Origin of the sequence: Pseudoalteromonas rhizosphaerae (genome assembly GCF_902498845.1) — a bacterium.
GTDB classification, from domain to species: Bacteria; Pseudomonadota; Gammaproteobacteria; order Enterobacterales; family Alteromonadaceae; genus Pseudoalteromonas; species Pseudoalteromonas rhizosphaerae.
This window is the reverse complement of sequence record NZ_CABVLM010000022.1, coordinates 1-51462: the sequence shown is the minus strand read 5'-3', so window position 1 is coordinate 51462 and position 51462 is coordinate 1. Positions and strand designations below refer to the sequence as shown.

70 protein-coding genes are annotated in these 51462 nt (G+C 43.4%); 53 read left to right on the top strand and 17 right to left on the bottom strand.

From position 1 onward, the window contains the following. From PSR9079_RS23760 to repA, 5 genes are all read left to right on the top strand, one after another. Window positions 1-5405 (top strand): hypothetical protein (locus tag PSR9079_RS23760; protein ID WP_179959247.1); only part of this gene is annotated, 5405 nt, incomplete at its 5' end. 27 nt (window positions 5406-5432) lie between these two features. Next, entirely contained in the window at window positions 5433-8285 is a 2853-nt protein-coding gene (locus tag PSR9079_RS22320; RefSeq protein WP_149983330.1) for a hypothetical protein, read from the top strand. Further along, complete coding sequence (locus PSR9079_RS23755; RefSeq protein ID WP_179959246.1) at window positions 8275-8925, top strand: hypothetical protein; 651 nt, start codon at window positions 8275-8277, stop codon at window positions 8923-8925. Before PSR9079_RS22320 ends, PSR9079_RS23755 begins: the two co-directional genes overlap by 11 nt. A gap of 40 nt (window positions 8926-8965) precedes the next feature. Beyond that, entirely contained in the window at window positions 8966-9310 is a 345-nt protein-coding gene (locus tag PSR9079_RS22310) for a hypothetical protein (protein ID WP_149983329.1), read from the top strand. Window positions 9311-9561: 251 nt separating this feature from the next. Beyond that, a complete protein-coding gene (gene repA, locus PSR9079_RS22305; protein WP_149983328.1) occupies window positions 9562-10461 on the top strand; it encodes a plasmid replication initiator RepA in 900 nt (299 codons plus the stop codon). A gap of 888 nt (window positions 10462-11349) precedes the next feature. On the opposite strand, the gene PSR9079_RS22300 is transcribed toward repA, so the two are convergent. After that, window positions 11350-12249, bottom strand: coding sequence for a RepB family plasmid replication initiator protein (locus tag PSR9079_RS22300; protein WP_218939801.1), 900 nt, complete (start codon window positions 12247-12249; stop codon window positions 11350-11352). A 444-nt stretch (window positions 12250-12693) separates the two neighbouring features. Between PSR9079_RS22300 and radC the strand changes: the two genes are divergently transcribed. From radC to PSR9079_RS22275, 5 genes are all read left to right on the top strand, one after another. Then, the gene (radC, locus tag PSR9079_RS22295) at window positions 12694-13152 is read left to right on the top strand and encodes a RadC family protein (protein WP_149983327.1); all 459 of its coding nucleotides are present in this window, start codon (window positions 12694-12696) and stop codon (window positions 13150-13152) included. Window positions 13153-13186: 34 nt separating this feature from the next. Then, window positions 13187-13504 (top strand): helix-turn-helix domain-containing protein, encoded by a 318-nt coding sequence (locus tag PSR9079_RS22290; protein WP_149983326.1) that lies wholly within the window; start codon window positions 13187-13189, stop codon window positions 13502-13504. Window positions 13505-13621: 117 nt separating this feature from the next. Then, window positions 13622-14944, top strand: a complete 1323-nt coding sequence (locus tag PSR9079_RS22285) for a DNA cytosine methyltransferase (protein WP_149983325.1) — start codon at window positions 13622-13624, stop codon at window positions 14942-14944. Window positions 14945-15147: 203 nt separating this feature from the next. After that, complete coding sequence (locus tag PSR9079_RS22280; RefSeq protein ID WP_149983324.1) at window positions 15148-15402, top strand: hypothetical protein; 255 nt, start codon at window positions 15148-15150, stop codon at window positions 15400-15402. Beyond that, complete coding sequence (locus PSR9079_RS22275) at window positions 15392-15646, top strand: hypothetical protein (protein WP_149983323.1); 255 nt, start codon at window positions 15392-15394, stop codon at window positions 15644-15646. The genes PSR9079_RS22280 and PSR9079_RS22275 overlap by 11 nt, the downstream gene beginning before the upstream one ends. Window positions 15647-15844: 198 nt before the next feature. Here the strand turns inward: PSR9079_RS22275 and PSR9079_RS22270 are convergent, their stop codons facing one another. Beyond that, entirely contained in the window at window positions 15845-16552 is a 708-nt protein-coding gene (locus PSR9079_RS22270) for a recombinase family protein (RefSeq protein ID WP_179959245.1), read from the bottom strand. 176 nt (window positions 16553-16728) lie between these two features. Here PSR9079_RS22270 and PSR9079_RS22265 point away from each other — a divergent pair, with 176 nt between their 5' ends. The 3 genes from PSR9079_RS22265 (at window position 16729) to PSR9079_RS22255 (ending at window position 17963) form a co-directional block, all read left to right on the top strand. Next, window positions 16729-16908, top strand: a complete 180-nt coding sequence (locus PSR9079_RS22265; RefSeq protein ID WP_149983321.1) for a hypothetical protein — start codon at window positions 16729-16731, stop codon at window positions 16906-16908. A gap of 85 nt (window positions 16909-16993) precedes the next feature. Then, window positions 16994-17581 (top strand): hypothetical protein, encoded by a 588-nt coding sequence (locus PSR9079_RS22260; RefSeq protein ID WP_149983320.1) that lies wholly within the window; start codon window positions 16994-16996, stop codon window positions 17579-17581. Continuing rightward, window positions 17574-17963 (top strand): hypothetical protein, encoded by a 390-nt coding sequence (locus tag PSR9079_RS22255; RefSeq protein ID WP_149983319.1) that lies wholly within the window; start codon window positions 17574-17576, stop codon window positions 17961-17963. Before PSR9079_RS22260 ends, PSR9079_RS22255 begins: the two co-directional genes overlap by 8 nt. Here the strand turns inward: PSR9079_RS22255 and PSR9079_RS22250 are convergent. Further along, window positions 17960-18394 (bottom strand): helix-turn-helix domain-containing protein, encoded by a 435-nt coding sequence (locus PSR9079_RS22250; RefSeq protein WP_149983318.1) that lies wholly within the window; start codon window positions 18392-18394, stop codon window positions 17960-17962. The two genes, PSR9079_RS22255 and PSR9079_RS22250, sit on opposite strands and share 4 nt — an antisense overlap. 158 nt (window positions 18395-18552) lie before the next feature. Here PSR9079_RS22250 and PSR9079_RS23750 point away from each other — a divergent pair, with 158 nt between their 5' ends. After that, window positions 18553-18744, top strand: a complete 192-nt coding sequence (locus PSR9079_RS23750) for a hypothetical protein (RefSeq protein ID WP_179959244.1) — start codon at window positions 18553-18555, stop codon at window positions 18742-18744. A 157-nt stretch (window positions 18745-18901) separates the two neighbouring features. On the opposite strand, the gene PSR9079_RS22245 is transcribed toward PSR9079_RS23750, so the two are convergent. Then, on the bottom strand, window positions 18902-19129 hold the full coding sequence (locus PSR9079_RS22245) for a hypothetical protein (protein ID WP_149983317.1): 228 nt from the start codon (window positions 19127-19129) through the stop codon (window positions 18902-18904). Window positions 19130-19138: 9 nt separating this feature from the next. Beyond that, a complete protein-coding gene (locus PSR9079_RS22240; RefSeq protein ID WP_149983316.1) occupies window positions 19139-19774 on the bottom strand; it encodes a ParA family protein in 636 nt (211 codons plus the stop codon). A gap of 179 nt (window positions 19775-19953) precedes the next feature. Between PSR9079_RS22240 and PSR9079_RS22235 the strand changes: the two genes are divergently transcribed. From PSR9079_RS22235 to PSR9079_RS22210, 6 genes are all read left to right on the top strand, one after another. Next, the gene (locus tag PSR9079_RS22235; protein WP_149983315.1) at window positions 19954-20163 is read left to right on the top strand and encodes a hypothetical protein; all 210 of its coding nucleotides are present in this window, start codon (window positions 19954-19956) and stop codon (window positions 20161-20163) included. 304 nt (window positions 20164-20467) lie between these two features. Beyond that, window positions 20468-20911 carry a hypothetical protein gene (locus PSR9079_RS22230; protein ID WP_149983314.1) on the top strand — a complete coding sequence of 148 codons (444 nt, stop codon included), beginning with the start codon at window positions 20468-20470 and terminating at the stop codon, window positions 20909-20911. Beyond that, window positions 20908-21132: a hypothetical protein gene (locus PSR9079_RS22225; RefSeq protein WP_149983313.1), complete on the top strand. Its 225-nt coding sequence runs from the start codon at window positions 20908-20910 to the stop codon at window positions 21130-21132. Before PSR9079_RS22230 ends, PSR9079_RS22225 begins: the two co-directional genes overlap by 4 nt. Then, window positions 21129-21383: a hypothetical protein gene (locus PSR9079_RS22220; protein WP_149983312.1), complete on the top strand. Its 255-nt coding sequence runs from the start codon at window positions 21129-21131 to the stop codon at window positions 21381-21383. The genes PSR9079_RS22225 and PSR9079_RS22220 overlap by 4 nt, the downstream gene beginning before the upstream one ends. Next, window positions 21380-21640, top strand: coding sequence for a hypothetical protein (locus tag PSR9079_RS22215; RefSeq protein ID WP_149983311.1), 261 nt, complete (start codon window positions 21380-21382; stop codon window positions 21638-21640). Before PSR9079_RS22220 ends, PSR9079_RS22215 begins: the two co-directional genes overlap by 4 nt. A gap of 125 nt (window positions 21641-21765) precedes the next feature. Next, on the top strand, window positions 21766-22182 hold the full coding sequence (locus PSR9079_RS22210; RefSeq protein ID WP_149983310.1) for a hypothetical protein: 417 nt from the start codon (window positions 21766-21768) through the stop codon (window positions 22180-22182). Between the two features lie 88 nt (window positions 22183-22270). Here the strand turns inward: PSR9079_RS22210 and PSR9079_RS22205 are convergent, their stop codons facing one another. From PSR9079_RS22205 to PSR9079_RS22160, 11 genes are all read right to left on the bottom strand, one after another. Then, window positions 22271-22519 (bottom strand): hypothetical protein, encoded by a 249-nt coding sequence (locus PSR9079_RS22205; protein WP_149983309.1) that lies wholly within the window; start codon window positions 22517-22519, stop codon window positions 22271-22273. Then, a complete protein-coding gene (locus PSR9079_RS22200) occupies window positions 22506-22700 on the bottom strand; it encodes a hypothetical protein (RefSeq protein WP_149983308.1) in 195 nt (64 codons plus the stop codon). Before PSR9079_RS22200 ends, PSR9079_RS22205 begins: the two co-directional genes overlap by 14 nt. Before the next feature lie 9 nt (window positions 22701-22709). Then, entirely contained in the window at window positions 22710-22886 is a 177-nt protein-coding gene (locus tag PSR9079_RS23745; RefSeq protein WP_179959243.1) for a hypothetical protein, read from the bottom strand. Beyond that, window positions 22873-23187, bottom strand: a complete 315-nt coding sequence (locus PSR9079_RS22195) for a hypothetical protein (RefSeq protein WP_149983307.1) — start codon at window positions 23185-23187, stop codon at window positions 22873-22875. Before PSR9079_RS22195 ends, PSR9079_RS23745 begins: the two co-directional genes overlap by 14 nt. Window positions 23188-23190: 3 nt before the next feature. After that, complete coding sequence (locus PSR9079_RS22190; RefSeq protein ID WP_149983306.1) at window positions 23191-23958, bottom strand: phiTE_072 family protein; 768 nt, start codon at window positions 23956-23958, stop codon at window positions 23191-23193. 11 nt (window positions 23959-23969) lie between these two features. Then, complete coding sequence (locus PSR9079_RS22185) at window positions 23970-24404, bottom strand: hypothetical protein (protein WP_149983305.1); 435 nt, start codon at window positions 24402-24404, stop codon at window positions 23970-23972. 9 nt (window positions 24405-24413) lie between these two features. Next, complete coding sequence (locus tag PSR9079_RS22180) at window positions 24414-25301, bottom strand: hypothetical protein (RefSeq protein WP_149983304.1); 888 nt, start codon at window positions 25299-25301, stop codon at window positions 24414-24416. Between the two features lie 13 nt (window positions 25302-25314). Further along, the gene (locus tag PSR9079_RS22175; RefSeq protein WP_149983303.1) at window positions 25315-25959 is read right to left on the bottom strand and encodes a DNA N-6-adenine-methyltransferase; all 645 of its coding nucleotides are present in this window, start codon (window positions 25957-25959) and stop codon (window positions 25315-25317) included. Further along, entirely contained in the window at window positions 25959-26273 is a 315-nt protein-coding gene (locus tag PSR9079_RS22170; protein ID WP_149983302.1) for a hypothetical protein, read from the bottom strand. The genes PSR9079_RS22175 and PSR9079_RS22170 overlap by 1 nt, the downstream gene beginning before the upstream one ends. After that, window positions 26266-26529 (bottom strand): hypothetical protein, encoded by a 264-nt coding sequence (locus tag PSR9079_RS22165; protein ID WP_149983301.1) that lies wholly within the window; start codon window positions 26527-26529, stop codon window positions 26266-26268. Before PSR9079_RS22165 ends, PSR9079_RS22170 begins: the two co-directional genes overlap by 8 nt. Window positions 26530-26606: 77 nt before the next feature. After that, window positions 26607-27221 (bottom strand): helix-turn-helix domain-containing protein, encoded by a 615-nt coding sequence (locus PSR9079_RS22160; RefSeq protein WP_149983300.1) that lies wholly within the window; start codon window positions 27219-27221, stop codon window positions 26607-26609. Window positions 27222-27367: 146 nt separating this feature from the next. Between PSR9079_RS22160 and PSR9079_RS22155 the strand changes: the two genes are divergently transcribed. From PSR9079_RS22155 to PSR9079_RS22135, 6 genes are read left to right on the top strand one after another with little or no spacing between them, the layout of a single operon-like run. Then, window positions 27368-27604 carry a hypothetical protein gene (locus tag PSR9079_RS22155; RefSeq protein WP_149983299.1) on the top strand — a complete coding sequence of 79 codons (237 nt, stop codon included), beginning with the start codon at window positions 27368-27370 and terminating at the stop codon, window positions 27602-27604. Next, the gene (locus tag PSR9079_RS22150) at window positions 27601-28026 is read left to right on the top strand and encodes a hypothetical protein (protein WP_149983298.1); all 426 of its coding nucleotides are present in this window, start codon (window positions 27601-27603) and stop codon (window positions 28024-28026) included. The genes PSR9079_RS22155 and PSR9079_RS22150 overlap by 4 nt, the downstream gene beginning before the upstream one ends. 2 nt (window positions 28027-28028) lie before the next feature. Then, window positions 28029-28433 (top strand): hypothetical protein, encoded by a 405-nt coding sequence (locus PSR9079_RS22145; RefSeq protein ID WP_149983297.1) that lies wholly within the window; start codon window positions 28029-28031, stop codon window positions 28431-28433. Further along, complete coding sequence (locus tag PSR9079_RS22140) at window positions 28430-28774, top strand: hypothetical protein (protein WP_149983296.1); 345 nt, start codon at window positions 28430-28432, stop codon at window positions 28772-28774. The genes PSR9079_RS22145 and PSR9079_RS22140 overlap by 4 nt, the downstream gene beginning before the upstream one ends. After that, window positions 28771-28944, top strand: coding sequence for a hypothetical protein (locus PSR9079_RS23740; RefSeq protein WP_179959242.1), 174 nt, complete (start codon window positions 28771-28773; stop codon window positions 28942-28944). The genes PSR9079_RS22140 and PSR9079_RS23740 overlap by 4 nt, the downstream gene beginning before the upstream one ends. A gap of 36 nt (window positions 28945-28980) precedes the next feature. Beyond that, window positions 28981-30195, top strand: coding sequence for a tyrosine-type recombinase/integrase (locus tag PSR9079_RS22135; protein WP_149983295.1), 1215 nt, complete (start codon window positions 28981-28983; stop codon window positions 30193-30195). 312 nt (window positions 30196-30507) lie between these two features. On the opposite strand, the gene PSR9079_RS22130 is transcribed toward PSR9079_RS22135, so the two are convergent. Next, the gene (locus tag PSR9079_RS22130) at window positions 30508-30711 is read right to left on the bottom strand and encodes a hypothetical protein (protein ID WP_149983294.1); all 204 of its coding nucleotides are present in this window, start codon (window positions 30709-30711) and stop codon (window positions 30508-30510) included. A 26-nt stretch (window positions 30712-30737) separates the two neighbouring features. On the opposite strand from PSR9079_RS22130, the gene PSR9079_RS22125 reads away from it, so the two are divergent. From PSR9079_RS22125 to PSR9079_RS22005, 27 genes are all read left to right on the top strand, one after another. Next, window positions 30738-31007 carry a hypothetical protein gene (locus tag PSR9079_RS22125; RefSeq protein ID WP_149983293.1) on the top strand — a complete coding sequence of 90 codons (270 nt, stop codon included), beginning with the start codon at window positions 30738-30740 and terminating at the stop codon, window positions 31005-31007. A gap of 1 nt (window position 31008) precedes the next feature. Beyond that, entirely contained in the window at window positions 31009-31413 is a 405-nt protein-coding gene (locus tag PSR9079_RS22120) for a hypothetical protein (RefSeq protein WP_149983292.1), read from the top strand. Further along, a complete protein-coding gene (locus PSR9079_RS22115; RefSeq protein ID WP_149983291.1) occupies window positions 31388-31900 on the top strand; it encodes a hypothetical protein in 513 nt (170 codons plus the stop codon). Before PSR9079_RS22120 ends, PSR9079_RS22115 begins: the two co-directional genes overlap by 26 nt. Continuing rightward, entirely contained in the window at window positions 31893-32036 is a 144-nt protein-coding gene (locus PSR9079_RS23735) for a hypothetical protein (RefSeq protein WP_179959241.1), read from the top strand. The genes PSR9079_RS22115 and PSR9079_RS23735 overlap by 8 nt, the downstream gene beginning before the upstream one ends. Next, window positions 32026-33228, top strand: a complete 1203-nt coding sequence (locus tag PSR9079_RS23820) for a hypothetical protein (RefSeq protein ID WP_218939800.1) — start codon at window positions 32026-32028, stop codon at window positions 33226-33228. Before PSR9079_RS23735 ends, PSR9079_RS23820 begins: the two co-directional genes overlap by 11 nt. Window positions 33229-33492: 264 nt before the next feature. Then, window positions 33493-33930 carry a glycoside hydrolase family protein gene (locus PSR9079_RS22105; RefSeq protein ID WP_149983290.1) on the top strand — a complete coding sequence of 146 codons (438 nt, stop codon included), beginning with the start codon at window positions 33493-33495 and terminating at the stop codon, window positions 33928-33930. 141 nt (window positions 33931-34071) lie between these two features. Continuing rightward, complete coding sequence (locus PSR9079_RS22100; RefSeq protein ID WP_218939799.1) at window positions 34072-34653, top strand: transglycosylase SLT domain-containing protein; 582 nt, start codon at window positions 34072-34074, stop codon at window positions 34651-34653. Continuing rightward, complete coding sequence (locus tag PSR9079_RS22095) at window positions 34644-35087, top strand: hypothetical protein (protein ID WP_149983289.1); 444 nt, start codon at window positions 34644-34646, stop codon at window positions 35085-35087. Before PSR9079_RS22100 ends, PSR9079_RS22095 begins: the two co-directional genes overlap by 10 nt. Next, the gene (lysC, locus tag PSR9079_RS24300; RefSeq protein ID WP_425468869.1) at window positions 34996-35223 is read left to right on the top strand and encodes an Rz1-like lysis system protein LysC; all 228 of its coding nucleotides are present in this window, start codon (window positions 34996-34998) and stop codon (window positions 35221-35223) included. Before PSR9079_RS22095 ends, lysC begins: the two co-directional genes overlap by 92 nt. After that, window positions 35216-35503 (top strand): hypothetical protein, encoded by a 288-nt coding sequence (locus PSR9079_RS22090; RefSeq protein WP_149983288.1) that lies wholly within the window; start codon window positions 35216-35218, stop codon window positions 35501-35503. The genes lysC and PSR9079_RS22090 overlap by 8 nt, the downstream gene beginning before the upstream one ends. Before the next feature lie 153 nt (window positions 35504-35656). Then, complete coding sequence (locus PSR9079_RS24295; RefSeq protein WP_149983287.1) at window positions 35657-36076, top strand: HNH endonuclease; 420 nt, start codon at window positions 35657-35659, stop codon at window positions 36074-36076. A 148-nt stretch (window positions 36077-36224) separates the two neighbouring features. Further along, a complete protein-coding gene (locus tag PSR9079_RS22080; RefSeq protein WP_149983286.1) occupies window positions 36225-36671 on the top strand; it encodes a P27 family phage terminase small subunit in 447 nt (148 codons plus the stop codon). Between the two features lie 3 nt (window positions 36672-36674). Continuing rightward, window positions 36675-38390, top strand: a complete 1716-nt coding sequence (locus PSR9079_RS22075) for a terminase large subunit (RefSeq protein WP_149983285.1) — start codon at window positions 36675-36677, stop codon at window positions 38388-38390. 235 nt (window positions 38391-38625) lie between these two features. Beyond that, window positions 38626-39882: a phage portal protein gene (locus tag PSR9079_RS22070; protein ID WP_149983284.1), complete on the top strand. Its 1257-nt coding sequence runs from the start codon at window positions 38626-38628 to the stop codon at window positions 39880-39882. Continuing rightward, the gene (locus PSR9079_RS22065) at window positions 39870-40793 is read left to right on the top strand and encodes a S49 family peptidase (RefSeq protein WP_149983283.1); all 924 of its coding nucleotides are present in this window, start codon (window positions 39870-39872) and stop codon (window positions 40791-40793) included. Before PSR9079_RS22070 ends, PSR9079_RS22065 begins: the two co-directional genes overlap by 13 nt. 76 nt (window positions 40794-40869) lie before the next feature. Then, window positions 40870-42153 carry a phage major capsid protein gene (locus PSR9079_RS22060; protein WP_149983282.1) on the top strand — a complete coding sequence of 428 codons (1284 nt, stop codon included), beginning with the start codon at window positions 40870-40872 and terminating at the stop codon, window positions 42151-42153. Between the two features lie 60 nt (window positions 42154-42213). Then, the gene (locus PSR9079_RS22055; RefSeq protein ID WP_149983281.1) at window positions 42214-42663 is read left to right on the top strand and encodes a hypothetical protein; all 450 of its coding nucleotides are present in this window, start codon (window positions 42214-42216) and stop codon (window positions 42661-42663) included. A gap of 78 nt (window positions 42664-42741) precedes the next feature. Further along, complete coding sequence (locus tag PSR9079_RS22050; RefSeq protein ID WP_149983280.1) at window positions 42742-43086, top strand: head-tail connector protein; 345 nt, start codon at window positions 42742-42744, stop codon at window positions 43084-43086. A 2-nt stretch (window positions 43087-43088) separates the two neighbouring features. Continuing rightward, a complete protein-coding gene (locus PSR9079_RS22045) occupies window positions 43089-43415 on the top strand; it encodes a hypothetical protein (RefSeq protein WP_149983279.1) in 327 nt (108 codons plus the stop codon). Further along, window positions 43412-43921, top strand: a complete 510-nt coding sequence (locus PSR9079_RS22040; RefSeq protein ID WP_149983278.1) for an HK97 gp10 family phage protein — start codon at window positions 43412-43414, stop codon at window positions 43919-43921. Before PSR9079_RS22045 ends, PSR9079_RS22040 begins: the two co-directional genes overlap by 4 nt. Continuing rightward, the gene (locus PSR9079_RS22035; protein WP_149983277.1) at window positions 43918-44280 is read left to right on the top strand and encodes a DUF3168 domain-containing protein; all 363 of its coding nucleotides are present in this window, start codon (window positions 43918-43920) and stop codon (window positions 44278-44280) included. Before PSR9079_RS22040 ends, PSR9079_RS22035 begins: the two co-directional genes overlap by 4 nt. Before the next feature lie 2 nt (window positions 44281-44282). After that, window positions 44283-44708, top strand: a complete 426-nt coding sequence (locus tag PSR9079_RS22030) for a hypothetical protein (RefSeq protein ID WP_149983276.1) — start codon at window positions 44283-44285, stop codon at window positions 44706-44708. Then, the gene (locus tag PSR9079_RS22025; RefSeq protein WP_149983275.1) at window positions 44708-45064 is read left to right on the top strand and encodes a hypothetical protein; all 357 of its coding nucleotides are present in this window, start codon (window positions 44708-44710) and stop codon (window positions 45062-45064) included. The genes PSR9079_RS22030 and PSR9079_RS22025 overlap by 1 nt, the downstream gene beginning before the upstream one ends. A gap of 214 nt (window positions 45065-45278) precedes the next feature. Beyond that, window positions 45279-47510, top strand: a complete 2232-nt coding sequence (locus PSR9079_RS22020) for a hypothetical protein (RefSeq protein WP_149983274.1) — start codon at window positions 45279-45281, stop codon at window positions 47508-47510. A gap of 9 nt (window positions 47511-47519) precedes the next feature. Then, window positions 47520-48134 (top strand): hypothetical protein, encoded by a 615-nt coding sequence (locus PSR9079_RS22015; RefSeq protein ID WP_149983273.1) that lies wholly within the window; start codon window positions 47520-47522, stop codon window positions 48132-48134. Continuing rightward, complete coding sequence (locus PSR9079_RS22010) at window positions 48127-48732, top strand: hypothetical protein (protein WP_149983272.1); 606 nt, start codon at window positions 48127-48129, stop codon at window positions 48730-48732. The genes PSR9079_RS22015 and PSR9079_RS22010 overlap by 8 nt, the downstream gene beginning before the upstream one ends. A gap of 2 nt (window positions 48733-48734) precedes the next feature. Next, window positions 48735-51462 (top strand): fibronectin type III domain-containing protein (locus tag PSR9079_RS22005; protein WP_149983271.1); only part of this gene is annotated, 2728 nt, incomplete at its 3' end.

Here is a 51462-nt window from a genome sequence, read left to right as displayed (position 1 = left end):
ACTTTATCGAGGTGGGTAAACGCGGTGCAAACGATTTAGCCCTTGCAGACATTACCGCGCGTACCACAGAGCTTGAGCAAGACATTAACGCCGCAACGGGCGTTATGGCACAGTATGCAACAACCGCGTGGGTTAATGCGCTGGGCTATCAAACGCAAAGCAACGTACAGACGCTGATTGACTCGTTTAATACTCAGTACAGCATTGCCGCTACGCTGCAAGAGTTTAACGACCAAGACATCATCGTAAAAGCCAATGCCGCGCAAACATGGATCGACGGTGCAAATGCCACCATTCGTGACCAAGTAACCAGTATTTTAAATAGCGAAGACGGTGTAAACCAACGCATTAGTGTTGCTGAGCAAAGTATTGATGCAATCGCTGGCGAAATTAGCCAAAGCATTACCCAAGTAAGCGGCTTAGAGCTTGACGTAAAAGAGCTTGGTTTAAACGAGGTTATTGCCGCGTATAATAAAATGCAGCAAGACAAAGAACTTGCAGAGCAAAGTTTTAGCCTAGCAACAGCGAATCAAAAACTTACGGCTGTTACAGACGATGTAAAATCACTGGCAACCCAAACGCTAGAGCTAGCGGGTTTATACGGCCAAAACGCGGCGTTTTTAACAAGCCTAAATAAAGCCTTTGCGAACGAACGTACAGCGCGCTCAAGCTCTGAACGTGAATTAAGAGCAGAAATAACCCGCGAAGGTACACGCGCTGTTGCTCAAGCCAACGAGCGCTTAGAGGCGGTTGTGGGTTACTGCGTAGATGCCGAGGGCAACCGCGTTGATGAACCAGACGCAATGGCCTGTATTGCCGCTGGCCATGAATGGGTTGATGGTCCACTTGTACAATTAATTAATGACTACACCACCGTTTTTGTTAATAGCAAAGGCTATCAAACGGCTGCGAACGTGCAGCAATATATTAGTACGTTTGATGGCCAGTACAGCATAACAGCGACTATTCAACAGATTAATGACGAGGGCATAATCACAGCGGCTAAAGAGGCTCAGCAATGGATAAACGCCGCTGAGGGCACTATTGAAAACATCGTTACTCAGTTTGTTAATAAGCCCAATGGCATAAACGATAACATTGCATTTGCGTACGATTTAATACAAGCGAATGCCGATGATATAAGCGTTACGGCCAACGCGCAGCAACAATTAAGTTTGCGCATGGGTGATGCTGAGGCTGATTTAAATCGCATTGATGATTTAGTGATCACAGAGCAACAAGCCCGTGCAAGCATGGGCGCACAGCTACGCATTGAATTTCAAACGCAAGATTTAGCCATGCTGGCAACAGCGAATGAATTTACCCGTGCGGTTACTGGTTTTTGTGTTGATGAAAACGGCGAACGTGTTGATCAAGACGATGCCGTGCAATGTGAGCTAGACGGCCATACTTGGGTAGATGGCCCAGCCGTGCAACGCGCAATCAACTTAAGCGCCGCCTACGTTGACAATAAAGGCTATCAAACACAGAGCAACGTACAACAAATACTTGATACATGGGATGCAAGTTTTGGCATAAAAGCCACAATCCAGCAGATTAATGCCGATGGCATAATCACTGCCGCAAAAGAGGCGCAGCAATGGATAAATGCCGCTGAGGGCACTATTGAAAACATCGTTACTCAGTTTGTTAATAAGCCCAACGGCATAAACGATAACATTGCATTTGCGTACGATTTAATACAAGCCAATGCAGACGATATTACCGTTACTGCCAACGCGCAGCAGCAACTAAGCGTGCGCATGGGCAGCGCCGAGGCTGATTTAAACCGCATTGATAATTTAGTGATCACCGAGCAACAAGCTCGTGCAAGCATGGGTTCACAGTTACGTATTGAATTTCAAACCCAAGACTTAGCGATGCTGGCAACAGCGAATGAATTTACCCGGGCAATAACCGGCTATTGTGTAGATGCCAACGGCGAGCGTGTTGATCAAGATGACGCAGTGCAATGTGAACTAGATGGCCATACATGGATTGACGGCCCCGCCGTGCAACGCGCCGTTGAAATTGGGGCCGCATGGGTAACGCTGCAGGGCTATCAAACACAAAGTAACGTAAGCCAACTACTTGATACATTTAATGCCACGTATCAAATAAGTGCAACACTGCAAGAGTTTGCTGACAACGGCACTTTGCAAAAAGCCAATAACGCGCAGCAGTTTATTAATGCGGCAGAGGGTTATATTGAAAACCAGATCACGTTATTTAACGATAAAGAAAACGGCGTAAACGCTACCTTTGCGAATGTAAAACAACGTTTAGATGCCGCAGAAGGCGCGGTAACGACTAGCATTTTACAAATTCAGGGCCTAGAGCTTGGGCAACAAGCGAAAGGCTTGAATGATGTAATTGCTGCGTATAACAAAATGATGCAAGACCAGGACTTAGCAACGCTCAATGTTAAAGCATCACTCGCTAATGAAAAACTCCAAGCGCAAAGTACGGACCTTGAAAGCTTGGCTCAGCAGCAGCTTGAGTTAGCAGCCATTTTTAATAGCAGCAACGCTATTATTACGTCACTAAACAAAGCCTTTGCTAATCAATATCAATCAAGTGTAGTGCGTGACCAACGTTATCAAGCCACGTTTGAAAACGTAACAGCACGTTTTAGTGATGTGACCACTGCCCTAGCCACAATCAATGAAGCAAGTACGCTGCGCGATGAAGAATTTGCATCGTTTGTTGATGACACTATTGCTGAGTTTGACGAAATAACCCAAACATTCGCAAGCCAAGACCAAGCGTTCAGCACGTTACAACAAACCCTAACCAGCAAAATTAATGATGATACCGAGGCCGCTAAAAACACCGCGATAGCCACAGCTCAGCAATACACCCGCACTGCAGTAGGTTATTGCGTAAATGCTGAGGGGCAAATAACCAGCGAGAATGACGCTGTGCAGTGTGTTGCCGATGGTGGCTCATGGGTTAACGGCCCACTCGCTGAATTTATCGCTAACATGCAAATTACAGATGGCGAAAGCACGGCAAGCATTAAACAGCTACGCCAACTTTTTACCACTGTAGATGGCAAACTCGTTGCCCGTGGTGGTTGGACACTCGATAACAATGGGCGTGTAACAGGTATCGCGGGCTATAACGATGGCGAAATTGCAAGCCTTGATTTAGTGGGTGACATCATTCGCCAGGGCGTGATGGTGGGTGACACGTTCGTGCCAACGTCTTACGTTGATAACTCTGATCCACTTAACCCTCAGCATGTAATACGTGGACGCTTAGTGCTTGGTGATGGCCACGAAGTTAAGAACCTTGATGACATTAAAGCGCAAGATGGTGCAGACGGAAAAACCCGTTATGTTGAGTACCAATATAGTGTAAATGGTACCAGCGCATGGCATGCGAGTTACACAACGGGTGACGTATACCGCCGTGAGCGCACAATTGAAGACGGCACCGCGATCACATCATGGTCAACCGCCGCGCGTTTAACGGGCTTAAAAGGTGAAAAAGGCTCCACACCTACAATAACAACGAACCCTGACGGCTCTTACACAATTACCAACGGCGCAGACACCATCACCATTAAAGATGGCGTGGACGGTGATGCAGCCCCCATACCAACAGTAACAGATAACGGTAACGGTACCCACACAGTTACCGACGGTGCGGGTAATAGCATTGTTATAGCCGACGGTAATAACGGCGTAGATGGCGCGAGTGCATTTACTCTTAACGCTGTAAACGCAAATGCAGTAAAAACGGGTAACAGTGTTACTAAGGTTGCCGGATCATTAGGCTGGGATGCTGGTGCTCAGAGTGTTATGAAATACAAAGCATGTGCTGTATCTGCGACGTTAAATGATAGCCGCCATACTATTTTTGGGCTAAGCAAAACGGCCAACACATTGGGGGGTTATGAGCACATTAACTTTGCAATGTACGGCGATCAAGGTTCAATTAGCATTTATGAATCAGGGGTATATATTGGCTTTTTTGGCAGTTATACCAGCTCAGATAATCTAACTGTTGAGTGCGATGGTGAGCACGTACATTACTACAAAAACGGCGTGGTTTTTTATTCATCACTTACGGCACCAACAGGTGAATACGGGTTTGATTGTAGTATTTATCAAGTAGGTACAGAGCTTACTAACATTGCATTTACTCAATTAGGTTTGGCGGGCTATACCCCGATTAAGGGCGTGGATTATTTTGATGGAAATGACGGCAGCTTTGTTAGTTTTATTTACATTGCGGCTCAGTCAGTGCCCGCAAAACCAAGCGGCGGCAGTTTTAATGGCGCTGTAGAGCAAATACCGCAGTATTGGAGCGACACACCCGTGTATGTGGCGGGTTATGTCACGTATGTATCAAAAGCGCGTTATGTATCAAACGGCACCGCATGGGTTAATCAAGGGTGGAGCAACCCTACCCCTTACATTATAAAAGGCACGGATGGTTCCAGCGGTAGCCGTGGCGCTGGTAAATACGAGGTTGCAACATCAACCGGTGCTTGGTCAGACGCAATAGCAAATGCGGCGGTACCAACGGGTATTCCGGTTATCGGTGATATCGTATATATATTTAAATCAAGTGACCCCACGGTTGAAACAGCTAAAAAATACAATGGTTCGACGTGGGTTGGTTATACGTTAATTGTTAATGGTAACAGCCTTTTCAAAGGCTCTGTGGATGGGGATTCTTTTAGGGCGGGAACTCAAATCACATCACCAATAATTATGGGCGGCGAGGTAGTAATCACGGAGCCGAGTTCTGATTATTTGGATATTGTTGGTCGTTCCACGCCGTTCGGACCAAGCGGCGACTTAATATCGTGGTACGGGCCAAAAATAAACGGCGTTACGTGGAACAGCACTACACAACTGCCAATTTACGCAGGCATGAGTAAAAGTAACGCGGTTAGCTATAAAACCAACAGCGGTAGCTTTTATTTTGGGGGTACTTTCCAAGCGGGTATTTTGTCTATATCGCGCCAAGCAACCAACACATCAGGGCTGCTTAATGTATCAACAGGCCCCTTTACAATACCAGGAGGCACAACAGCAATAACTATTGCAGCAAGTGTTTCGGCTCAAGGTAGCGGGATGGGCGCAGGCATCTGCCCTGCAAATCAATACAAACCTAATTCAATAATAGATATAGAGAGATTTGTCGGGGGGACGTGGCAATCAATCGCAGGCAATAACGCGATGGGCACAGCTAACTGCATACAAGAGGGGTCAGAAATGATTCTTTCAGTTTCCGCTGGAGTATCTGCAAATACAAATCTAGCAGTCAGTGCAGGCCAGTCATTACAGCTTAGGGCTGTGGCTAATACTGTTGCATTTCCGTACTCCGAAGACGGGGTGCCGATATCTGGATCGCGCTCAGTATCGATTGTTGTAACGGGCAGCAACTAAATTAATTTAATAAACGAGGACTAAACAATGGCAGCATTTACAGCCAGTCAAGCCAGTGTTACCAACGGCTCTAAAGTGGTAACAATCAACAGCGGCGAGAGTATTGCTAACATTCGCCAAGGCGATTTTCTATTCTTAGCGGGGTTTTTAGTTGAGATAAACCGTGGCTATGTGGGCGGCGCTAATCAACAGTACATTGAACTGGTTAAAAACTGGGCTAACAGCAATCAGTCAAACCAACCCGCCGTAGCTATCCCAACAACGGGTGATTTTAGAGCTGCGGTTGATGCTATCAATAACGCTAACAAAAACGTTAACGACAACTTTGTGGCCATGCAAGATTGGCAAACAAAAACGGGTACCGTCACGTTCACCAATCAAGACGGCACCACAACAACGGTTAAAACGTTAAAGCAGATTGAGGCTGATAACGAAGCGCAAATGGACGCGTATCACCCATTTCCGTGGGCTATGCGTAAAGTCGAGTTTGAAGCCCGCCGCGCTGTGAATAATCAAAAGTTTGCGGCCAGTGGTTTTGTGCATTTTGGTAAGCATTTAACCGGAGCGGGTGGTTCAATAAATCAAGGGCTTTGGGTTTTAAATTCACAAGGCCGAACTTTAGTCCTTGGGCGTTCAACTAGCGCTATAGGTAATTCTAAAAGTGATTATCCTCTTGTTAATGTCTCAGGAGTGCTAACAAAAATAGAATATCTAAATAGTGCAGCAAGAGATAACTATTTACAGTTCCCCCTTGCTGAAGATGGTACTCGCACTTATGACAGTGAAACGGGTGTTTCAGTTACACACGCAACACCCTCCATTGCATTTGCGAGTGAGACTGAAACTAACAAGGTTGTGACTAACCGCGTTGACATGTTTGGCTTTGAAGCGTTCTTGCGTGAAATTAATGATGCTGACCCGTTTGTTTATAAAAATGGTCTAATTCAAAGCCAAGCGCCTGATATTAATGGTATAACAACTACAATAAATAACGTGCGCCCAGTAAGTTATTTTGCATGGTACGAGGGTGATACAACCAGCGTAGGCAAGGGTGTTAATTGGCAAACAGCAACGGAGACGCAGCGTATAGTAATAGCAAATGACCCAGCTAATAATATCTATTTTGATGATGCAACAGGTAAGTTTTACCAGTGGTCTTTGCGTGCGCGTAGTTTTGCAGGGGTAGGTAATGGGGATTGGATGTGGATAAATTACAGCGAACCAGTTCTCAAATTTGGATCAGCATTCTCTGTCAGACCTCAGGGGGTGTTAGATCAACAATCCGAAGAATTAAACGTAAATGTTTACACGGGTAACTACCCGCAATATCAAAATAAAGACGATAACTTAAGCACTGGCTTACACACATTAAGAAAAGATATGTCAATAGATGTAGGTGTTGATCGTGAATGCTACTTTTTAGTTTGTGCTACCGTAAATCGATTAAATCAGGGCGCATACCACCCGCACTTTAATACTCAAGGCACATCAACCGTCGTAAATACAAATGGTAGCCGAGTAAAATGGTGGGCTGCAAACACTGAAAGAAAATTAACGAGTAGAAGTGATTGTTTTAGTTATCATGGTTCAGGTGGATATGTCGCTTCTGGGGCTATTGGCGGCAGCGTGACTAGCAATTTTTCTGGTAGACCTGATGGACGTTTCTATGATGCTATCTACGCATGGGGCCAAGGCGGTGTCTGCCGTGATATGCGCTATTCAGCGTGGGGTTTAAAGCAAGAAGATTTTGCAGAAGCCGACTTAGCTATTAAATCAGGCGAGTATCGTGGACAAGAAAGTTCCGTCATAACGAATGTGGGGCAAACTTCAGGATATCACACTACGACATATTTAAATTTAGGAATGACGAAGCCAAGTTGGTGGACAAGTAATTTAAATTTCTCACTAGATTTTTCATCGATTTGCATTTTTTACAATGGCAGTCCAATGTATTTCAAAATACAAGGATTTTCCTTGCTTGATTCATCGTCAGGTTCATTAGAGGGCTATAACATTCGTATTTTACCAATCGCCCCCGCAATTGGTCACGGCATACCTGCGGGTGAAAATCTTAATTACGTTCTGTCATTAGCTATTGAGCCTTCGTTGTCTTCAGAGTTTATACATACAGATGTGCAAGGCTCAATACCAGATATACTACTCTGCGATGACCTTAAATACGGCTGGGTAGGCAGCTATTTACCTGATTTACCTAATGGTACAAAAGATGAATTTGCACTCACGCGCCCATATGCTGGTTTAGGTTCTGACATTACCCGCACTCATACGACCGATAGCGGTGCAACGTGGACTCAGGCCACTACAGCAATTGGTAGCGCGGCAAAAAATACGGTTACAGTCACTAATATGCCTGCCAATCAAGTGACCATTTGGCAGTATAAAACCAAAGCTAAAATGACTAAAAACGCTGTCAATTCTGCCATCAGAAATCTAAACAACGTTTTAATCTCTGACTCAGCGTCACAAGCGCGCGATTTGGGTTTTTCACTCACTGGTAACGTTAATACATCAACAAGCAATCAAACAGTTGAACTAAGTTTAAACCAAATCGGCATTGATTTAGCAACGGGTAAACTCTCAGCAAGTAAAGAGACTAAACACGTTGCTATCCCGCTCGCCGCTCCAACAAATGATAGCCCCGCGTTCAAAGCCCTGAACTACAACGTAGTCGAAAACCAGCAAGGCTATGTTCAATACGCAGCGACAGAACTTAAACACAACGGAGTTGATTGGGGCGATGACGGCAAAATTCACATCGTAGACGGTCAATCGACAATGTTTGACGAAAACGGTAACACTGTTTTAGTCGTTACAGCTCGCTGTGTAGAACCACTTGGATGGATTAAAAATGACAAATAACATAACCCCACTTTTAGATTTTATCGTCCTAGATGACGAGCAATCCCCTGTTCTTAACGAGCAGGGTTTACCAACACTTAAACAAGGGCCTGTTGTAAATGACCTGGCGCAGTTGATCGCAAAAGGCAAAGTTGAGCATATTGAAAAATTTGCAGAAATTACAGCCCAAGGCGAGCAATGGCAATGGGCGCAAAACTACTACGATTATTTAGTTGAGCTAAACCAAGTCAACGAGTTTAACGCTAACTTGCCCGAGCCCGTGGCCAATGAAGATGGCACTATTACCACCGTAGAACCACGGCCAGAGCCACAAGCACCAGAGCGGCCAGCACTAAAAACAGTGCTTGAGGTGTTAGAACCCTATGCCATTACCATCTTTAAGTTACGCCGCCAGTCAGAAATCGACAACGCTACAGTTACCACGGCCAGCGGCAAATGCTTTGATGCTGATGAAACTAGTATTACGCGTTTAGCTAACGCGCTGGTAAAGCATTGGGCGTTAGAGCCAACTGACATGATCCCGTGGTCAACGGCGGACGTTGGTACCGGTGTAATGGTCAATTGCACAAAGGCTGAAATAATCGAAGCGCACCAACTAGCCACCGACAACTTTGCAACAACGTGGCAAATACCTAACTAACATCGGGGCTTTTAAGCCCCTTAATTTTAAGGGTTACATTATGATCACGACACTAAAAACACTAACCACACTACTCGGCTATCTACTTTGTGGTCTGTTGTTCATCGCCCCGTTTATCATCCTGTCGGTGTTTGCGCTATGCGGCAGTAACTGGGCGTTTAACAGCTTATACAGCATTGATATTGCGATATGCAGCATTTGCCACGGCACACGGCTTGAGTCAATATCGGCTCGTAGTTACAGACTGCGGCATGATCCACGTTATTACACTCAAATGTTGATCATCGACTGGCTAGCCAAACCGTTTGACGGTGACAATCACTGTAAACGCGCGCATAAGTGGGAAAGTAAAACGATTATGCAGATTAACGCACTGGTCAAATAAACAGCGATAGATTAGCAAAATAGATAATGATCTTGCATTGAACACTTTTTGTGATACATTGATCCTAATTAATCAGGTTTCATTGTTTTAAACGATGGAACAAAGGAAGGGTTAAACCTGCGGTAGCCCCCGCAGGTTTATGTTTGTATTAAACGAGCATTAAATACAAACGCGCTCCACCGAATGACGAACGGTGAAAACTAACGTCATTCTAAGCAGCATCCCCGCTAAATGCAAGGCAAAGAGCAATAATGACGACACATAACAATAACAACCCTCTGATATACTGCAACAAGGTTAAAAACCCTGATCCCGCGTATCAAGTACCCGCACGTCACACTAACCGCTTAGCGTTTGTGCGCGACTTAGTGAATAAATGCGACAAAATCAACATAGTAAAAAGTGACGCCGCTGTTTATATGCGCCCCGCCCTAAAACGCACTAAAGTATTTTATCCTGATCGTGAAAAAGCAATTCGCGCGTTGGCTAAAGTGTTTTGTGAGCACGTAAACATTGTTACCCATCAAGTTAAAATTAGCTTGCGCAATGCCGCCGATGACACGGGCTTAAGCACAATAAGCGAAGCGGAGCGCAAAAAGGCCGAGGACGATCCTAGTTATTCACCAAAACCCAGCATAAGCCGCGTAAGTCGTGCGTTTAAAGACATGATCGAACTTGGTTGGATCGTGGCACACAAAGAATGGCAAGTGTGGGATAAACACGCAGGCCAATGGCTAGACAAATACTTTGAAGTAACCGAACTATTCTTTAAAGCGCTTGGCATAACACCAGAACGTGTGGCAAAACAACGCACCGCGCGTTTAAAGTGGTTGCGTAAAAACGCGCTTGATAACGGTTTAACCGCCGATCAACTCGGTGAAATGTCTATCACTGAAATTAAAGAACGTGATCGCCTGGCGCATTACCGCCGCGTGTTTGAGCGCATTAAAGACAAGCGCGCGATCACGAAAGTAAAACGCAGCATGAACCCCAAAACCCCAGAACAACAACGCGATGTAGCACGCCAAGCCGTTATCAAAAAGCTAGGCGCTGCAGCCAGCATGATCACGTTAAGCGCATTTAAAGACCTAGTAAATCAAGAGCTCGCTAAACTGCGCAGTATAGCCGAGTACGCCCCACCCCCTCACTAGCCAACAAAAAAACGTAAGCCCCATGCTGTATAGCGTGGCTTTTTGCGTGCCTGTCAGTTAATTACAGCGCCGATCAGGGCGTGATCACAGCCAAGCCAACCTATATTTATAAACCCACCGATGTTTTTTATTATCAACCACTGTTTATTTATACACCTTTAGTTATCTTATACATATAAAGTGCAACCCAGATTTATAGCAAAGTGCTCTGCGCTTACTTTAAAGTGCAAAATTATCTTATATTTAAATAACAGCTATATAACTTATACGCACAGCGCGCTGTGTATAAGGCAATCCGCCTCGACGGGCTGCGCCCATGGCGGTATATTAAAAGATGAATGAAGCGCCCCATTTCGTAGCTACGCTACGGGGGCTTTGTTGCCCTGCCTGATCATCGTATTACACACATACAGCGTCACAGCGCTAACAACAGCGCCCTTTTTTGGTTTATCAAAGGGGCAATCAAAATCTGTGCCTTAAATGGCATTTTACGCCCACCACCATTGCACCCATCAATTACATGGTTTGGGTTTATCATGCGCAAGCGCATTGAGTGCAAACGTGTAAGTCCTCTGCTAAATAAAGCCCCAGTGCGCGTTAAGTCCGATACGGTTAAAAGTGCAATAAAGTGTGACAGTCACACACGCTATAAAGTTAGTGTAAAAGCCATAGCAGGGGCAACTATGGGAATCACCTTAAGTTAGCCAAAAAGCCATAGTGTGATTAAAAAGGTGGGTGCAAACGGGAATAATAAAAAAAATAGCGGTTTTATAGGTGTATTGGGTGGTTTAACAGTTTAAAAATAGCGTTATTCCCGTTAGCACTACACTCAACTATGGGAATCGCCTTAAGTTAGCCAAAAAGCCATAGCGACACTTCCCGTTTACACTACACCTTATCGTTTAGGCTTAAGCGCTGGCTCAATGCATCAAGTATTAAGTATGATTCGTTGTCTTTTTTAACGATATCGCCGCGCATAAAACCAATATCTCTGAGTTTATCAAGGGCTTTTTTTATCGTGCGGTTTTGCTCTTTAACGCTTGATGTGAGACACAGGCGTTCTCTAAGGCGTTTAAAGCTAATGGGGAATGGGTCTTTAGGTAGTGCGCTTAAATAGGCGTACAGACATTGTGCAGTCTCATTTCGGTTAAGCTTAGAAAGTACATTAAGCTTTAACAGAACATGGTGATCAATACTGTACAGTTCCCACAGCTTAGGATCAGCGACTAATTCAATGGTGTCGTTTTCTGCATCAAAGCTGCCCGTTGATAGTAAACCACCAATATATGACTTACTAACCTGCGGTTTTGTAAATTCGATCACTTGGCCGCGTATGCGTACAAGGGCATCATGTATGCGCGTTCGTAAGCGCTCGTCAAGTTGCTTAGATGTAAAGCCACAGGTTTTGGCAAACTCAGCAAAGCTAAATTTAATAACAGAGTTTTGATAACCATAGGTGTTAAATGCCCTGATCACACCACACCACACCTTAAAATCAGTTTCAAAATTAAGTGCAGGCCCCTGAATAGCAACGTTTTCAAAACCTTCTGTACGGGCAAATTCTAACTTTCTAAACTCATCGCTTATGTCAGTTCTAAAAACGGGCCTATCAAGACCGCCAGTCTTATTTTTAGGAGGGTTGCGACGAATTGGCACAAACACACCAATTCTTAGCATTGCCAACGCTTGAACTGTGGACGAGCTGTTAGTTTCTAACTTGTCACTAAGCTTGCTGCCCAGCTCAGGCCCTTGTATTTTAATGATTTCAGCCATTTTATTATTATTCAATAGTATTATGTTTCTTCCCGTTTACACTACACCACAATGCCCGTTTACACTACACCTTTTTCCCGCTTGCACTACACCGCATCCCGTTTACACTACACCTTTATCCCGTTTACACTACACCCACATTGCTTGCAGCCCTTGATAATAAAGGCGTTACGCGTACTAGGATCTCTTAGGATCTTTAATAGGATATATATAGGTTTATTTACTGGTAATAAATGCATCAATTTTGTGGATAAACCCTACAAAACATAGTTTGACTAGTTCGCTTTTATCAACCAGCTTTTAAACTGAAAGCAATCTACTGGTAAAATAATTAAATATAAAAAGAATATAAAAAGTATATAAAATAAATATAAAAATACACTTTACACCACCCTAAAAGGGCGGTATTATTATCTCGTAGGTCGGGAATGAGTCCATGACCAAAAACGGAGATAATCCATGTTTAAATCACTTTTCACAAAACAACAGCAAGCAATCATTTTTGAAGCGGCTGCAATCATCGAAGCAAAAGCTAAAACAACAGCTGCTATTACTTGCCCATATACAGCGGCAACACTATGCCAAACTAAATTAGTTGGTTATGAGCATGAAGTATTTGCAGTAGCATTACTTGATTCGCAAAACCGTTTAATCGAATGGGTTGAGCTTTTCACTGGCACTATTAATTCAGCCGGTGTTTACCCACGCGAAGTGGTTAAACTTGTATTAGCGCACAATGCAGCGGTAGTTATCTTTGCTCACAATCACCCAAGCGGCATTACTGAGCCAAGCGAAGCAGATAAGCGCATTACAGATAAACTAAGCGCTGCGCTTCGTTTAATTGATGTAAATGTGTTAGACCATATAGTGGTAGGTACTGAGGGTCACACAAGCTTTGCAAAGCGCGGCTTACTTTAACAACAGGAGCGGGGCCAAACGGCCCCGAACAAATATGAGCGAATTAAATAAAACGTATAATGCAGGAACGTCACCCACCACGCTTGATGGGTTTAAAAATCGCGCCTTTGCTAAATCAAATGAATCAGGCGAATACGAGCCGCCAACACCGCAAGATATAAAAGCCCTGCGTCAATTAATGGGTTGGTCTCAAACTGATGTAGCTAGAATTGTCGGTGTGTCATGGAATCACAAAGGCTCTACGGCTGTTCGTAAGTGGGAAACCGCACCCGATAAAAAAGAGCATAACAAAATCAGTTATAGCGCCTGGCGTGGTTTGTTATGTCGTGCTGGGATTGTTGAGTACTTTTAATATAATTAAAATATGTTTTTGATATTAATTTTATATCTTTAGCGTGTTTTTATGTATTTAGTTATCACTTTTTGTGGTATGTTTTGTTTGTTTATCAGTTTTAATGTATGGTGTCAGATGCTAAAGAAAGATGAAATATCAGTTGATTGTTATGCAGGCGGTGGCGGTGCCAGTGTTGGTATTGAATGGGGAACTGGCAGGCCAGTTGATCATGCAATTAATCATGATCCTGAAGCAATTGCTATGCATGAATTAAATCACCCCAATACTATCCATCACTGTGAATCTGTATGGAACGTTGACCCTGTAAAGCTGTGTGGCGGTCGCACTGTTGGTTTAGCATGGTTTAGCCCTGATTGTACACATTTCACTATAGCGTCAGGAGGCAAGCCGCTAAGTAAAAAGATACGTGCGCTAGCTTGGTTAACTGTGCATTGGTGTTTGTTGGTTAACGTGGTTAAGTTTCACTTAGAAAATGTAAAAGAGTTTCAAACGTGGGGCCCATTAATTGATACAGGTGATGGTAAATTACGCCCTGATCCAGAGCGTAAAGGTGAAACATTCGACGGGTTTATTTTGGCGCTTACAAGCGGCTTAAAGCCGAATCACCCAGCATGGAAAGAGGCTGTAATAGAGTTAAATATACAGCATGATATATCAGCTAAATTAAAGCTATTTAAAGGTTTGGGTTATGACCTTGAACATAGGATAATTACAGCCTCAAGTAACGGCGCAGCAACGACGCGCCCCCGCTTTTTTATCACCGCGAGAAAAGACGGCAACCCTATCAATTGGCCAACACCAATCCCAATTGAAAAACAAAAACCAATTTCAGATTGCATTGATTGGAGCGTTGAGGGGCGAAGTATATTCAATCGTAAAAAAGCACTGGCCCCTAAAACATTAAAACGTATTTGGATCGGGTTAGATAAATACGTGTTTAATTGTGACAAGCCATTTATTGCTCCTATACCATTTACAAAGGATGACAACAGCCAGTTAGCTGCTGCTTTTGTAATGAAAATGCGTAACGGTTGCGTGGGCCATTCAATGAATGAACCCATGCATACAGTAACCGGTGGCGGCAATCATTTTTGTGTTGTGTTTGCGTTTTTAGTTAAATATTTTGGTACATCAAACGCAAAACCAGTAACTGAACCCGCAGGAACATTTACTACAAAGGATCGTTATGCACTCGTTACAGTGCATTCTGATACGTATCAAATACGAGATATTAAGCTGCGCGTTTTTATGCCAAAAGAGCTTTTTTTAGCAATGGGGTTCCCCTCTGATTACAAACATACTCATGACGTTAACGGCAAAAAAATACCTTTATCCGAACAATTAAAGCGCGTTGGCAATGCTGTTAGCCCGCCAACCGCTGCCGCAATAATTAGAGCCAATATAAATACAGCAATTCAAAAAGAGGTGGCCGCGTGACTCTTTACAAAAAATTACCGCCCATCGATGGCGAGGTGAAATCATGGGAGAAATTATGAACGAGCATGTTTTAAAGTGGTATAGATGGCAACATTTTCTGGCTGTAAAACAAGGCCGTCAATTTGCTCAATCTGTATGGGCGCGTTCATACAATGATGAACGCGGTTTTAATTAAAACGGTAAAATTTCAGCGGGGTGCTGTTGTGGCCACACTAGTAAATGAGGCAATTTTTAACGCATACATTGCCGCTGTGCGTAAAACTCATAGGGTGTATGCAAATTTATCTATTCATCATGGCGAAAACGACACCGCGTATCAGATCACGCTTAGCAATGAGCTGGTAACGATAGGGCGCTTTGATCCGCCAAGTGATTATTTAGTGTTTGACTATTTAAATATTTATAAACAAAATGACAAAATAAACACTACAAAACGGCAAAATGTAAATGTCAGTTGAATTTAACCGGGTAAAAGAAGGTGAGTTTTTACGCTTACTTAAAACCCAATCCGTGGGTAAAGTCATTGCACAGCAATCAGCGGTTGATAACAAATACCATGTTATCGCAGTTATTGCAGGGCAGCAAATAGCCTATACCGTGCGCCATGGCCGCGTTGATGAATTACGCACTTGGCGCTTAGATAACTTAGCCGCTTTGCTGCAAAGCGTTGGCGTTAAAAAATTCGAAATACAAATGAGGTGAAATTGAGTAATAAATTAAGGGATTGCCCTTGGTGCAAGTCACCTGCAAAAGTTGAGCAGGACATGGATTTAACCTGGTATGTTTGCTGCTCGTTCAGCAAATGTGCCGTTGCACCAATAACAGCGGCTTATGAATATAGACGACAAGCGGTTATGGTTTGGAACTGTTGCGAACAACCCGATCTAATGCCTACACCAATTAAATAATCTTACCCTTTAACCGCTTTTTTATCTCAATTAAGCTCAAGCCATTTTCATAAAGCCCACGTTCGCGGGCTTGGCATATTAGTTCGTCACGCCGATCAAGCCATTTTATTAGTGCGGTGCTGCTTACATTTAAGCGCCGCGCTATCTCATTTTTAAATACGTCTTGGCTTAACCAAAACAATATTTGGTTTTCGCGTTCGTCAAGTTTGCTTTTTATTATGGCCCCAGTGGCTCGACCTGCGGGTAAATTTTGTGCTTGGCGGCGAGCTGCTGCCGCTTTAGCTTTTAAACTGCGCTGTTTGCTAAAATCTTGAGCGGCAAAAGCGCGCCCTATTTGTATAAAAAATTGCCCTACGTCATTTTTGTGTGATGGGGTAAGCGTGTCGCCGTTCATACAAAAGTGAATTTCAGCCCCTGCATTTATTATGCGGGTGAGCACTTCCATTATGTCGCTGATTGAGTCGCGGCCTAATCGCTCTATGTCATTCACCAACACCCGATCACCTGGCGCAAGGCGCTCTATTAAATCAATTAGCCCGCGCTGGGTTTTGTTGGTCTGCGAGCCGCTCAGGCTGTATTCATACCATTTATAGATAAATAGCCCGTGCGTGTCTGCGTAGCGGGTGATCCTGTCGCGCTGGCCTATTGTGTCTTGTTTATGGGCATCGCTTATGCGTACGTATGCGTAATTTTTTGCCAATCCAATCAATCAACTTTAGCGTTGTTTTTGTATCGCTAGAGTTTACATAGTGCGCTGATCACATGGCTAATTTAATTAACTCTAGGGTTTACCCTAAAGTGTGATGGTTTGCATGCACAAAATATGGCGCGGTTATTGCTATTTATGGATGAAACCAACTTTTAAGGAACAATTAAATGACACTAGCAGCACTTTTACTTTCATCTATCGCGTTTGACGCAGCCCCAGCCCAAAACACTGAACAAGCACGTTTACAGGGTTCAGGCGGTATTATTATTCTTAACCCACCAAAAAAACAAAAACTACAAGGTTCAGGTGGCATTATTATATTAAACCCGCCTAAAAAACCTAAATAATATCTAAGTGCATAAAAAGCCAGCTAATAAGCTGGTTTTTTTATGCCTAAAACTATATGCTAATCACTTCATCAACGGAGTGAAAATGACAACTTACCTTTCTGATTTATATAACAATTTATTAGTAGCAACTGCTGAGCATAAAGTTTTTTCATTGCAGGTAATGATTTCGCTGTGTTACTTACTTGCATTGGCTTTATCAATTTATAGAGCCAATAGGAATAAAGAGTTATTTAGTGACTTTTTATCAATAGCAGTTGTCGTAACAAAGTACATGCTGACTACATTATTAATGGAAAAAGTACTAATGTTCGTTGCCAATTCTGGCCGAAGCGATCTTGCGCAAAATGTGTATTTAGCTTTAAGTTCAGCAAGTGTTTTAAGTATGTTTGTTCTTTATTATCTGCATACGCGGTTTAGTTATAAATATGGTGCTTTGTTTTTTTGTGTAATGAAATTAAGCGCAGTATTGGCTATCGCGCATTTTGTTATTTGGGTTAAGTTTGTTGTGCTAAATATACAAGTAGAGCATGAATATTTACATTATATGTACAGTTTTATTGTATTATACGTAAGTATAGTGCTGGCTATTGCCATGCTTTTTCCTTATATTCTGCGTACTCGGTTTGGGTGTATTATTGGTCTATATTTGCCAAGGGGGCGTTATGATTGATGTTGTATACATTGCAATTGCAGTGTTATTAGTTTTGATGTGTATTAGCGTGTGGTTTACAACGCGAAATCGCTTTTTTGAAAAGCAAGTACGTGATAAGTCAGAGCTGGCCATGCGCTATTTGATTGATCATAAAAACGAAACGGATTGCCAAAAATCAATTGACCTGTTTTACAAAGCCGAAAAGCTGCAAGACGAAATTGCGCTGATCATCGGTAAACACCCAAAAATGAAACCGTACGGCATTGATTTGCCGCCGTTGGTTGTGAGCGAACAGCCGCAACAAGAGCTGTCACTGGGTGAGCTATTCAGGCAGTACGATAAAAAAAATAACCACTCGGTTATTTATGCAAAGTTTAGCAATAACAAAAAAGACAGCTAAGCGCTGTCTTTTTGTTGTTTGGCCCAATGCACGGTTAATTCACTTTCTACCGATTCGGCCTGTATTTTAGCAATGCTTTCAAGGTCGTGTGGCGTGTTGGCCTTGGCCATTAAATCACCCGCTTTAATCTTCAATAAGCTTTTAAGTATACCTTGCTTTATGATCAGCAAATCATTGCCGTCTACTTGCTTCATTGGCGCACCAAAAAGTATTTGCTCGTAACTGGTTTGTTTTTCAATCGCTGCATTGTATATGAGCTCAAATGGCAGCGATCCGCGTTTAATTCTGCCTGTGCAATAAGCGTTGCTTAGCCCCAATTCGCGCTCAAGGGCTGCATTGTTTTGTACGCCATAAACATAACATAAACGCTCAAACACTTGATTTACGTGTTTTTGTTCGTCGGTTAATTGCTTTTTTAACTTTTTAAACATGCATGTACCTTGTGATTGTTGCCGATATACTAACCGACTTTATTTATAATTTCATTCCTTTGACAATAAAAAACTAACAAAATGTTAGTTTTTTATTGCGAAAAACTCAAAATATGGTATTTTTCGAACGGTCATTAGTGTTGTACTCAGGATAAATTATGGATAATAAAAAAATAAAAACTGCTGTTGATGGCGTAAATACAGCCTATTCTTTAGCAATAATGCTGGCGCGTGGAACGGAGGACGATCCGCATGCTAATGTATTAGCCACACAGATCGTAAACCTGCTGCGCAGTAGTGCTAATGATTTGGGGGAGCAGCTAACGCCTGCTGCATCCAAAGCGGCTTAGTTCGCAACCACGCGTGTAATATATGGGCTGGTAAGGTCACTAAATCTATTAGACGCATTTTTTGTATTGCTGTATATTGTTGCTGTGACATTTTAAGTTTCCTCTTTTAGTGTTGCGTAGCCGGTGGGGGTCGAAGTTCACCGGCTTACTCTTTAACTCATTTATTTTCGTCGCTATCCAAATTGTTTAACGTGGCTTGCACTATGTAAGCGTTAAATGAACCACTGACTTTGCCTGCCTTTTTTAATGCGTTAAAGCGTTCCTCTGCTTTAACGGGTAAATTACTGACTAATTTCTTTTTTGTTATCAGTGCATCACTTTCGCTTTGTTCGCTCAGTGCGGCATTGTTACCAATGCTGTTAAGTTTGCTAAATTTATCGACCATGTGTTTACCTTACTTAATGTTTAATCGGGTTTTAATTTCGGTTGCTAATGCGGTCACTTCGCGCGCTGCATCGCTGTATTTGGTTTTTTTGTGGTTGGTTACGCCGTAACCATCCAATGCGGCCATTGCATGCCATTTGCGGGTTGGAATAACGGTTTGCAATCGTGCCAGGTTATCGCTGTTATTTATAAAGCTTTCAACGTCGGTAAACTTTTTACGGCTTGGGTGTACGCGGGTAAACATAACGTGCCCAGTGATTTTTTCGCCCATGTCGTTGCTTATTTGCTCAAGCGTTTTATTAAAGCGCTTGAGGCCGACTACTTCGTTGATGTCGTCATTCGCGGGTACTATGGTCATGTCACTGGCCGCAATCGCTATGCGGTTCAACTCAGAATCAAAGCCGCCGCAATCCACTAAAATTAATTGGCCCTGTGCGCTTTTAGACAGCGCGTTAATTAGTTCGCTTTTATTTAGATTGCTCAATACATTTAGCTGGTCTTTTTCATCGCGCAGCTGATTAAGAATGACCAAGTTATTGTGTGTATCTTGGTCTATTATGATGTCCGGTTTTAGTATTTCGGCTAAATTTAAAGCAGTGGTGGTTTTGCCAACCCCACCTTTGTCGTGTGCTAATACAATGATCATACGCTTTGCTCCTGTTGTGTGCGTTAAATGTATTACATATATATTTAATATGCAAATAATATTTAAAGGATATCCAAAGTATATTAAAAATATATCAAAAGCATATCAAAATAACTTTACCTAACATTATTTCACTGCTAAAGTAATTGCACTTAATTAAAAAACAAGGCGGATTTTTTATGGCAACAGGCGCACAAGAAGTGGCTGCAACCGCAGTCGATAATATAGACAATTTAATTGTTGAAATTTTAGAAAGTGATTACGCTGACAACGAGGTAAGCCTAGGGCGCATACTTGTCGGCAAGCAAGAAATGCAGGTGGTGCTAAGTGTGATCGCAGTACGTGAAAAATTTATTTTTGATGACTTTGAAGATTTAACCGATTTTTAATGTTTTTTAAATGCGCTTGTTATTTTGTTGCATAAATAATAAGCGTGCGCTATTGTTTAGTTTCACTGCCGCACAGGCAGCTTAGAAAGATGTTTATTTACTGTGAAATGCTGAATAAGCATATTTATTGTTAACTGCTGAACAAGCAGAAAAAAGCCCCTTCATTTATGGCGGGGCTTTTTTGCGTTTAAAAATAAATTAAATTATTTTCATTGAAATGCTTGCAATGTGGGCGCACCCATATTAATATTAGTTTCAGAGGTTAGGGCAAAGGGCGCTAACAAAGTAAAAAGATAGGTGACTTATGAGCAAAGCATTCGATACTAAAAAATTAAAATCAGAAAAAGCTTTTGTGATTGATGCTTATAGCTCAATTACCCCAAAAATTGAGTTAACGCTTGATTCTTTGGAGGATGCAAAAAAATATATAAGCGATAAAGATTGTCTGGAGGACGGAACTAATCTAAGGGCTTTCACAGAAGAGCAGGCAAAAGAGAAGTATCCGGTTCTTTTCCCCGCTGACATTGAGTATAAAGCCGGGATTTTGGCGAACGCGAAAGATGGTGAAATGTATCGCGTGGAATTAAAGGATTTCAACAAAGTTGTCACATTTTCAATTAATAAACGCGCAAACAGCGGAACTCAAGATCATATCATAAAAATTATTGATACAAGTCTAAGTGACAAGCCGCTGCCGCCAAGAATTTATAACGAAGTAATGCAAGTTTTAACGAGCAATAAAGCATGAGCAGAACAATCATAACAATCACAGAATACCCATCAATGAAGGGTCGCTATAAAGCAACTGTTAAGCGAACTGGCCAACGAGTCTACCAATGCGAATGCGGTAGAGGGGAGGGCGCGGCAGCGGCTAAAGCGGTAGAATTAGCCATGGGTGAAGATGCGATCATAATCGCAGATAAGAACGTGATGGCTATAGTGCCCTTAGAGTTCGGCGGAAAAGCATGACTGATAAACTAACTCCCCAGCAACGCGCTGAGCAAAAGCGCAGCGCTAAGCGTAAAGGCACACCTACTTTTAGCGCGGTTCGCTTTAGTGATAGCGAGCAATGCAGCGCTGCAGATAAAAAATCGGCCATTGATGCGGTTATAAGCCGTTTTGGCGGCACCCGCGAAGCCGCGTTGATTAAGGCATTTGAGCTGCTAGAGGTTAGGGTAAAGGGCGCTAACTCAATTCACGAAAAGATAGGTGACATATGAAAAACTTACAAACTCAAATTAAACAACTTGAAGCGTACCTTGGTTATGAAGATTTTAATCATGAAGCTGTTTTAGAAGTAATTGAATCTTTAAATTCATCACTAGAGCACGTTTCAAATAATGATTTTGACCGTGAAGAATTAACTGATTATTTATTGTCAGAAAATGACCCGTTAGATAATCTTGACGGCATATCTGACGCATTTTTTGAAGAAGTACGAGAAATACAACACGCAATAATTAACTACTACTCATAATTGTTATATAAAAACCCCGCAAATAGCGGGGTTTTTTATTGCTTGCTGGGTCCTTAATAAGTCAGCAATGGTCAATGCCGTGTATTTTAGCTAGAATCAATACGCCAAAATACAAGGAGAAACAGATGGCTGAAAAAAATAAAACATCATTGTTTACATGGTTAGTGCTTATTTTGATTGTGCTGGGGGTGTATGCCAGCACACTACCTGATAGGGGGGTGACTGCGTCAAACCAACCGCTGGAACCTAGCCAATTTGAAAAAATACGCTCGGCGCTTAATTTGACGTTTAAACAAAAAACGCTTGCCAGTGGCCTGCTTAATGTTGAATTTACTATTACAAACAATAGCGATAAGCAAATTAAAGATATTGCTTTTAGGTGCAGTGAACTGAGTAAAAGTAATACGGTGTTAGGTCGCAATGTACAAACAGTGTATGAGGTACTGCCTGCGGGAGCTACGGGGCATTATGTAATAAATATGGGCCCGTCACACCCCCAAGCGCATGCAACACAGTGTGTTGTAATGAATTTTGAATACTGATTAAATAGTTAAAACAAAACCCCGCAAATAGCGGGGTTTTTTATTGTGGTTTTACTGCACCGCGCTAAAGGCGCATTGTCAATTGTGGCTAGTGATCCTCGCCGATTAGCTCAACTTCGTACTGGTCGCTTATGTCGTTAAAATTCTCGTCATCATCGCTGTACATGCAGTTAAAGCTATTTTGGTTGCAGGCTACTTGATCAAAGCTTTCTATCAGTTCTTGCTGATCGAAGCTGTAGAGTTCGTCCAATATTGTGACTATTGCTTCGCGTAAGCGGTTTAAGTCATTTGTTTGGTTTTGGCGCATACCATCGCCGCTTACTTTAATTGTTCCCATACGCTGCAAGCCCTTTGTTTAATTCTTCTGCACACTCAGGAAATAATTTAAGGTTGCGCTTTATGTCGGTCTTTGTCATCCACAAATAGTATTCGCCGCTTTCGTCTTTAATAAGAAATTCCGCAGCGTCACCACCGCGCATTGCACGTCTTTTATTAAAGGCGTTAAAGGTTATGTTCATATTTACACCTTAGTCGTTTGTTTTAATGGTTTTGCGTTCAATAATGACTGTGCCAAGATCACAATTAAACGCTAAGTCGTTGCCTGCGGCGTGAGCCAGTGAAACTAACGCGCGGGCCAATACGCCAATAACGGGCTTTATGCCGTGTACTTGTATGGCCGCTGCGATAGAGTTAGGTAGCTGCATTGAGATATTCCTTTATGCAGGCTTTCAATACTGATTTTTGAAATGAAACTTCGGTAACTTTAAAGCGCCCGCGCCCTGGTTCTTCGCGTGGGTAAAATACCGAGCAAGGTTCGCCGCATTCGTCAGTTCCCACACCCCAAAAAGCATAGGTATGACGAATACTGGTGACTTTTAAATCTTCACACTCAAAATCAAGCACCTTTTGCGCCTCTGCTTGGGTTACGTGGCCACGTATGTATTCGTGGGTTTTGTCATCCCAATACAGCAAGATATATTCACCGTGTTTAGTTGGTTGTGGCATTGGTTATTCCCACCCTGTTAAGTAGCGCTCGCCCTGATCTTGGTCTTGCTCGATTAGGGTTTTTAGGGTGTAAAGAAAGTTGCCTTCTTCGTCTTGAAATTTCATATCAAGACGGTTTGATAGGTCTTCAACATCAAAAGGATCATCAATATCCCAGTCGCAATAGTCACATAAAACTTGCTTGGCGCTTTGCTCATTAAAGGCCAGTACAATGTCGTTTTCGCCTACTTGGTAGGGTTTTAATACCCCTGCGCGCTCACTTAAACACGCTTTTAGGGCGTCTAAAATTTTGCATAGGTATTTATAAAGCGATGAATCGACCTCTGGTATTGAGTGCCACCATTCATCCCCCGCGACTTCGATAAGTATGTTGTGATCGGCTCTATAGCGGCTGAAATATTCTTCCTGTGGCTCTATTTTGCTGAGCTTATTCCATAATTCACGAATGCCTGTTTTAGTGCCGCCCCAACGGCGGCGCTGCTCTATAAGCTGCTTTTTTATGTTGATGATAAAGCCGTCATAATCTGGCTCGCTTAGTTTAGCTCGGCTAACGAGGTTTTTAGATAAGTAGTGGTTATCGCTTTTTAGTACAAATTGCTCAAGCGTGTTGCTGCCCATTGCATTCCAGTGGGCTGAGTAGCTCTCACCACAAATGACGATGGTTAATTTGCCTTGGCCAAGCGCGTAGTTTTCAATATAGACGGTGATAGGATCAAGCCCATCAACGTCTTTTATGAGTAATTTTGTTACGGTTGATTCGGTCCATTTCATTGGTCAGCTCCTCATTTAGCCGGTTGCAGGTCTGGAAATACATCCACTAGATCATTAAACAAATCAGGGCTATCGAATTTGTTGCCCAATACTCTGCTTCTTGTTTCGCTTAACAGATCGTTATCGCCAAATATATCTTTAACGCGGTATGTGAAAGAGTTATCGCAAAAGTAAACCATGCCATAAGTTGATCCGCTCTCTTCTGGTACTACGTAATCAACTTGAATTAAGTCATGCTCAAACACGGGTTTGCCATAATGGTTGATATGAATAAATTGGCCTAATGTGGCTTTGTCTATTTCGATTTGTTCGCCATCACCAAAAATAATACAGGGGGCATCAAGGGTGTTTTCAATGTATGAACCAAACACCCAATCACCTGTTTTGATGTTGATGTGGCGGCAATTTACTTTTGATTTTGCTCTGAATGTTGTACGTGTATACATGGTAATTCCTCATTTAGCCGGTTGCAGGTCTGGGTTGTGGTTGACGGGGATCATGTCGGTGTCGTGGATAATGCCGTGTTGCTGTTCGTTGACTTTAAATAACCAGTTTTTGGCAAAGTCGATTGTGTCGTCTGATAAACGCAAGCCGCCTTTTGGGGCTGCGCATAGTTGTGCGCCTGTTTCTGGGTCGTAGGTTATTAGTCCGCCTCGCCCTGATTGGTGTAGGTATAACAGTGATCTACCTTCAAACAGTGAGCCGTCAGGGCGCTCAATTTTGGTTTTTTGCGGCCAAATGATTAGGTGGTCTTTGCCTTTGTGGTATAGGCCTGCGCCTGTGTTGTGCTCAATAATGCGTTTTTGCTCAATGAGTAAGTTGCTTGATTGGTTAACTGCGTTTTTAAGGGCGGCTATTTCTTTACGGTATTCTTTGGCTTCAAGCTCTAATTTGGCGTTGCGCGCTTGGGCTTTTTCGTTGGCCTCTTTTTGGCGTTTGTTTTGCTCTTTTAGTTTTTTTGGATTGAGCTGGTTTAACTCACGAATGCTTTGCTGCGCGGCTTTTAGTTGGCTTTGCAAGGTGGCGATAGTGGCTTGCTGGGCTGTGGTGTTGTTTGCTAATTTTTGCGCGTTAGCAATGGCCTCTGCGGCGCGTTTTAGGTCGTCGCTTTGCTCTAGCAATTGCTCGTTTTGGTTGGCTGTTAGGCGTTTTTCGGCCTCTAGCTGTGATTTTAATATGGCTATTTCGCCTTGGGTGTTGTGCTTAAACAGCGCATGGATTTGCTCGCGCTGTTCGTGCTGCGCTTGCTCGGCGTTGTATAAGTTAACAAAGTCGGTGAGCAGGTCACTTGAATGTAATTCGGGCTGTTCGTTGGTTTGGGCTACTGCTTTTAATGCTGTCATTGTGATCACTCGTTTAATTTGTTTGTTGGTTTAGGGCTTGTTGGCCAAGGGCCATGAGTACGTTTTTTGCGATGGTGGCGTACTGGCAGGGTTGGCCGATTTGGTGCGGATTAAATTCGATTATGCACATGGGTTTGTTTAGCTCTGCGGGGAGTTCTTTACCTGTTTTTGAGTCGATAAAGCGAATGCCACCACTGCGCCATTTTTGTTTTGGCTGGCCTTTTTTGGGGCCGCTTTTGTAGGTACCTAGCTGCTCGTAGTAGCCGACAATGTCTATTATTTTACTGGCGCTTGCTGCGGGCCACCATTCGGTGCGGTTGTCGCGCGGTACTAGCAATGTGGTTAATACGCCTTTGTGCTGTTGCTCTATGACTTTATCAACCCACGGTAGTATTTTGCTGTACGGTGGGTTTAACCAGGTGGCAGGGGTTGAATTTGGCGCGTCTAAAAATAGGCTGATATCGGCTGACCAGTCTTTTTTTAGGGCGTTGTTGCGGGGCGTGTAAAAGCGCTCGCACAGGGCTGATTTGTTGGTTGCTGCAGCGTCTAATACGTAATTGTATTTGCTGTTAAGCGCGGCAAATAACCATGGCGGTGTTTGGGTGGTGTCGCGGGTTGATTTGCGGCTTTTGCTTTGGTGATTGCTGGGTGATGCCATTATGCTGCCTCTTGCCTGCGTTGTGCGCGGACCTGTGTACGCACTAGGCGTACTGGGCGCATTGCTTTGGTGTCGGTTATGTGGCTTGCGCCTAATACAGCTAGGCATAGGCATAATGTACGCATACCTAATAGCCCCAACTCCCATGCGCGGTGCATTAGGTGGGCGAGTGTTTTAGCGCCTAGGCGGTTTTGCATGTCGCGCAGGGTGATATTTAATTCAACTTGGTTTAGGCCGTTGCTTGCGCCAATTTCGTAATGACTGCGCCCTTCTGCGAGCTGGTTTAGCACAGTTGTTTGTTGGTTATTAAGCATGGCTGATCCTTAGCTGGTGTATGTCGGCCACGATGTTTACTACGTCGTTTAGGCCGTTTTGTTGGTCTTGTGCGTCGTACTGAATGGCGCAGGCAATGAGGTATATTTTTTCTAATACTTGTGGGTCTGTTATATCGCCGTTGGTTAGCTCTATGATGGCTTGCGCATTGTTTTGTATTGAGCAGGTGCGCGCGGCTTGGCGGTTTAGTTTTTTTTCTGCACTGCGTTGGGCGACTTCAAAAGTTGACTTTGTCATGGTTATCCCTATTTGTGTTCAAATTTAAATAAATATCATTAATTATGATAGCGTTAGGCACAAAAAAGCCGTGTGGCTTAGTTGTAGCTTGAGCGCCAGTGGCCAATATATTTGCCGACTATGCTGAGCTTTTTTAGGGCGTTTTCGCTTAGCGGTAGGTCGTTGTAGTTTTGCTTGTCGTGTACAAATAGGGTGTATTCGCCACTGAGTTCTTTGCGTAGGCCACGCATTCTGATTACGTCACCTTCTGCGATGGCATAAATAGCCGGTGCATTTATTTGGCCTACTTTGTTGCTGACGATAACGGTGCTGCCCTGGTTAAATTCGCCGTGCATTGCATTGTCTGTTACAACCACTTCAACTAGGTCGTCCAACGTTAGCCGGTGCTTTTTTAGTAGCTCTGAGTTTAGGGCGATGACGCTGCCTTCGTTGATTGGGCGGTAGTTTAAGTCGCCCTCTGGTGAGCTTATAAAACCGTGCAAGTATTCGAGCGAGCATTTGTAAAGATTGGCGGCTATTTTTAATATGTCGTCGGGTACTTTATTTACTTCGTTTTCGTAATTAGATAGCCGCGTTTGACCTATTTTCATTAGTCTTGCGGCTTCTCGCTGACCTAGCCCTGCACGCATTCTGGCTTCTTTCATGCGCGCTGATCGCGATGTTAATGTGTTGCTGTTTGTTAGCTGTTCCATATAAAACCTGTGTTTTATCCTCACCTTTTAAAATGTTACCACAATTTGTGATAACTGCCACCGTAAAAAGTACAAAATATCAGCTTTTATGTTTTTAATTATCACTTTTTGTGTTATTTTTGTTGTATATCATAAAAGGTGTTCAGATGACGTTTAAACAATGGGTAGATCAGCACTTTGGTGCGAATGGTGGCCGAAAGGCTGCGCGCGCTATGGGGGTGGGATATAGCACGTTTAGAAGCTGGTATCAGTTTGAGCGTTTCCCCCGTGCGGCGCGGTGTCAGTCAATTATTTTACTCAGCAATGGGTTGATTGATTTGCACAAGTGGCAGCAAGAGCATGTAACTGAAAATCAAAAGAAAAACAAGAAGGTAAGCCCATGATTATTGTGTTGTTTGCGCGCACTAAAGAGGCGCTGAGAAGTATTTATGGCTACGCAATGGATGAGCATAAGGGGCTGCTTGATTACGTTAATTTAGCAACGATGGATAGTGCGTTAGCGCGTGAAAAATATTTACAGTCTGTTGGCGACCCTTACGGTGAGGGGCGTGTAACGTTTGTGTTTAATCCAACCAGCTGGCAAGAGCTAAAGCTGCTGCGTGAGCGTCAGGCGGTTATTTGCCATCAATACGGGGCGTTGATGCCTATCTATAGCGAAATAAGCATTGCTCGCGGGGATTTGATGTTTACTGACACGAGCAATACTCGTGGTATGCCTGGGCATGTTTTGACGCCTGACGAGGTGTTGAGCGAGTGCAAGATTAAGCACCGCAGAAATCGCACTAGCGTTAAAAAGGCGCGTTAATTATGGCGCTGGTACCCACAATTAAACGCGCGTATGCGCTTGACGCTCATTTTGAGAAGTGGGCGCGCTGGGTGCATACGGGGCAAATTACCCGGGCGTCGTCAATTATGCAAAAAATTATGGATGGCGGGAGTTTTTGCCGCAGCGGCGGGGGTAGTTCGCCCATTGTTGACTGTGTTGAATTAAGTATTGAATCGGCGCTGTTGCGCTTGCAAGTAACTAATGAGTTGGCAGTGGTTGTGTGCCGTGTTGAATATGGCGCTAAGCAGATTAAAAACCTGCCGCTGGATGCCAGTCAAGAAACCCGTGCTTTGCGTATGGGTATTAGTTTAAGAACGTATAACCGCAGGCTGAAAGAGGCCCGTGATCATGTTGAAAATTGGTTGGCTTTTAAGGGGGAGTTATGAGCGATTGCGAAATCCCAAGCGCATTTAGTGAAACAGTACGCAAAGCTAGAAAGCAGCACGCTTGCTGTGAGTGCTCGCAGAAGATAAGCGTAGGTGAAAACTACCAATATTGTAGCGGCGTTTGGGATGGCAAACCAGATAGTTATAAAACCTGCCTTTCCTGCTTGAAGATAAGAGAGAACTACGTAGCTGAAACAGGTGAATGCGTGGCGTTTGAAAGCCTGAGAGAGAGTATAAGCAATTCTTTTTATTTAAATTACGGAGTTAAAGAGTTTATTGCTGATTACCCAGATTATAACGAAGAGCTTAAAAAGCTGTTTAATGTAAAGGATGATTTATGAGCACGCCATTTTTAGAGCCAGTTACGAACGTTAAAACTGAGTATTCAGGCTGGCGCAGGCCAAGCAAGAAAGATAAACCAATTGATGCAAACCCTAAGCTGGTTAGGCGCCGCCGTGTGCAAGAGGATTTGCTCGCGCTGCGTGATATTGAGCAGCAATTTAAGCTTTAGTTATCCACAGAAAATGTGTGAAAGGTGTGTTTAAGTATGGCGACGTTAAAAGCAAATTTAACCGATAATTTAATAAAAAACTATGCGAGCGCTGACGTTATGCGCTTTCGTGATGGCCGTTATCCGTTAATTTTAAAAATGCATGCGTCACTCACTAAAGGCAGTTGGTATTTAGTCGATTTTAAACGGGATAAATGGCACAAGTTTGGTACGTGGCCTGTGTTTAGTTGTAAAAAAGCGCTTGGTTTAGTGCCTGATTTGATGGTGAAGCTTGAGCTTGATAAACCTATTATTACCGACCAGTTTGATACTCTTGGCCAGTTGCTAAATTGGTATTTAGACCGTGAAACCCGTAACGCTAAAATCAGTAAAAAACGCCGCGTTAATGTTGTTTCTTCACTTAGTAAACACTTGATCCCGCGCTTAGAAAGTCATGAATTATCAAGCTTTGATCAGGCTGTGTGTGAGCGTGATTTTGTGTGGCCAATGCAAGAAGAATATGCAACAGGTACGGTTAGAATGCACTTTCAGTTGTTAAAGCGCATTTTTGCACAGGCAGTTGATACCGGTGTTATTGAGCATAACCCACTTACGAACGTGACGTTTAAGACCTATATAAAAACTAAAATAGTCCCTAAGCCAAGTAAATTATCAGCTAAAGACGAGCCTAATTTAGCGTGTGCGTTGTTAAACCCACAAACCCATGAAACCATGCTGTGCTGGTTTATGTTGCTGCACGGTACGCGAATTGGTGAAACTCGCCAATTACGATGGGATTATATTGATGCAGCAAATAAGCTGATCACGTTACCTAAAGAAATTACCAAAACAAAACCCCTTGAAATTCCATTAAGTGACTGTGCTTTTGAGCAGATGATCACCTGGCATAAACAGCAAGCCAAATTAACGCGTAGTCAGTACGTTTTCCCTGCCAAAATCCGTGGCTGTATTAATGAAAATGAGGCTAATAAATACGTTCAATTGGTCAGTGGTGGCAAATACACAGCACATGATTTACGTAAGTTTTGCCGTGGCCGTTGGCTTGAGTTGGGGGTTGATTCGGTAATTGCTGAGCTGCTTTTAAACCACGCCTTAAGCGACTTACAACAGACCTACATACAAACCAATGCTAAGGCTAAAAAGCGCGAGGCTTTAACGCTGTGGGCAGCTCATTTACACGCGGTTAAAAGTGACTTTGAAACCGAGACCACGGCGAGACCATACGATTTTAACGCGCAACAACCCGCCTAGTTGTACAAAGGATTGCCGCGCTATTTTGATGTTTTACAAGAAGGAAGATGAAATATGAGATTAAAGCCGCTTACGGTAGCTATAAAACAAGTGCTTAAACGTCCTTTGTTTGACGAGGAAAAGGCCATTTATGAGCATAAACAATTGGACTTTCAAAAGCATGTTATTAGGTCGGCTAGGCAGTTTGGACGAACTGAACATATCTTAAAAGAGATTGAACGCCTGGAACAAAAACGCCGCATAATTTGCAGTACGTTGGCCGTGCCACGCTGGTTATTAGGGGAGTGGAACGCATGATTATTTTACAACTTACTACCCCCGAATTACTAGCTGTGCTATTCGCGCTTGCATTATTGGTTTTTGCGGGTGTAGTCGCGTCATACTGCTTGGGCGCAGGGTCGGTAAATATTGATTTAGAAGTGCTGCGCAGGACCAGCGGCGTGAACCTGTCAGTTGGGCGATATCACCCGCCATATAAATATCAACCGCATCAACGATGCTCGTCACCACCGCCACAGCCGCCACCAAGGAGACCTTGATCTATGAACACTAAAACCGCTGCAGAGAAAATGCTTGAAACAGGGTTGTTTTATACGCCCATTGAGCTTGGTCGTGAATTTGCTTGCTCAATAGTTCACGGTGAGCGCTGCATTAAAAATATGCTTGCTGACGCTGCTTATCAAATTGAGCAAACCGACGGGCCAGCACCCCGCTACAGAATGATTGCGATTAATGGCCGCAAAAAGCCAATTGCAACACTGCAAAATAATGCGCTGATGTTTAAGCGCCCTTCGTCATTGGTTGGGGGTTGATATGGCAACAGGATTAGTAAGTGCTGGTGATGTTTTTAATAACTGGACCGTGCTATGTAGTGCAGAACGTGACGCACAAAAGCGCGAGCAGTTTAAGTGCAAATGTGTATGTGGCACTACGCGCGTAGTTCGTAAATGTAATTTAGGCCATGTGCAAGGGTGTGGCTGTAACCGTAAAAGCTATGAAAGCACTGGTAAGTATTCTGGTACCAAAAAATCAATTAAGCGAAAACCAATGTCTATTAGAGCCAATGAAAAGCCCACGACATTGCCAAAACCACAAAAAGACCTGGCTAGTACAATTGATGTGCCAGCCCATCAACCACCACGCACTAACCGAGCTCGCTTGGAGTCGATTTTAGAAAAGCAAAGGTTAGCCCGTGAAATCGCAGACCCTTGGGGTTGATATGAGCAGTTCACCTAAGCGCCGCGCGCATACGTGGTATTTACTAAATAATAAAAACGAGGTCACTATGACAGATAATTTAAACGAAACCCTTAAATTACAAATGGCAAATGAGTCAAGATATTCAAATTCATGTGGCTCTCATGCTCTTTCGCAGCTTTGGAAGGATGCGCTAAATAGAATAGAAGAATTAGAGCACTTAGCTAAACCCCGAAGAATGCCGGTATTAATGAATGCTAATAATCCTGATGGTTGGGCGCTTGAAGCACTGTCACTACAATTAGCCAGTGAGGTGATCGCGAAGGATTTAAGAATACAGAATGACGCCCGCCCTCAAGTGATTGAAACGAGCTTAATCAATAAACAGATTGTTGATCACTTACATGCTGTACGTACTTTGCAAGAACGAACCCGCGCTTTATTTGCTGAGTTAGGAAAAGACCAAGGGCCATTGGGTAAACCGCGTGCGGGGGTGGGTTGTGAGTGATGAAATTAAAAACTTAAGTAATGCTAATGCATTCGGTTTAGTCATTATAGTTGTGGCATTTGCCGCTGCCATTGTGGGATTTGCTTACGGGCTTGAGTATGTTCTTTTTTTATCTGGGGTGATTGATGAATATTAAACTAGGCGAACGAGATTATTTAAGTATTGCTATTAATTATGCCAAAGAAAGAAAAAACCTTAGTCGTGCAATGCAAGCCCAAGCAAGTAGGTTTTTAGACGATTTAGAAAGTGTTGATAGTGTGGTTTTTGATTTCCGTTTAGATGAAGATCAAGCTATAAAGTGCTGTAAGTATATAGAGCAACATAAACACACAGTGGGGCGGTGGGCTGCAAATAAGGAATATATTGTACTAGAGCCTTGGCAGGTGTTCTTTTTTGTAAATGTGTTTGGTTGGGTCCATAAAGATGATCATACGTTAAGGTTTAAAAAAATAGCCCTTTCTGCAGGAAGGAAAAACGGGTTGACCATAATGTCGCATTTAATGGCTTCAACCGCCTTGCATTTTGGTTTGTATGAAAAAGTATTTAATACCAATAAAAACAAACGCGCCTTTGAATTTTCAAAAAAGAGCTTTGAACGAATTGCGCTTGATAGTTCAGTGAGAATACAGGCGTCGGTTAATTCTAAATTAAGGCCAGCTTCACTTGAGATTATAGACGAATCCAAAGGCGGCACTTTTGATAACACACCTAACCCGCAATGTATTTTTACTAATGACAGTGAGCAGGCTGAATTGTCAGTAGAAAAAGCAGACAGGATTGATAGGTTTCCAGATAATGAATTTGTTTGTCTTTATAATTGCGATGCTGCTGACAATCTTGATGATTCCAGTATTTGGGTGAGAGCAAACCCCAACATCAATGTAAGTGTTAATTTTGGATTCTTGGTTGAACAAAGCAAAAAAAAGGATAGATTTCGCAAGCATTTCATAATTAAACATTTAAATGTTAAAAACCACCCTGAAGTGAATGATATACAAAATCGCGCAGATGCTGCAGAACGCAAGCGTAAAAGTCGTGCTCGTTTAGCTAAGCTGGGAATTAAGCCGGTGCAGGTGAATCTTGCTGAGTCTGAAATTGAAACGCTCGATATGTTGTGCAGTGTAAGAGCTGGCGAGGGTAAACAACCATATTCTTATGATGAATATATATCGACGTTAATTCGCAGAGATAAAGAGCGTTTAGATAAACAGATTGAATCAGCACAATGCACTATGTGTAACCTGCCGTTACCCACTGGTTGTGGTGGCGTAAACAGCGGTACTAGCGTGTGTTATAAGTACAAATTAAACAATAGGCTTGCATTGTGACATGTCACACAGGTTCGATGTGGCATAGTAATGTAAGTTAAAACCCTTTTTTGTTGTGCGAAATATCACAATTAATGATATTTATTAAATTATTATCATTTTATGTGTTTACACGTTTGGCATAAAAGTGTATTGTTTTTGTCACGGTGGTAAAGCTGTATTTAAACCTCCTGCAAAAAAAACAGATTTCCCAAAAATTGTATGCACTTACTCAAGCCCAACCGTCACAGGTTGGGCTTTTTTCTTGCCTAAAATAAGCCCGCTATGATGAATTTAATTGATCAATTAAAACGCCACGCTGGTTTTTATGAGTGCATTTGGTACGCGCCGCGCGGTAGACAGCTGATTGGCTACGGCCATGATTTATCAACTAATCGATTGCCTGAACATTTACAGCGTGATTTTGATGTTGAACCAATCACAGAAGATGAAGCAGAGCATTTGCTTGCGGCTGATCTTATGACGTTGCGCGAGCAGCTAATACCACTCTTTGATTTAGATAAATTCAATTACGTGCGCCAGCAAGCTATTTTAAGTGTTGCTTATTGGATCACGTTCCCGTGCTTTTGTAGAGAGCACGCATTAATTAAAGCGCTGAGACAGCAAGAGTTTGAAGCTGCGGCGGTGATTGTTGGTACATACCCGCCAGAGTTTAGAGCTATAGAGCTGGCAGGCCAGTTATTAACAGGTGAATATCAATGACATTTATTACTACGTTTTTAAGCGGCGCTGGCTACAACTTGTTTTTAGCCATTATGGCGTATGTGCTATTGCGCGTTGCGCTAAAGTATTTTAATTCGCGAGCTGGCTATACGCTTGATCAGCTTGTTAAGGATTGTCGCCATGCTAAAGATTATCGGTCGTTATCTATTTTGTATGGCTTGCAGCTTATTGGTGCTTCCTTGTTATTCGGCCTCGTTATCTCTTAGTTGCAAATATGACGGGGATATAATTAGTGCCGTTAAACGATTTAGCCCTGGACGCGACCCCGATTTATTAAAGGCCCAGCTGTGGCAAGAGTCGCGGTTTAAAACTGATGCAGTTAGCCCCGTTGGTGCCAGCGGCATTGCGCAGTTTATGCCTGCGACATGGCAAGAACAAACGGGTAAGTTAGGTTTAGCCGGTTCGCCATTTGATGCTGAGTTATCTATTTTGGTTGCTGCACGTTACATGCAACAACAGTTTATGTTTTGGTCATCCCCTCGGCCAGAGTACGACCGCGAGAATTTAGCCCTTTGCAATTATAACGCTGGCGCGGGTAACTGCGTTAAGGCGCAAAAGCTTAGCGGCGGTGAGGTGCTTTATCCTCATATCATCCAGTATTTACCCCAAGTAACGGGCCATCACTCAAGAGAAACAATTGAGTATGTGCAGCATATTCGTAGGTATCAGTTACAAATTAAAGCGAGGCTCCCATGCTATTAAGTAAATCATCTATCACAGCAGCCATTGCAATAGCTGTAGCACTAGGCGGGTTTATTGCTGTTACTAAGTACGCTAAGGCTGTTGATGAAGCTGCGTTATTGACCGAAGCAAACGAGCGTTTGCAAGTTCAAGTGCTCGCGCTAGATAGCAAGTTGGCTGAGAGTGAATTAGATAAGCGCGCATTACTTGCTGACATTAAGCATCAAGAGCAAATGTTTAATGATTACCTAGCTAATATGGGCGATGCGAAAGAACAACAAGCCGTTGTGCTAACCAAGCTAAAAGAGGTCTTTATCAATGAACCAGTTAATGCGAATTGGGGTGATACTCAGCTGCCTGCTGATGTTAAACGGGTGCTACTTGACGCCACCCGAACCGAAGGTAATAACAATCACCAAGCCAGTGCCAATACTCCCACCGTTATACCTCCTTAATGACATCGCACTGAGTCACCCACCGATAAATACTAACCGCGAGCTGCTTAAATTCGCTGTTAAAGCCCACAACCAAAAAGTGCTTTGCAACTTAGACAAAGCAGCACTAAGAGCATGGCGAGCCAAGTATGAGTAATAGCGATAATAGCTCCAGCAACGCGGTTGCCTTTGAGAAAATAGCTTTAACTATTTTTACGGCCATTATTCTTACGGTGATGACTTGGGTTGGTTTAACAGTTAATCAAAACCAACTGCAGTACGCACGTATTGAGGAGCGGCTATCAAGTCAGTCTGTGATACTTAAGGATTTACAAAATAAATTTACTGACTCTACACAGTGGCGCTCAAGGATTGAAACCGAAATGGCGCTATTTAACCAAAGGTTAATGACAGTAGAGCAAAAAGAAAGCAAGTAATTAACATCCCCTTGGTGAGTCACTTTAGTTTATAACTGTGCGCCGCCGAGCGCACGATAGGCTTAGGCCATTCGCTATAAAGCACCAAGGGGATGACCACTATATATATAAATGATATTAAATTGATATTAATTATATATGTAAGGCTAACACATGGCACACGCTACACCCAAACGCTGCAGGCAAACAGGCTGTGGTAAGACTACAACAGAGCGGCACGGGTACTGCGATACACACGCAGACCAAGCGAGCTGGGGTAAGTTTCAACAGCAACAGCGCCGCAAAGGTCCGCGCGTTTACACTACAAAGAAGTGGCAAGAAACCCGTGAGCATGTGAGCGCTTTAGCTAAATGTTTATGCATTAACTGTTTAACTAAACCACAGCGAGTTGTTAAATCTGGTTCAGTGTGTGAGCACATAGTACCGGTTGCTAAAGGTGGCACGGAACAGTTAACAAACCTTTCATTCTTCTGTAATTCATGCGCAAAAACTAAAACTGGATGGGAAAGAAACCGAACCGTTGACGAAATACTCAAAAGGTACGGCCATACCGCAATAAATCTACATTTGTAGGGGTATGGGGGTCTTTTTTGTCTGTAGAAGCCCCATTCTATAGTACCGCCATCCAGTCAAATTTTTATGCGCAAATAATAAGAATTGAAATTTGATCAACTATTGATCCTTTCGTGATCATTTATTTTACTTTTGTTGCAGGTTCAAAATGGCGGGAAGTAGAGCACCTGGCGGTGGAAATATTAAGGGTGGTTTAACGGTTGGTGATACGTCAATAACTCGAAAACCAAATTGCCCAAAGCATTTACTTTCAGATGATCACGCTATTGATGCTTGGCACTCAAATTTAGAAATAATGATAGACAGAAAATCATTTGCTGCAGAAGATATCCCGCACTTAATTAATTACAGCAATTGCATTAGCACTATCATAAAGCTTCAAGGTCAGTTAACCGACATTAAAAATTTCACCGATGTATCAGCAACCGGAAGTTCAAAACTTCACCCGCATGTTACCGCATTAAATTTATGGATTAATCAATCCGTGAAACTAGCTAACCAGTTGGGTCTAACTCCAATGGCTCGTGCTCGCATGCTTAGCGGCGGGAAGGGTGATAAGGAGGACGACGAGGACGATTGGGACGAGTACAAATAAAATATGGCCACTTACCCCAACGTAAACGCGGCGAACAAATACGCCCGTGATGTTGTAGCGGGTAAAATTCCAAATTGCCGCCAAGTTATTTTAGCGTGTCAGCGTCATTTGGACGAACTGGCCAAAGAGAAAGACCCTAATTTTAAATTTAGGTTTGATAAAGCCAAAGCCGAAAGAGTTTGCTCGTTTATCCAAAGAATGCCGCACACCAAAGGCGAGTGGGCACGTAAAAAACAAAAAATAAAATTAGAGCCTTGGCAGTTATTCTTTTTTGCTGCGTCATTCGGTTGGTTAGTCAAAGCCACTAGTAAGCGGCGTTTTCGCGAGGTAATGCTTAAGGTCCCGCGCAAAAATGGTAAATCAATTATTGCCGCAGGCGTCGGTATTTTTGGCTTATGCGCGGATGAAGAATACGGCAGTGAAGTTTACTGTGGCGCGACCAATGAAAAGCAAGCGTGGGAAGTTTTTAAACCAGCCTTGCTCATGGCGCGAAAGCTGCCAAAGATGCGCAAAAAGTTTGGCTTGCAACTGCATGCTAAAAAATTAACGCGTAGTGACGGCTCAGTGTTTGAGCCGGTGATCGGCCAACCAGGCGATGGTAGTTCGCCGCACATTGCCATCGTTGACGAGTTCCACGAGCAACCAACTAACGAGCAATACGACACATTTGATACAGGCATGGGTTCGCGCGACCAACCCATGATCCTAACTATCACAACAGCGGGCACAAACCTAGATAGCCCCTGTTACGATTTAGAATTACGTTGCCGCGCCATGCTCGATGGCACAGAAGACGAACACTTGTTCGCTTTGCTGTACGGCATAGATGACGATGACGATTGGACGAAACCCGAAGCGCTGATCAAGGCCAACCCAAACTATGGCATAAGCGTAAAATCAGATTACTTACTTGCACAGCAACAAAAAGCAATAAACAGCCCGCGCTTTACCAACATATTTAAAACCAAGCATTTAAACCAATGGGCCAGTGCAAAAAGCGCATTCTTCAACATGGAAAAATGGAAAGAGTGCGAAGACAAAGACTTAACGATAGATTTTTTCAGAGGTGTTGATTGTATTCAAGCGCTGGATTTAGCGCGCAAGCTAGATATGAATGCCAAGGCTCGCGTATTTTGGAAAGAAATAGGCGGAAAAATCCACTGGTACTGTGTAGCCCCTAAGTTTTGGGTTCCGTATGAGCAGGTCTTTAATAACGAAAACAAGCAGCTTGGCGAACAATTTCAGCGCTACCTAACGCAAGGCTTACTTAGCGTTACGGATGGTGCCGAAATTGACTACCGAGACATCTTAGCTGACGTTGTTGAAAGTCACTTAGAAACGCCGAGCGTATCGATACCAATAGACCCCGCAGGCGCAACAAACTTAAGCCATAACTTGCTAGATGAAGGTTTAAACGTTGTGACTGTCACACAGAACCATCAAAACATGTCTGATCCAATGTTTGAATTGGAAGCCGCTATAAACTCAGGCCGCTTTCATCACGATGGCAACGCACTAATGACCTGGCAAATATCAAACGTCATTGGTAAATACTACCAAGGCAGTGACGACAGGGTTAGGCCAACAAAGCAAAAGAACATCAACAAAATAGATGGCGCGGTCGCACTTATCATGGCCATAGGCGAAGCCATGTTGCAAAAAAATCAAGGCCAAACCAAGGCGAAATCAATTTATGAAGGCGGTACTGTCGGATGCTAAATATAGATAGAAAAGTAAAAAGACGAATTAGTTTTATTGCAAAGCTAACCGCATTAATAGTGCATGTAATCATAAATTCATACAGTTTTGTTGTTGGGGTTTTTGGTATTGCATCGATCACTTATGGCGCTTTGTTAATTTACCAGCCAGCCGCTTATTTAGTTTGTGGTGGCTCTCTAATTTTTCACAGTTGGTACATGGCAAAATTTATAGCAACACAAAAAGGGGTTAAGTAATGTTTTTCCCTTCAATGTTTAGCTCAGGATCAATAAAAAGTGGTTTTGCAGATTCTTTCAACTGGGGAGGCCGAACAGCATCAAGCGGAACGGTCGTTGATGAAGAAACAGCCATGGGTAATAGTGCTTTAAATCGAGCCGTTACATTACTTGCAAGCAGCCTTGGCCAATTACCATGCGAATTATATAAACGAGACGGCGATAAAAGAGAAAAGGCAACAGAACACCCTCTTTACTCAGTACTAAAATACCAACCAAATAAAAAAGATACTGCATTCGAATACTTTGAATCTGGAATGGGCTTTTTAGGGCTTAAGGGTAATCACTACGCTCTAATTGATCGCGACGAGCAGATGAGAGTAAAAGAGCTTGTATGGGTACACCCCAGCCATGTAAATGTTTTAAAGGGTGGTGATGGTTTACCTTATTATCATTTAATACCTGAAAACAAAACGGTCGGCATGGACTTAATGCACCACGTTAAAGCTTTTAGCTTTAATGGCTACACAGGTGTATCGCCAGTACAGACAGCTACCGACGCGATTGGTTTAGCGCTTGCTACAGAGCAGCATGCGAGCGCGGTTTTTTCTCAGGGAACAACTTTAAGCGGAGTTATAGAAAGGCCCAAAGATTCACCATCAATAGAAACACAGAAAGATATAGACAATGTATTAGATTCATTCACTGCGCGGCATGTCGGCGGCGTACGTAAAGCATTTAAAGTCGCCATGCTGCAAGAAGGAATGACTTATAGACAGATGGCAATGACTAATAACGATGCTCAAATGATTGAAGCGCGTCGTATGGGAGTGCTTGATATTGCTCGCTTGTACGGAATACCTCCAAGCATGCTAGGAGAAAGTGCAGGAGAATCATATAAATCTGTTGAACAAACTACTCTAAATTTTTTAGTTTTTGGTTTAATGCCATGGTTAAAACGCTGGGAAAGCGCCATGCACCGTGACTTATTACTTCCCAAAGAACGATCAGAATACTTTATTGAGTTTAATTTTAGCTCTCTTGTTCGTGGTGATTTTAAAACGCGCTACGACTCATACGCAATTGGCCGCCAATGGGGCTGGCTATCTGTAAATGATATTCGGCGATTAGAAAATATGCCACCAGTAAAGGGAGGCGACGAATATTTAACCCCACTAAACATGATTGATTCGAAAGATCGTGAAAGCGCTAAACAAATGGTAACAGCCACCCCAGAACAACGTTTAGAAATAGAGAGCATATTATGTCGCAACTAAATTACCCACATATAGCCCAAATGGCATTCAACACACCATTATTAGCAAGTTCACAACTAGTTGAAATGGTCACTCAGTATTTGTACCCAAGAATAACGGGTAGAACAGGAGAACAATCAAATTTAACTGCTAAAGGTGTGGGTGAGGTCCAATTAGGAAATCCAGAGGTTGATGGATCAATGGCTATTATTTCAGTACACGGGATTTTAATACCAAGACGCGGAACCCTCACAAATGCATGTGAGGAAATAATGAGTTTTGAATTATTAAGAAATCAAATTGCTGCCTGCATGGCAAATGAACAAATAAAAGAGATTGTATTAGATATAAATAGCGGTGGCGGAACAGCACAAGCCGCATTTGAGTGTGCTGAATATATTTATCAAGCTCAAAAAACAAAGCCAATACGCGCTGTTATTAACTACAACGCTTATTCAGCGGCATATTTAATTGCCGCTGCTTGTACAGAAATTCAGTTAAGTTCTACTGCAGGCGTTGGTTCAATTGGCGTTTATCAAAAACGCTTAGATTTAACTGCTCATTATGAACAAGAAGGAATAAGTATTCATACATTCTTTAGAGGTTCTAAAAAAGTATTGTTTCATCCTGACATAAAAATGACAGAAGAAGAAATGCAACACACTGAAACTGAAATAGAAGAGACCTATCAGCAGTTTGTTAGCGCAGTTGCTAAGTATCGCGGTCTTACTAACGCGGAAGTAGAAGCGACAGAAGCGGATACATTTCAAGGTGCAAAAGCTATAAAACTAAAACTAGCTGACACACTCACTACTGATCCGCAGATGGCAATTAATAATATCGCCAAACGACTAATTCAAAAAACCCCAGAAAAAAAGATGAACTCAGTAGCGCTACAATCCGCCGCATTGAAACATCAATTTCAACACTAATCGCACTGCCTTTTTGGCAGAGTTTTAACCAAGGCCGCTAACGCGGTTTTTTTTATGCACTAAGAAAGGTAACACTATGATAATTCCAGAAATCAAGGCGGCGATGAATGCGCTTTTAGAGCAAATTAACGCAGTTGCAGATAAAGAAAAAGCGGGGGAAAAGCTAAGTGCTGATGATATCGCTAATTTTGAATCACTAACAACTGAACACTCTGAATTGCAAGCTAAATTGTCTCGTTTAGAAAAAGCGCAAAATTTAGCAGTACAAACTGCAACTAAGATCGATGACACAGGCTTAACAAATGCGCCTGCACTAAATTTAAGAAAGCCGCCTGAAGATTACCCTGGCTCTAAAATGGCGCGTATTGCTCTTGCATTAATGGCTGCAGATTGCAATGTAAGCGAAGCGTCTAAATTTGCTCAGAAAGAATTACTTGATAAAGATGTCGCTATGAGCTTATCAACTGCTTCTGATTCGGGTGGTTCATTAGTGCCAGAAGCGTATTCACGAGATTTTATAGAGTTATTACGCCCTCAGTTAGTTGTATCTCAAATGGGCGCCCGCGTTGTTATGCTGCCAAAAGGCAAGTTGACATTGTCGAGACAAAGCGGCGGCGCAACATCATCTTTCCGTGGTGAAGGTCAAAAGGTCAATGCAAGCAACGTTAAAACAGAGCCTGTAAAGTTAAATGCAAAATCTCAAATGACCATTGTTCCTATTACCAAGGAGTTTAAAGGTCGTGCAGATATAGACGCTGAAAAGTTCGTGCTAGATGACATGTTAGCCGCGCATGCTCAATGTCAAGACTTAGCGTTTTTACGCGGTGATGGCACTAACGATATGCCTAAGGGTCTACTAACAATTGCCACGGAAGCTGGCCGATTAGTGCCATATGTAGGTGACGTTGAATTGTCAATCATTGATGCATATTTAGATAGCTTAATTCTTGCTCATAAAAATAGTAATTCAAAAATGCTTAGCTGCGGTTGGATTGTATCACCCCGTACATGGATGAAGCTTTACGGCCTAAGAAATGCGCAAGGTATTAAAGTTTATCCAGAAATGGAAAGCGGAACCCTTAAACGTTATCCAATTCGAGATACAACAAATGTACCGTCAAACTTAGGTGTAGGCGGCGATTTATCTGAAATTTACTTCAACGCATTTAATGATGTGGTAATTGGTTACGACCCGATGTTCGACATTAACACAAGTGAAGATGCGACTTACTACGACTCTGATGGAAACATTCAAAGCGCATACGCAAACGGTGAAATCGTGATCCGATTAATGGGTGCCAGTGACATTATTACTCGTCACCCTGAAGGTGTTGTGCAAGGTACAGAAATTCCTTTCTAATATTCGTTCATAACAAGCAATTAATATATAGCTCCCTTATTGGGGGCTTGGAGTATAAACATGTCTAAGATAGATATTTTAGCCTTTTTGGCTGCAACTTTAACTGGCTCACTCAAAGAACACACCCTAACGATAGATATTACTGATGCTAAAGAAGAGATAGCTCCATTTGTAGTAGCTATTGATCATGGTAATTTTGGTGAAAAGCCGAATGTTGATGTATTAGAAATTGATGTTTTTGGTGCAGATGGTAAGCCATCAAAATTAAGGCCAACAGCCAGTCAGCGCGATCAAGCATGGGAGTTCTTTTTGCAAGCTAAAAAGAATAAAACCACCCCTAAAGATGCCGCAGCCCCCGAATATAAAGAAAATAAAAACGGCACTGTCCCTGTCGAATTTATTCATTCAATTAATGGATATAGTAAAGGTGAAAAAGCAGGTTTTTTACCTAAAGAAGTAACTCGCTTACTTAATCTAAAGCCTCCAGTTATAAAAGTACTTAATCAGTAACCCGAGTTCCTCAGCCCGTAAGCCGCTTTGTCCTGATCTGCAAAGCGGCTTTTTTATGCCTAAATTAGAGTAAATCACATGCTAACCACGCTAAATCAAGCCAAAGACCAACTAGGCATCGATATTGATGACGATTACCACGACGAACGATTGGGGCGCCTAATAATCCGCGCAGTTGGTTTAGTGTGCAGTGATATTGGCCGTGACATATACCAAACCGCCGCCGAAGTGCCAGAAGAAGCCGAAGCGCCGATCGTGCTTGATGGCCTGTCAGATATTAAAAAAGCACAGCTCGAAACCGCATGCCTGCTGCAAATTAGCAGCTTAGATAGCAACCGCGAAGTAGATACCGAAAAATCATTAACCACAAACCCCGCGTATACGAGCGCGATCAAGGGGTTTCGTCGCGTACTAATAGGCTAATTATGCAAAGACTAAGCTCCAGCCAAAAGCGCACTTGGGCCATGCTTTACACGGTGCAAATGGTTAAAACGCCCACGGGTAAAAAACCCCAAAAAGCACTAATTCGCCGTGTAAAAGGCAGCTATAAAAAGCAGCGCGGCGGCATTGTTAACCAACAAACGCTCGACGTAAGCACAGCACAAGTCAGTTTTGCCATTGACTACCGAAAAGCGTTTATGGCCGCATCGCAAATTGAAATAGCCGGTGCAAATTACGAAGTAAAAGACGCTACAAATGTAGAGCTTGAAAATCACACCATCATTTTTGATTTAGAGCTTGCACCGCTATGAAAATCACCGCCGAAGTACTTGGTTTAAAAGAGCTTGAAAAGCAGTTCGAAAAAGTAGCCGGTGCAACAAAAGGCAAAGTATTGCGCAGCGCATTACGTAAAGCCGCAAAGCCCGTGCATAACGATATGCAAAGCGGTTTTGATAGCTCGTTTAACTCACAAACGGGGCATCTTAGCGAGTCAATAAAAACAAAAACAGCACTCAATAAAAAAGGCAACCACAGCATTTATGATGCTGCCGCGTACGTAGGCGTATACCCCAATAAAAAAGCGCAAGCGGCCACAGGCAGCAATTTACCCGCCCCGCTGATTGCGTTCTGGCTAGAAACAGGCGTAAAGCCGCACTTACTCAACCCCAAAGGGCTTGGAAACTTAATGCATCCGGGCTTTGCAGGTGTGCCGTTTATACGCCCTGCGCTTATTAACAATGAGGCAAAAGTAATCAGCACCACCAAGGAAGAATTAGCCAAAGGCATTGAGCGCGCAATAAAAAGGCAGCAAAAATGATAGATACAGCGATCACAGAGATACTTTATCAGCTAACAGACAACGTTTACGAGCGCGAAGTACTCAGCACCGATGACTTACCCGCTTTATGCTATCGCGGCTTATCCGACATTCCAAACGACACCCTCGATATGACAGGCTACCGCGAAGCGCACTATCAAATTAGTGCGGTGTCGGGCAGCTCAGTTGAGGCAAGCGTTCTTGCAAAACAATTGCGTAACCACTTAAGGGTCTTAGCTGGCCCATTTGGCGGCGTCAATATAGCTCAAATAACAGAAAAGCAAACCATTCCCGATTTTAGCGGCGATCCTGACGTACACCGCAAAATAATCGATTTTATTTTTTACTACGGAGAATAATCATGACCGAACCAGTCAAATTTCCAGAAGGCTCGCAGCTGTCAATAGTCCCTGTTGGCGAAGGGGCAGAACCTATTGTTGTCAAAGGGTTTGACAGTGCAGGCGGCACAATCGGCACCGAAGGACAGTTAAACACCGACACAGTTCTATCTGATGAACAAGTGCAGTACGGCAAGTCTGAACTAAAAGACAGCGGCGAGCGCGAAGTTACAGGCCGTTGGTATGCAACCGATCCAGGTCAGATTGAAATGAAAGCAGCCTCCGACGATGGTATAGAGCGTGAGTTTAAGATACGCATCGGTAAAGCAGGGCAAGTGTGGACATTTAGAGCGGTTTTAGGCTCATTTGTAATGGCAGAGCTTGAAGCAGGTAAGGGTTTACGCTTTAAAGCTAAAATGGGTATTAACAGCGACGAGGGCATTGCGTAATGGCTACAAAAATAAACAAGGCAAATTTCTTTGCAAAAATGGGTGTTTTGCATCGCGAAAAAGTCAGCATAGAAGGTTTTGGCGATGTGTGGATCAAAGCACTCAACATCAAACAGCAAGAAGAATTTGAAAACCTCGCGTTTAAAGATAGCTCGTCGTTAAACGATGAAATTTCACTTAAATCACTCATGGTAATTAAAACAGCCGAAGATGAAGCAGGCAATAAGTTGTTTGATATGGACGATTTAGAGCAGTTAAGCACCATGGCCGCCGCTCCTATCAACAAAATGTTTTCGGTAGCATCACGTATCAACAATGTTACTCAGTCTGACATAGACGAACTAACAAAAAACTAAAAGATGACGGTTGGCGGTGCTTCCTAATTTCGTACGCAACGGAAATAGGCCGCACCCCGTCTGAATTAATGCGCCAAATCACCAATTATGAGCTTGCTGAAGTCTACGCATTTAAAAAGCTACAGCTAGACAAATCCAACCCCAAAAAACAACCCGTCGAACTCGAACCAGACGATCTAAACGAATGGTTAAAAGCATTTGGAGCTAAACCCGCATGAGTACATTAGCCAGTTTAAATATACAAATCAGCGGTAACAGTGCATCACTTCGCAAAGAGCTCACAAAAGCGGGCAATAGCGTAAAAGGCTTTGCAAAAAACGCCCGCAGTAACCTTAATAAATATGGCAAAGCGGCGGTAGTGGGTGGCGCGTTAGTGGTGGGCTCAATGCTCGCCATTTATAAACAGCAAGCCGCCGTGATCGACCAAACCGCAAAATATGCAGACAGTATAGGCATACAAACAGGAGCGCTCACAGAGCTAAGGCATGCGGCAGGGTTATCGGGCGTTGCCACTAAAGAGCTTGATAAAAGCCTAGAAAACATGACTAGGCGCAGTGCAGATGCGGCTTTTAAAGGCACAGGGCCGCTAAAAGATACGCTCGACAGCTTAAAAATCTCTGCCACTGAGTTTAACAAACTGCAACCTGATCAACAGCTAAATACAGTTGCTGATGCATTGATGGCCATCGAAAGCCAGTCAGAGCGAACCCGAATTGCTTACGAGCTGTTTGGTCGCTCAGGCATTGGCATGCTCAAGATGATGGAAGGCGGCAGCGCTGGCCTTGCATCGATGCGCGAAGAAGCACGAGCGCTGGGTATAAGCCTTGATCGCGTTGATGCAAACAAAGTCGAAATGGCGAACGATGCCGTTGCTAGAGCCGAAACAGTCTGGGGCAGCTTTAGCCAGAACCTAGCAACCGAGGCCGCACCGGTGATCGGCTCACTAGCCGAATTGTTTTTAGAAAACGCTAAACAAGCGGGCGGCATGGGGCAATATGCCGCCGAGGCCGTCGGCGTAATGGTCAAAGGTGCAGGTTTTGTTGGTGACGCCTGGCGCGGCATTGAAGTTGTAATTCAAGCACTAAAAATCAGTTTTAACGGCTTGCGTATACTCGTCATGGAAGGGTTGCAACTGTACGTTAATATGCTAACCGGCGTTGGCAACGTTATTATAAAAAACATCGTAGCACCCATGCAATCTGCGCTTGATGCCGCAGGTTTTTTTAGCGAAGACGCCGCAAAAATAGCAAACCAATTAAAAGAGCTTACAAGCTTTACAGCCCCCCAATTATTTGACGAAAAAGAAACCGCCGCCGCTTACGCTGCAGCAAAAGAATCAACCGCCGCGTTGCATGCATTAATGATGGAGCCTATCCCATCGCAAAACCTAGAACAATGGTATGCAGACGCTAAAGCCCGCTTTGAAGGGCTCGCGCAAACGTATGTAAGCACCCTAAATTACAACACGCCAACGCAAGATGAAGACGGCGCAGCAAACACCCTAGAAAAAAATCCTTACGCCAGCAAAATAGCCCAAGCGCAGGAGTATTTTGCAGTTAAAAAACTAATGCGCGACAACGACTGGATCGAAGAACGCGCACAATTAGAAGTGCAATTGCAAGAGTTTACCGCAGCGCTTGAAGCTAAAAAGCTCACCGAAGATGAGCACCGCTTACTGTCATTACAAGCAAACGAAGAATTTAACATAGCGCAGCTTGAGCAAAACAAAACCTTTATGGATCAGCTGCGTGAGCAAGCCGCGCAAACATCGCAAGACTTTGATGCAATGTGGGGCAATACATTTGATCGCTTCACTCAAGGTGTTGGCGAGTCAGTCGCAAATGCAGTAATGACCCAGCAAAGTTTTAGTGACTCAATGAAAAGCGTTATGCAAGGCGTTGTTAAATCAACCATCGCCGCACTGGCCGAAATGGGCGCAAAGCGCTTAGCGCTATGGGCCATTGAAAAGCTACTAAACAAAACTACTGCAACGGCCGCAGGAACCACTATGTCAGCTAATGCAAGCGCAATGGCATTAACAGCGGGCTTAAATGCGTTTGCATCAACGGCAGCAATTCCAATTGTTGGTCCTGCGTTAGCACCAGGCGCATTAACCGCCGCCATGGCTGTAACAACGCCTATGGCAACCGCTATCACTGGCATAGCGGGCGGCATGGCGGGCATGGCTCACAGCGGTATCGACACGGTACCAACCGAGGGCACTTGGCTACTTGATAAGGGTGAACGTGTTTACACCAACGAAAGTGTTGCAAAGTTAGACGCCATGTACGACATGATCGCCAATCAAAAAGGCCAGCAAGGCGCAACCATCGCCCCGCAATTTAATATATCAGCAATGGACACTCACGGATTTAATGACTGGTACGAATCCAATAAAAACCGCATTGCGCGTGACATGCAAGAGCTAATAGATCAACCAATTTAAGGCATAATAATGGCCACGTTCCCCCCTGAATTTGTGCTACCGCAAAAAGTGCGGTTACGCAGCCTAGACGAAACACAAATTGCCTCATCCCAAGGCGGTGTAACGCATAAAAACCGCATCGGTTTTATGCACCGCTGGGGCATTGACATGACTACCCCAAAATTAAACTACGCCAAAGTTATGCACCTTTACTCTTTTGTTTGTTCAATGGGCGGGCGCTTTGGTACCTGTTTGCTTCAAAACCCGCACCCAGCAATAGGCAAAGGCATTGCTAACGCATTGGTAAGAACGAGTGCAGAACAGGGGGCTAAATCAGTGCCCTTATACGCAATGAATAACTCAGTAGTTGGCGCATTAATGCCTGGCGATTGGGTGCAATTTGCTAATCATACTAAAGCGTACATGGTTACAGCTGTTTTAAACACCAATGGCCTTGGCCAAGGTACTGTTGAGTTTACCCCAAATTTACGCAAAGCACTGCCTGCAGGTACCAGCGTAAAAGCCGGTGCTGAGGTTAATTTTACGGTAGAGCTAAAAAGTGATGATCAAGACATATTGCTAAGAGCTGATCAGGGCAAAGAGGTTGCTGTACAAATTGATTTTGTGGAGTATTTAAATGATTAACTTAAACCCGCAATTAAAAGCACTACTACAGCAGCCCCACGAAACCGCCTTGTTACTCACTATCCATTTTACTACGCCGCTACACCTAACAAATTGCGGTGCTAGCCTAACCTATGGCGGCGCTGAATATGTAAGCGGTTTTTGGTCGGGCAACGGCGTAAGCATAGAGCAACAGGGAAGCCCCAAAATTGGCGAAGTGCCAATAACACTAACCGCAACAGATAGCGCCATAACGGCGCTTTTTTTTACCGAAAATTGGCTAAATATCCCCGTCACAATAAAAAAAGCATGGTTCAACAACCAAGGCAAAGTGGCAGGCGCAGCCACGCTATTTAAAGGCAATTTAGTTGATAAAGGCGGCGAAGAAAGCACCAACGCGGCAAAGCTAACGCTTAAAGCCGCGTCTGTTTGGGCTGATTTTGAAGCCGCCAGAGGACGTAAAACCAACCTAAAATCACAGCAAATTTATTACCCAACAGATATGGGGCTGGAATTTTCCGGCACTGTTATTACAGATATACCGTGGGGCAGAGAGGGCAGCACCCCTGCTATTACATCATCAGGTAGAAGTCGGTCCCAACTTGTTCAACAGGAATAACAATGTTTTTATTAAAACAACTCAAGCGCGTATTAAGCTGGTTAACACCAGAAGTTGATAGCACCAGCCAAGGCACACAGGCTACTAAGCCAAGTTCAGACGATCATATTAAAATCGTTTACGGCACGCGAAAAGTTAGCGGCACTGTTGTTTTTATGAACGTCAGCAACCCAGACGATGGCGACGACGTCGAAAACGACCTGCTACACCTGATCATCGTGTGGTGTGAGGGCGGCATTGATGGCGTTGAGGATATTTTATTAAACGATATATCAATCACAGATTCAAAATTTGCAGGCAAAAAATACCGCGCCGCTTACGCATACCATTTTAAAAATGGCATGGGTAACTACAGTGACCCAGAGCTTAAAGCGGCGGGGTGGGATGCCGCCAGCAAAGCTCACAGGCTTGACGGTTTGGCATGTTCTTACGTGCGCCTTGAATGGAGCATTGCAGAAGACGCTCCATTCACCGGTGTCCCTGACATTACTGCAATTATTCGTGGCAAAAAAGTAAAAAACTTGCATACAAACGCGGTTGAGTACTCAGAAAACCCAGCATATATACTGCACGATTACTTAACGCACCCAATTTATGGCAAGCCGCTTTCAGCTAGTGATTACAGCCTACAGCATTTCAAAGACGCCGCATTAATTGCTAATACATTAGTGCCAGCGTACCAAGGGGCCACCACTACTCAGCCATTATTTACCTGCAATGTTATCGTTGATACCGGTGACAGCATACTGACGAACGTTGAGCTATTAGCAAAATCAATGCGTGGTTTATTGCCGATCATCAATGGCGAATTATCACTGATCATTGAGCAAGACGACCCAGTCACGCCCGAAGTGCTAAACGAAACACACTTTAAATCATCGTTAAAATACACCGAGGGCGGCAAAAGTAAACGCTATAACCGCGTAATTGTTGAGTACATTGACAAAGCGCTTAATTACAGCGCACAGGACGCATATTGGCCAGAAAAAGGCAGTGATCTAGAGCAGCAATGGTTAGCACAAGACAACAACGTATTACTAGAATACCGTTTTAAAGTATCAAGCTGCACCAATTATTACGAAGCCCGCCAAATGGCGCGCGTAATTGCTATGCTAAGCCGCGAGGCACTTAATTTTAATGTTACCGCCGCCCCTATTGCCATGCAGTTTACTGTGGGCGATGTAGTGCCGATCAGCCATAAAAAACTAGGTTGGATCAATAAGCCATTTCGTTTATTAAAATCAGAAATGCAAGACAACGGCGACTACAAACTAAACTTTAGGGAGCACCAGCCGTATATTTATAACTGGTTAAGCGGCGTAGTTCGCCCGCCGATCCCAGATACCAGCTTGCCACCGCCGCGCAATGTATTGTTACCCACAGAGCTTGCAGCCATCGCAATTGATGACGGCCATATTAAAATTAGTTGGGTATCCCCTTACAATTATTTTGATATCCGCATTTATAAAAACGATATATTTTTAACCCGGGCAGTCACTGCCGCGCCTGAGTACATCGTAGATAAACTTGATGCTGGATCGTATGAAATAGACGTACGGGCGCGCTCGAATTTAGGGTACCACAGTGAATATGCCACCCTTGCGTTTGACATAAGCACCCCCGCAAGCCCTACAGTATTAATTGACTCGGCCACCTATAACACCATTGCAATGTCAGCAACCGTGCTTGGCGCATCGCTTGGTACCACATTTGAGTGGCAGTTTTTAGGCACTGAAAACCAGCCCGTTAATGAGCCAAACACTCACACAGGTTACAGCTACACATACACAGGGTTACAGCCAAATACTCAGTACACATTTAGAGTACGCACAAAAAACACCGCAGGATTGAGCCCTTGGGTAGACGTGCTTGCAACAACCACGCAGTCAGATTTACTCGAATTTATCGACAGCATACCGCTTACTAAACTAAGCGCTGAGGCCCAAAATTTAATTGCAGACATAAACGCGCAAGTAGACCGCTTGCGCCCTGAAACTGAGAATAACCTACCAAGTTTAATTGCTAAAAATATTGACGCGCTCACGGGACTTGCTGAAAAAGTCCAAGTGCTCGACGCAGAAAACCCAAACAGCATCCCATTTCAAATTGATCAGCTCGTTAATATTGTTGATGTGATCAACGCAGAGAACCCAAACAATCTGCAGCAGCAATTAGCCGAATCAAACAGTAAAATAAACGATTTAGCGCGCGTAACCGAGGTTTTAGACGAAACCAAGCAAAACAGCCTACCCGCGCTGATTAAAATCAATAATATCGCGATTGAGCAACAGCGTTTAGCTCAGCAAAATATGGGGTTAAGTTTGTTAAACGTAACCAGCGCGTATACAAACTGGCGTAACGAATACGAGCGCCGCGCGTTTAATAACGAACGCTTAATTGATGCCGCTGTGTATGTTGACCAAGCCACGGGCACGATTGTAAACCGCGCTTTTGCGTATGCTGATGAAAGCTTTAATAGCGCCACGCTAATGATTGAGGGCGTTAATAGTAAAATTACGCTGGCGTCACAGCAAATTGCGCAATCTCAAAACCGCATAAGCCAAGCCGAGGCGCAGCTTATTGTACAAGCCGCGCAAATCAATCAAAAAGCCACGTTTAGTGAAGTTGAAAGTCAGATAGCCGGTGCATTAGCTGCACTGCAACCCGCATACAGTTGGCAGTTTAATACAAGTAGCGAAGGGTTTGATCCAGATAGCCATAATGCCCTTG

Bases quoted from the DNA above. Each gene is read 5' to 3' on its own strand.
- PSR9079_RS22105 (WP_149983290.1), top strand. From the start codon at position 33,493: ATGATGAATTTAATTGATCAATTAAAACGCCACGCTGGTTTTTATGAG.
- PSR9079_RS23820 (WP_218939800.1), top strand. From the start codon at position 32,026: ATGAATATTAAACTAGGCGAACGAGATTATTTAAGTATTGCTATTAAT.
- lysC (WP_425468869.1), top strand. From the start codon at position 34,996: ATGTTAAACGGGTGCTACTTGACGCCACCCGAACCGAAGGTAATAACA.
- PSR9079_RS22210 (WP_149983310.1), top strand. From the start codon at position 21,766: ATGGCTGAAAAAAATAAAACATCATTGTTTACATGGTTAGTGCTTATT.
- PSR9079_RS22100 (WP_218939799.1), top strand. From the start codon at position 34,072: ATGCTAAAGATTATCGGTCGTTATCTATTTTGTATGGCTTGCAGCTTA.
- PSR9079_RS23750 (WP_179959244.1), top strand. From the start codon at position 18,553: ATGGATAATAAAAAAATAAAAACTGCTGTTGATGGCGTAAATACAGCC.
- PSR9079_RS22175 (WP_149983303.1), bottom strand. From the start codon at position 25,959: ATGGCATCACCCAGCAATCACCAAAGCAAAAGCCGCAAATCAACCCGC.
- PSR9079_RS24295 (WP_149983287.1), top strand. From the start codon at position 35,657: ATGGCACACGCTACACCCAAACGCTGCAGGCAAACAGGCTGTGGTAAG.
- PSR9079_RS22215 (WP_149983311.1), top strand. From the start codon at position 21,380: ATGAAAAACTTACAAACTCAAATTAAACAACTTGAAGCGTACCTTGGT.
- PSR9079_RS22320 (WP_149983330.1), top strand. From the start codon at position 5,433: ATGGCAGCATTTACAGCCAGTCAAGCCAGTGTTACCAACGGCTCTAAA.
- PSR9079_RS22095 (WP_149983289.1), top strand. From the start codon at position 34,644: ATGCTATTAAGTAAATCATCTATCACAGCAGCCATTGCAATAGCTGTA.
- PSR9079_RS22080 (WP_149983286.1), top strand. From the start codon at position 36,225: ATGGCGGGAAGTAGAGCACCTGGCGGTGGAAATATTAAGGGTGGTTTA.
- PSR9079_RS22205 (WP_149983309.1), bottom strand. From the start codon at position 22,519: ATGGGAACAATTAAAGTAAGCGGCGATGGTATGCGCCAAAACCAAACA.
- PSR9079_RS22145 (WP_149983297.1), top strand. From the start codon at position 28,029: ATGGCGCTGGTACCCACAATTAAACGCGCGTATGCGCTTGACGCTCAT.
- PSR9079_RS22240 (WP_149983316.1), bottom strand. From the start codon at position 19,774: ATGATCATTGTATTAGCACACGACAAAGGTGGGGTTGGCAAAACCACC.
- PSR9079_RS22055 (WP_149983281.1), top strand. From the start codon at position 42,214: ATGTCTAAGATAGATATTTTAGCCTTTTTGGCTGCAACTTTAACTGGC.
- PSR9079_RS22065 (WP_149983283.1), top strand. From the start codon at position 39,870: ATGTCGCAACTAAATTACCCACATATAGCCCAAATGGCATTCAACACA.
- PSR9079_RS23740 (WP_179959242.1), top strand. From the start codon at position 28,771: ATGAGCACGCCATTTTTAGAGCCAGTTACGAACGTTAAAACTGAGTAT.
- PSR9079_RS22015 (WP_149983273.1), top strand. From the start codon at position 47,520: ATGGCCACGTTCCCCCCTGAATTTGTGCTACCGCAAAAAGTGCGGTTA.
- PSR9079_RS22235 (WP_149983315.1), top strand. From the start codon at position 19,954: ATGGCAACAGGCGCACAAGAAGTGGCTGCAACCGCAGTCGATAATATA.
- PSR9079_RS22265 (WP_149983321.1), top strand. From the start codon at position 16,729: ATGACACTAGCAGCACTTTTACTTTCATCTATCGCGTTTGACGCAGCC.
- PSR9079_RS22165 (WP_149983301.1), bottom strand. From the start codon at position 26,529: ATGACAAAGTCAACTTTTGAAGTCGCCCAACGCAGTGCAGAAAAAAAA.
- PSR9079_RS22245 (WP_149983317.1), bottom strand. From the start codon at position 19,129: ATGGTCGATAAATTTAGCAAACTTAACAGCATTGGTAACAATGCCGCA.
- PSR9079_RS22200 (WP_149983308.1), bottom strand. From the start codon at position 22,700: ATGAACATAACCTTTAACGCCTTTAATAAAAGACGTGCAATGCGCGGT.
- PSR9079_RS22010 (WP_149983272.1), top strand. From the start codon at position 48,127: ATGATTAACTTAAACCCGCAATTAAAAGCACTACTACAGCAGCCCCAC.
- PSR9079_RS22180 (WP_149983304.1), bottom strand. From the start codon at position 25,301: ATGACAGCATTAAAAGCAGTAGCCCAAACCAACGAACAGCCCGAATTA.
- PSR9079_RS22155 (WP_149983299.1), top strand. From the start codon at position 27,368: ATGACGTTTAAACAATGGGTAGATCAGCACTTTGGTGCGAATGGTGGC.
- PSR9079_RS22075 (WP_149983285.1), top strand. From the start codon at position 36,675: ATGGCCACTTACCCCAACGTAAACGCGGCGAACAAATACGCCCGTGAT.
- radC (WP_149983327.1), top strand. From the start codon at position 12,694: ATGTTTAAATCACTTTTCACAAAACAACAGCAAGCAATCATTTTTGAA.
- PSR9079_RS22120 (WP_149983292.1), top strand. From the start codon at position 31,009: ATGGCAACAGGATTAGTAAGTGCTGGTGATGTTTTTAATAACTGGACC.
- PSR9079_RS22260 (WP_149983320.1), top strand. From the start codon at position 16,994: ATGACAACTTACCTTTCTGATTTATATAACAATTTATTAGTAGCAACT.
- PSR9079_RS22170 (WP_149983302.1), bottom strand. From the start codon at position 26,273: ATGCTTAATAACCAACAAACAACTGTGCTAAACCAGCTCGCAGAAGGG.
- PSR9079_RS22020 (WP_149983274.1), top strand. From the start codon at position 45,279: ATGAGTACATTAGCCAGTTTAAATATACAAATCAGCGGTAACAGTGCA.
- PSR9079_RS22185 (WP_149983305.1), bottom strand. From the start codon at position 24,404: ATGTATACACGTACAACATTCAGAGCAAAATCAAAAGTAAATTGCCGC.
- PSR9079_RS22195 (WP_149983307.1), bottom strand. From the start codon at position 23,187: ATGCCACAACCAACTAAACACGGTGAATATATCTTGCTGTATTGGGAT.
- PSR9079_RS23755 (WP_179959246.1), top strand. From the start codon at position 8,275: ATGACAAATAACATAACCCCACTTTTAGATTTTATCGTCCTAGATGAC.
- PSR9079_RS22230 (WP_149983314.1), top strand. From the start codon at position 20,468: ATGAGCAAAGCATTCGATACTAAAAAATTAAAATCAGAAAAAGCTTTT.
- PSR9079_RS22285 (WP_149983325.1), top strand. From the start codon at position 13,622: ATGCTAAAGAAAGATGAAATATCAGTTGATTGTTATGCAGGCGGTGGC.
- PSR9079_RS22140 (WP_149983296.1), top strand. From the start codon at position 28,430: ATGAGCGATTGCGAAATCCCAAGCGCATTTAGTGAAACAGTACGCAAA.
- repA (WP_149983328.1), top strand. From the start codon at position 9,562: ATGACGACACATAACAATAACAACCCTCTGATATACTGCAACAAGGTT.
- PSR9079_RS22160 (WP_149983300.1), bottom strand. From the start codon at position 27,221: ATGGAACAGCTAACAAACAGCAACACATTAACATCGCGATCAGCGCGC.
- PSR9079_RS22220 (WP_149983312.1), top strand. From the start codon at position 21,129: ATGACTGATAAACTAACTCCCCAGCAACGCGCTGAGCAAAAGCGCAGC.
- PSR9079_RS22030 (WP_149983276.1), top strand. From the start codon at position 44,283: ATGACCGAACCAGTCAAATTTCCAGAAGGCTCGCAGCTGTCAATAGTC.
- PSR9079_RS22060 (WP_149983282.1), top strand. From the start codon at position 40,870: ATGATAATTCCAGAAATCAAGGCGGCGATGAATGCGCTTTTAGAGCAA.
- PSR9079_RS22090 (WP_149983288.1), top strand. From the start codon at position 35,216: ATGAGTAATAGCGATAATAGCTCCAGCAACGCGGTTGCCTTTGAGAAA.
- PSR9079_RS22275 (WP_149983323.1), top strand. From the start codon at position 15,392: ATGTCAGTTGAATTTAACCGGGTAAAAGAAGGTGAGTTTTTACGCTTA.
- PSR9079_RS22040 (WP_149983278.1), top strand. From the start codon at position 43,412: ATGAAAATCACCGCCGAAGTACTTGGTTTAAAAGAGCTTGAAAAGCAG.
- PSR9079_RS22070 (WP_149983284.1), top strand. From the start codon at position 38,626: ATGTTTTTCCCTTCAATGTTTAGCTCAGGATCAATAAAAAGTGGTTTT.
- PSR9079_RS22190 (WP_149983306.1), bottom strand. From the start codon at position 23,958: ATGAAATGGACCGAATCAACCGTAACAAAATTACTCATAAAAGACGTT.
- PSR9079_RS22035 (WP_149983277.1), top strand. From the start codon at position 43,918: ATGATAGATACAGCGATCACAGAGATACTTTATCAGCTAACAGACAAC.
- PSR9079_RS22125 (WP_149983293.1), top strand. From the start codon at position 30,738: ATGAACACTAAAACCGCTGCAGAGAAAATGCTTGAAACAGGGTTGTTT.
- PSR9079_RS22310 (WP_149983329.1), top strand. From the start codon at position 8,966: ATGATCACGACACTAAAAACACTAACCACACTACTCGGCTATCTACTT.
- PSR9079_RS22225 (WP_149983313.1), top strand. From the start codon at position 20,908: ATGAGCAGAACAATCATAACAATCACAGAATACCCATCAATGAAGGGT.
- PSR9079_RS22045 (WP_149983279.1), top strand. From the start codon at position 43,089: ATGCAAAGACTAAGCTCCAGCCAAAAGCGCACTTGGGCCATGCTTTAC.
- PSR9079_RS22025 (WP_149983275.1), top strand. From the start codon at position 44,708: ATGGCTACAAAAATAAACAAGGCAAATTTCTTTGCAAAAATGGGTGTT.
- PSR9079_RS22250 (WP_149983318.1), bottom strand. From the start codon at position 18,394: ATGTTTAAAAAGTTAAAAAAGCAATTAACCGACGAACAAAAACACGTA.
- PSR9079_RS22135 (WP_149983295.1), top strand. From the start codon at position 28,981: ATGGCGACGTTAAAAGCAAATTTAACCGATAATTTAATAAAAAACTAT.
- PSR9079_RS22290 (WP_149983326.1), top strand. From the start codon at position 13,187: ATGAGCGAATTAAATAAAACGTATAATGCAGGAACGTCACCCACCACG.
- PSR9079_RS22255 (WP_149983319.1), top strand. From the start codon at position 17,574: ATGATTGATGTTGTATACATTGCAATTGCAGTGTTATTAGTTTTGATG.
- PSR9079_RS23745 (WP_179959243.1), bottom strand. From the start codon at position 22,886: ATGCAGCTACCTAACTCTATCGCAGCGGCCATACAAGTACACGGCATA.
- PSR9079_RS22050 (WP_149983280.1), top strand. From the start codon at position 42,742: ATGCTAACCACGCTAAATCAAGCCAAAGACCAACTAGGCATCGATATT.
- PSR9079_RS22150 (WP_149983298.1), top strand. From the start codon at position 27,601: ATGATTATTGTGTTGTTTGCGCGCACTAAAGAGGCGCTGAGAAGTATT.